We start from the raw sequence: 57,671 nt of genomic DNA, 5'->3' as shown, positions 1-57,671 counted from the left end.
GTCAGTCAAGGTATTTGGCCCATATTGGCAACTGTTATTGCTTTTAACATTTCTTATTGCGTTGGGACTTGCAGCAGGAAAAACGGGCAAGGTAATTCTGGGTGGAACCAGAAAGCCTGATATGGATGCCTTTCGCTGGACAGCGATCATTTTCTGTACATTATTGGCAGGTGGCGGTGTCTTTTGGGCAGCAGCAGAACCTATAGCACATTTTGTTAGCCCTCCACCGCTCTATTCTGAAGAAAGAAACTCTTATCAACTTGCCATTAATGCACTCTCGCAATCTTTTATGCACTGGGGTTTTCTGGCATGGTCAATTGTAGGCAGTTTGACATCGATTGTGGTCATGCACCTTCACTATGACAAAGGGTATCCACTAAAACCACGGATTCTACTTTATCCAATTCTAGGGGAAAGAGCACTAAATGGTCATACGGGGGCGCTTATTGATGCTTGCTGTATTGTTGCTGTAGCTGCAGGGACTATAGGGCCAATTGGCTTTCTCGGCTTGCAGGTTAGCTATGCGTTAAATTCACTTTTTGATATTCCAGATGGGTTTGTTACCCAACTTATTATCGTTTTGTCTGCAATAACACTTTATACATTGTCTGCATTGAGTGGTTTACATAGAGGCATGCAAATACTAAGTCGATATAACGTGATGTTAGCAATTGCTTTAATGATTTACATCTTAGTGTTTGGCCCCACAGACTTCATTTTTAATGGTTACATTCAAGGTGTGGGAACCATGCTTGATACCTTTATTCCAATGGCAACTTATCGCGGTGATGAGGGTTGGCTCAGTTGGTGGACGGTATTTTTCTGGGGCTGGTTTCTTGGTTATGGACCAATGATGGCCATTTTCATTGCAAGAATTTCACGAGGAAGGAGTATTCGAAAAGTTATTGTCACCATCAGTATTATCGCGCCATTAACAACCTGTTTTTGGTTCACCATAGTGGGTGGTTCAGGATTAGCTTTCGAAATTGCACAACCTGGAAGTATTAGTAACGCGTTTGAAGGTTTCAATTTACCCGGGGCATTACTAGCCTTGACGCAACAACTGCCTTTTCCCATGGTGGTCTCCGTCTTATTTTTAATTCTCACTACTATTTTTATTGTCACAACGGGTGACTCGATGACTTACACCATTAGCGTAGTCATTAGTGGCGATACTGAGCCCAATGCTTTAGTTAGAACATTCTGGGGAGTCATGATGGGTGTAACGGCTTTGATATTGATTTCATTAGGTTCAGGTGGAATCTCTGCATTGCAGTCTTTTATCGTGATTACAGCGGTACCCGTTTCGCTCATTTTACTTCCTTCATTATGGAATGCTCCTCAGTTTGCATTACGTATGGCCAAAGAGCAGGGCTTATAAGACGGCACAATATAAAAATTACAATCTTTCTATAACAACAAGAGGTAGTGAGTAAAATGGATGCACATGAAACTACTGATATAAATACGTCACTGCGCGATGCAGATATTGTAATGGCTCCAGAAAGGCTAGGCGCTATGCACCAAAATAGAATCAGCTTTTCACGTAGTCTGATTCGTAAAATGGCACGTCAAAAATGGCAGTTAACTCGCACACAGTGGCAGCTTAATCCATTGGGGTTTGGGTATGTTGTGTATCAATTAACGACAGTTAAAAACAGTTATCACTTGGTGGTTTTTTGCGACGAGATCAATGATACAGAACGAAATGATAGAGTTATTGCTGAAAAGTGGGATGTTACATTTGCACTCATCATGGGTGATCTTGACGAACAACTTATGGCGCAATTGCGTGCTAATGTTCCTCTACAGGAAGCCGGGAGATTCCGAAATAAAGTGCTAGTACTTGGACGGGCGAATAAAAGTGTACGAGTGTTTAGTCATCTTGTTACTAACTTAGCTAAAGGTGAACAGCCTCTACCTGATTTACTCGCAGAGGCTGGATATGTTCTACGCACAACGGCTGTATATGGAAATGGTAAGTTTGGTATTGCTGATTTCAAACTACTCGAGACCAATACTGATTTTCGACATTCCTTTAGTGCTCAAATGTGTGCGGTATATCTCTTAAGAGAATTTAGCTTAGATTGGGTCAATTACCTTGCTAAGCAGGTTGGTGGAGATAAAGCGGTAAAACTTGACAAAAGACTCAGGCGTTATTTGGGTATTGGCAATGCGACCGGCTTGGGTATGGCACCTTATCTGGTTAACCACCCCTGTATTGTAAATCAATGGATGACGGCGCGAGAAAAAGCGGTAGCGCGGGTTTTGTCTATGCATTGTGATCCTGATTCGCAGTCAAGTTTTTGCAAACTACTTGATCAAGCAGTCAAGCACTTAAAACAGACAAAGACTATTAATACAGATCAAGCTGAGTCAAATCATAAAACTATGGTTGAACTCATCAGCATCATCCAAGACCTAACAGTCAAGGTTAGCCAAGAACGGCCATGGCGGGATAGCCTTAAGTACTTTCATCAGTTTAGTGTCGAAACTCAGGAAGTGGTACTTTCTTGCTTGATAGAAATGTATCCCAAACAAGTGGATGAGCTAGAAGAACTGATGAATGCAGAGGAGAACTTGACCATTTGCGCTCAGAAATCCGTTGATGATTTAATTATGCTTCTGAAAAAAAAGTATCGCTGGGCAATCGATGAAGACTTCTCTCTGCCAGAGAATAATTATTGGTTCTGGTACCGCTCTCAAGATAAAGAAGAACCAAGGTTAGGTGTTCGTGGTCAAGAATATGGCGAAGAGAAAGAGTTACCATTAGATATTGGTCGTCAAGTTAATCGATTCTATTTCGCACTTTGTAAGTACGCTTCTAAATCCACCATCGCACAGTTTCTATTGCATTATCCACAATATCGAACCATAGCGCGTAGAGTTTGGACAATGGCACAAGGTGAAATGGGAGAGATTCAAGTTAATGTCCTTAGGCAGGATGCATTGCCTATTCATTTACTGCGTTGCAAATTGGCAATTCTCGGTGCAACCAAATTTGATCCAAGATCTGATCGTTGGGTACGGGTTACTTTTTATCAGGGTGCCCCTCTATTTAGTGATCTTGAGTTAACTGAAATGAATGAAAATTGGCTATTCCCATTGATGCCATGTAGCAATCCAGTTAAGGAGCCAAAAGTATGATTGTATCCTACAATGAGTTGGTTTCTACCGTAGAGAAGGCTTTTCTGGGTGCAAGACGTATATATGGGGAAGCTGATGTAATAGCAGCAATGGTAGCGGATTTACAGATGTTTGGTCTTGATGGAATTCGCCATTTTAACAATGCGAGTCGACGAAATAGCTGGGGGGCAGATCGTGCTGTTACCGTTACTAACCAAAATGAAAGCTGCCTTAACGTTAATCTTCATTCGAGTAGTGTTGCTTGCCACTTTCCAAGTGTGCTTGATTTTGCTATTGATAAAATGGCTGTCAATAAGTTTATTTCTATTACTCTTCAGCAGTGTCATAACCCTTGGTTCATTCATGGTGAGTTACTTAAATTGGCTAAAAAGGGGAAAGCCTGTCGAGCTGTTTGGACTGATTATTCCGAACCCAAGCAAGTGACTTATATTTTAAATGCAGGTAATACAGCACCAGAAATATGGTATGCACGTAGCTCAAATCTTACTGCAAGCCTTGGTGATACGATTGTGATCGAGTTGTCTACAAATGACTTTGAGATACCCAAGTATACTCCAGATTATACACGCCATATCAGTTCAGATAAGTTGCTTTTTACTAAAGAAGTTGCTTGGGCAAATGGAGTCTTTGTGGAAGATGAGGAATGGGAACAACTCAAGAAACAATCGACCTTGTACTTAGTTGAGAAAAGTGAACACTCGGCAAAGGGAGCTGGCGAGAGTGCAGTGAGCTGATCATGTAGATATGAGCAAAGTAGAATGGGTAACTTTCAACCTTTAATAAAATTTAGTTGTTACCCAATATAAAGCCAAGGTATCACCTTGGTTTTTATCACCTAAACCGATGTGGTTTGATATTGGGGGGATGATTGAATCGCATACTCATGACCATCGAGTAATCCTTTTCCCTTTTTAAGCTCATTAAGTCTCGCATTCACTACGCCATCTGAGCTAGTAAAGTCTATCTTATAGCTGCCTATATATTCTTGAACATATTTTGTTGATAGTGATTTTAGTTTATCAATATAAACGACAGATTTATCAAATTCACCTTGTGACACCGCTTCGAGTTTGGGCGTCAGCAACCGAGCAAATCTATATGGATGGCCAACAAATCCGCTCCCCATCACAAGTGCTGCGATGACTGGTGTAGTAATCACTGCACTCTGGAACCATTCGGAAAACATTTTGTGATTATTGAGCATGCTGGCGTTAGAAGTACGGTTTAACCACTCTTTTTTGGCGCGACTGAGTGTGTTTTGTAGTAGCGAACGTTGAACAAAAAAATCGACCAGCTTAATAATGCGCTCTAGTACACTGATGACAAAACTGACGAGTGTTCCTACACCAACGGCAGTAGCTCCAGCAATACCTGCCACAGTGAGGGTAAAGTCTTTAATGCCACCCAGAGCACCTGCAGCAGAGTGGCGGGCAAGAGCTTTAGAAATAATACTAGGATGACCACTTAGTAGTTCTACACCTCTCCCCTTATATATTTGGGTGATGAGGTCTTGAGATTTCAATACAGATTTTTTCACATCTGAATATAGAGCTGAAGCACCTCTTACGTGCCCCCAGCCAGGAACGACATCCGCCAAACTACCAGCAAATTTGCTAATAAGCCAAGACCCGATTTCTGCTAGCCATTCTATCCCGTGGAGTAAATCACCATAAATGTGCTGGACTTTATTAAGCAAAGTACGGAAAAAGTTTGCGAATAGTTCCTTGATGTTATTTTTCATGGCGATGGTAACTTCAGAGACTTTATTGGCGGCTTTGGATAATTTTTTCGCCGCTTTAGTTCTCTTTAATTTTGCCATTGTTTCGGTATTGCTAAGCAAGCTATCGGCTGCTTGCTTAAAATCAGAAAGAGGTTCAGTACCTACGACAAACGCACTAAAAAAATGGGCATTGGATATTGTGGCTACTTTGGTGATTTCAGTGCTGGCTAACATATACATGGCGCCCATGCGAGCATCGGCCATTTCTGCGACCTGAATGCCACTAGCAGAATTTGAGGTTTTACCAAATATTTTATCTTTGATAAACCGCTTTAGTAGATTCATTTTCATGTCAGTCTCCAGCGTAAAGTGCAGTAGCACTATTATGCAAATTCAGTTTGTGTATTTATCAGTAGTTTAGGTTTATATTGATTTATTTAACAGTTTGATAGCGATTTGGTTTAGCTGAGACAACTCAGAATCTAGAAAATGGTCGTATTTGAGGTTTCAGTAATGGGCTATCAGTACGCTTAGAGGGTATCTCGTCAGGATAATGAGCTAACTTTTTATTCCAATTTTCAGCTTCTTTAACTAGAGACTCTAGCGTTATAATGATGAATTCTTTTCGGATATCGGTAGTTTTAACGGACTGATAAACAGTAATGTTTTTTGCACCCTCTAGCACACCTATTCCAATACCATCGCGAAAGGGCTCTATTGCCTTTGAAGCAAAGTCAGAGAAAAATTCTGAGTGAATGGTGTTTGGTACTTCATGGTGAGTGGTAACCGATAGTTTAAGTATTCTATTAACATGATCTAGGTATGCGACGAGAAGAAGCGGATCACTTCCTTGGCTTTGCAGTATGCAGGTAAACTTTCCTGTAGAATCAAACTTGGCATCAATACCTAATTCTTCAAAAATATCTACTAATAGATTCATTATTTTACCCTTCTATTATGATTATTTAATCATGAAGACTTGATTTTAAAAATGGCATATAGCCTGACAATTATTCACAACTATCCAAGTTGGTCGTTAAGACAAGCCTATCTATACCTGATCAAGTAGTGCTTAAACTATTAGCACTACTCGTGAGGGAATTTAGAGACCGTTGAAGGTATCTTTACAACATATAATCTTTGTATTCGTCTTGTATCTTGTTAAGATCCGGTGGTGTCTTCTGCATTTCTTTTACGAATTCTGATATATCCGTATCAGGTTTAAGCTCAAGTGTCTGTGCCAGCTCAATAGCGGTAAAAGCGGTATAACGTCCGCAGTTTGTTCCATCTGTTAAACCTTGGAAGTTGGTACAAAGCGGAGTGATAGTCGTGCCCTTGTAATCACTCGATTCGAAAACGTTTGTTTTTGGATCAATGATGTACGTCTTTTCACCTTGAACCACTCCCAGTACAGCATGCCCGGTTGGTCTAAGCGGTCTTTCTGTCAATCCAATGGGTATGAGTAGTGTGTTATTGTGTGAATTGGCATCTTTAATCCGATTAATGGTGTTATCGAGATTAGCAAGAGTCGACTCTTGGCCGTTTATGATGCCTATATTACATCCTTGACAAAGCGCCTCGCCCAATTCACCTTTGATTGCCAGAGAAATATTGCTTGGTTCAAGTCTTCCAGTCTTATTTATTTCTTTACGAACTTTGGTTTGTTGATCCATCAACAAGCGATCCTTATCATCGATATTATCGAGCATTTCAAAATCATCTACTGAATTTTGCCTGTCAATGGGGGAATCATTTCCTAAATTACCTTGGTTTAATCCAGCTTGCTTAATAAAATTTTCTAAAGTATTTGCCCGAGTTTCAGTGGTGAAACCCCGTGCAAAAAAATCATAGATTGCGGTTAAAGGCCTAAGTAAATTGCTCAATCGCCCAGAATAGTCGCGGCTTACTCCTATTTCTCCATTTTCCAACGTGGTTGCCGTATATGAACGACCGTTGAGTAGGATTGTTGTTGGTGAGTTGTTCTTCAACTCATTGCTGTGTTCTTTGATGCTTTCAATCGAACTCAACGAAATTGTATTCATAGTTATTTCCTGCTTGCATTAAGTTGTTGGGTAAAGAATCGTCGTATTATTGAGGGAAGATAAAATGTGCAGAGGCAGATTCAAAGTTCTGCTTAAAAGCAAGTCACCACATGTATTTCGCATACTCGCGCTGAATCTTCATGAGATTAGGTCTTTCCATGGTTTCTACTAGCTGACCTAGATTTGCGTTCGGGTTATGGTGAAGCGCTTGACCAAGTTGTATGGTGATATTTACTACATATCTCCCGCAGTTGTTTCTATCAGAAATGTCTTGAAATCCAGTGCTCAACGCTTTGATTTTTGAGCTGTAATCGAAGTTATGTAATGGGTTCAACTTTGAATCTAAAACATACATTTGTCCATTTTGGATCATACCGAGGATGATGTGGTCACATGTTCTGAAATGCCCTCTTTCTTTAAGTCCTAGTGGAATCAATGCGGGTATATTGGGATCTTGAGTATCTCTTATTGTTTCAAGTTTATGGCTTAGAGTATGTAAAGGTAACCAAAAACCGCTTACTATCGTCAGTCTATGATTGAATAGCTTTTGGCTTATAATGTTATTCACATCATCCATGGCCAGTACTCGTGTTCTTTTTGAGTCAGCGTGAGTTTCGATAAAGTCTGAAGTATCAGAAAAATATTTATTAGATTTTTTTAACACTGATTCCATAGATATTACCTGAATGATTTTTGAACACTTGAAATCAGAATATTATTTTTGATGGTGATCTTTATATCAACTACTGGTCTTACCTGATTGGAGAGAGGTAACTCTGTGAGAATAAGCGGGTTAGAACCTCGCTGTGGTTTACTAGCCGATAATCCAATATAAATGAGCCTTTTCAGTTTTGAGACTGTATCCTCGCATTCGCATATGTCATCGAGTCCCTTCTAAAAATTTGCTTGCCATCTCTTGCCTCCCATCCCTGTTTTTATACAGTTTATTGGATTTGAGTATGAAAATGGCTTGTTTTGTCGATAAGGGTAATTAATAAGTCATTGTTAAGGGAATGGATTATCGTGATTTTATCTTTCGTTTAATATTGGACACACACCAATAACGTTTAATATTGGACACACACCAATAAGGAGAAAAATAAATTATCCACGTCACTTTGAGGTTTGTTTTGATGCACTGCTGATTTTGAGGAATTTTGTCGTCGATTTAGATTAAAGGAAGGTATTTCTGGTTGAATATCGGTGCGTTTATTCAAACGCCATTTCAGCCATCAAGCTGTGGGCATCCATTTCTGGAAAGTCTTTGAGTGACTGCTATTCAAATGCGAATAAATGAAGCTTTTTCTTATTAAGAGCAGTTTTGGCAATCATCGCCTGTGCTTGGCTACCTACCGCAGTGACGTGGAATTTCTCCAATTGTGTACAAACCTTTAGCCAGTTATTTATGTTTCCCCCGAGCCTGTCTAATATGGGGGGCAGGTTCGTATTCATAAATGCTTTATTCGGCCGAATTTGGCGGGCTGTCCAGTCGACTAATTCAATATAATCCATCAATCGAAAAGGAATGCCGTCTTGTTTTAAGTTGCTCCCGTTACCGATAAAAGGATGAAGACAAGGGGCTGTGGTAAGCTGTTTATCTAAAGCGTCGATTCGAGCTTTGATGGAGGTAAATTCTGAGTCTTCTGGCTTAGTAGCAATGCCTGCGCGAATAGGATTTAGGTCTACGTACGCCATTGCAGCGGCGAGGGCTTTTTCATCAAGCAAGGCTTGGCTTTTAAATCGGCTTTCCCAGAAGTGGCCAGTGCAGTTGTCTTCTTTGTTAGCTTTACAAGCAATATCGTAGTTAAGCTCTTTCATATACCAACTCAAATTCCACAAACGTTCTCGCCAAAGCTCAATGATCTCCATACATTTTGCGTGTTCAATTGGGTGAGTGAGTTGCTCATGAAGCCAGCGTTGAATAATAAGCGGTAACTTATGAGCCATTCCCCAGCGCTCAACTATCTGATGATGTGACAAGGCCAAAGCTTTCTCTCGATTGATATTGACGACTAAGTGGTAGTGATTACTCATGATGGCGTAAGCACAAATATCAATGCAGTAGAGATCAGAAAGCGAGTGAATTTTATTGACGATCCATTCTCTGCGATGCTCATAACTCACTTGGTTTTGGGTGTCTTCACCACACAAAAAACTGCGCCTCACACAGCGAGAAACGCAGTGGTAATAAGGTGTCGCTTCAATCGAGATAAGTTGCTTGCGTGCAGTCGTCATGAATATGTCTCCTTATTGGAATAATAAGAAGTTAGCAATCATTCAAACAAGTGGTTGCTATCAGTCCCTAGAAAAGGAGTAAATCATACTTATTTAGTCCTTTTGGCGTGTGTCCCGAATTTATTTCGTTTGGCGTGTGTCCCGAATTTATTTCGAGGTTTAGCTTGTTGTATTTTAAGTGTAATATATGACCATGCAATAACTAAGGACATCAAATGAACGCAGGTGAGATTGGTACAGTAGCAGGGCGAATTTTTGAGTACAAAGCGCCGTTTAATTGGATTATCAGAAGTCAAGAAGACCAGAATGATCATGGTATTGATTGTGAAATTGAGCTGAAAGATTCAAACGGAAAAGCTCTTGGTCAAGAGAGTGTGTTCAAAATTCAGCTTAAAGGTCAAGAGAACTGTTCATTTATTGAGGATGGACAGAAGCTGTCTTTCTCGGTTTCTCGCGCCCGTCTTCAGTATTATCTCAAGTTCAATATCCCAGTGATACTAGTTGTTGTTGAAGTGTCTAGCGAAGAGATTTACTGGGTTTCTGTTACTGACAATCAAGAGGTCTTGGAGAAAGTAGTAGACTCATCTACTGATACTTTGACTGTCCATTTACCAGTGGAAAACAAGCTAGAAAGAAACGATTCCGTATCATTCGATAAATTGCTGGTGGCTGTTCAAGAATGTTGGGATTTTCTGTCTTTACGAGATCTTAAGCTTGCGGTTAACAACTGTAAGACCCTGAAACCAGAAGCTTTGAATACATGTATTGAACAAGTCGGTGACGCTTTGTTCAAGGCTTACCATATCAAGTTAGAGCAGTTGATGGTTAAACGCTCATACCCGCAAGTGTTTAAACAAGCGAGTGATCTGATTAACTCTCCAGTAGTGCCGCCAAAAGACAGGTTCATTGCTGCTTTGTACTACTCTTTTGCTTTTGATATTCAGCCCTACACGCAACTTAAAAGCGATGAAGCTTTAGAAAAGCTAAAGCTATGTGATTATCTAATTCGCTGTTCAAGAGAGCAAAGAGAGTCAGCGTACCGTTTAACTGCGATAGCTAAAGCAAGATGTACTTTGCTCTTTATTAAAATTGAACAGTTGTATGCACTTCATCATACAAATGATCACTTCAAGACAGATAGCTTTGAATTCTTGTATATGAATCGAGCAGCTAATACTCAATACCATGAAGTGTGTGTGCGTCTACAGAAAATCATTAACTTGTGTCATCGCTTGATTAGACAAAGTCAGTTCAACATTTTGGCAGATGTGATGAAAGACTTAACGATGTCTATTGGTATATTTAAGTCGATTCATAAGGCTAGGGGGACGGATGATGCGATTACGTTTTTAGACGAATGGTTTGAAAGCATGATCTACATGTCTTTAACTTATCTAGCAATGGTTAAAGATCTTGGAAAAATTGAGCACCTGTATCTATTCATTAGCATACAGAAAGGGTTAAAAGAGATTGTTCAGTTTGATATGAGAGAGTTGATTCTCGATCATTTCCCAGACTCACAAGAGCTGCTTGACCATCTGGATCCCATAATTGCTAACCAGAAGAAACCAAAGCCACTTTATGAAGCCAGCATTGAAGAGCAAAAGCAATTCTTTGCTGACATGGCTAAAAACCTTGGTTTGGACCCAGATGATCCTGCTTCGAGAGAGGGGCAGTTCGTCGCAATAGGTTTAGCCAACTACGATCCAACAAATATTATTGGTCATTGTGAACATATGTTTGTTGATTATCGACCGAGAGGAATGATAGCCCAACAGTTGGGAATGCACTCTCTGAGTATGCCTATCATGACTTGCTTAAAGCATAAGCACACAATTGGAACTGGGAACTTACTGATCAAAGCATTCGATAACTCTGATGGACCAGAGTTTGCGTTAGGATTTAAGCAAAGTTATTGTGATAAGTGCTCTGATTGCTCACCAAGAGAAGATGATTGGGTTTGGAATTTGAAATGGCAGCAAGAAGAACGGAAAAAGCATGTTGAGTGGCTTGATAAGATAGATTTCTGATCTGTTAATTGTGCCATTAAGAAAGTAAAAGAATGAGGTGCATTACGCACCTCATTCTTTTATCTATAGATAGCGATCTATTAAGTGCTGTTTGAAGTGAGCAGGGTTTAGTGCTTCACCAGTAGCTTTTTTAACAAGCTCATCAGTTGTAAGCAATGAGCCTTTTTTCCAAATATTCGTATCAAGCCAGTTGAAAATTGGTGATAGGTCACCACTTCGGATAATCTCATCAACGTCCATTTTCTGCTTAATTGATGCCATAAACTGAGCGGCATACATAGCACCTAAAGTGTAGGAAGGGAAGTAACCAAATGCTCCGTCGGTCCAGTGGATATCTTGCATGCACCCATTGCGATAGTTGCCTTCGGTTGAAAGACCGAGATAGGTTTGCATTTTATCGTTCCACAACTCAGGGATGTCTGTGTGCTTAATTTTTCCATTAATTAGGTCACGTTCAATTTCATAGCGCAGTATCACATGAGCAGGGTAGGTGAGTTCATCCGCATCTACGCGAATAAAATCTTTTTTCACGCGAGTGTATAACTTATGAAAGTTTTGTTGAGAGAAAAGCTCAGGGTTATGCCCATCAAAGTGCTTTGCGGCATAGTTTGCTAAGTGAGCGATAAAGCTATTACTTCGACCGATTTGCATTTCAAAAAACAATGACTGGGATTCATGAATACCCATTGAACGAGCTTGACCGGAAGAAAGGCCAGATAATGACTTGGGCAGTCCTTGTTCGTAACGGGCGTGACCAGTTTCATGAATAATCCCCATTAGTGACTGAGTGAATTCACTTTCGTCATAGCGGGTTGTAATGCGAACATCTGAAGGAATACCCCCACAAAAAGGGTGCATGCTCTCGTCTAAGCGCCCATGGTTAAAGTCAAATTGCAGCATCTTCATGACTTCTAAACCTAACGCTTTTTGTTTCGTCGATGAAAACTCCCCCTCAGGAATTAGGTATTGATCACTTGACTGTTTTTCGATCGCTTGGTTGATAAGATCGGGTAGCCAATTTTTTACATCGGAAAAAAGCTTATCAAGAGAGGCAGAATTGGTGCCCGGCTCATAAATATCCAACATGGCGTCATAAGGTGTTGTGCCATTTGCTTCTGCTCTGATTTGTGCTTCTTCTTGAGAAAGTTGAACGACTTCAGCCCAATTTTTTTCAAAGCCAGCCCAGTCATTGTCTTTTCGCTGGGTACGCCATGCATGTTCGCACTTTGAGCCGGCTAAAGACTTGGCTTGGACTAAGGTCTCTGGTAATACGTTGGCTTGTTGCCATTGGCGCTTTAGCTCTCGTAATGTTGCTTTGTCTGATGATTCAAGAGGTTCATTTTCAGCTTGATTAAACCAATCTTCTAGTTGTGGCAGAGTGTGCAGATTATGGATGTGGACAGATAATTCAGCCATGGCCTTGGAACGAGCCTGGTTTCCACCGCTTGGCATCACTGCTGCTTGGTCCCAGCCGCAGATAGCTGCAAGGTGATTGAAATGAGAGATCTTATGGGAATGTTGCTTTAGTTTTTCGAATGCGCTCATCAGCGGCCTTCCATGACTATTAATAAGGCTAAAAGTGTATCAATGTCGATAGGTTATACCAAGGGTTATCCAGCTAATAAGACGATTGATTATCTGTTTTGTATCACATCATTGAATTATTTAACCAAAGAAAATGCTGACTTTGGTGCGCAGGAATAAAGATTAATTATCAATACCAAAACATTTTCAATCGTTAAAACCATTTTACCTTTAACTAAATAGTTAGCTTGCTTTATCGAGTGTATTGGGAAGACCGAAATATTGCTTTAGATCTGTGAGAAATACGGGGTCTTCACACATGGCTTTTTCAGGCTCATCACTGATTTTTGCGACTGCCGCTCCGTTACACTCCGTCATCTTAATCACCATAGATAAAGGTTGATAAGTATCATGAGAGTCAGACCAATCACCCATGTCATTGGCTAGGAATGTACCTATACCAAAACTAATCATGGCACGACCATTGAAGTACTCGCATATTTCGAGTGCGCGTTCAAAGTTAAGTCCATCAGTAAATATCAAAGCCTTTGACTTGGGGTCAATACCTAGTGATTGATAATGGGCCAAAATTTTATCACCCCACTTAAATGGGCAACCAGAATCATGGCGCACACCAGCATAAGCTGTAGCGTACTCGTAAGTAAAATCTTTTAAGAATGCATTAATACTTATGGTGTCGGTTAGGGCGATACCGAGAGTGCCGTTAAAGGCTTTGTGCCAGATATCTAAGGCAATTTTTTGTGACTGAACAGGATCACTGAGCTGCTGGTGTGCCATAAACCATTCGTGAGCAACGGTGCCTATCGGTGTTATGTCCAATTGTTTTGCTAGATGATAATTACTTGTGCCGGACATTAAATCGGGCACGTGTTGGTGGAGGTATTGGACTAAATCGTAATGTACTTTTGAACTGAAGCGGCGGCGGCTTCCCATCTCCGAAAACTTGAAATTCTTTATATCTCTTTTTTTCAATTCAGATTGCAAGAAGGATATTTTGCTCTCGAGAACATGAATAAACTGTTGATATGGAATACTGTTCCAGTGAGTTTTATTGCGCACTTCGGAAATAATACTCATCACAAGCGTTTCATAGAGAATGGTCTCATGCCAAACACCACTGATGGAAACACGTAACTGGCCACTAGCTGCTGTGACAAAAATTTGCTGATTTGGCTTGAACCTGAATTGACTAAGATAGGAAAAAAAATCGTCATCCAGATAAGGGGCTTGTTGTCTTAAATAGGCAATTTCTTGTTTACCAAATAGATAGCTTGCAAGCTTGTTAATTTCTCTTGAAACCTCAATTTCAATATCTGAAAGGTCTTCAATTGAGCGAACAATGAGCTCATAGCGAACCTGGGTATTAGGATAGTACTTTCGAGCAGCGAACATCATATTGATTTTATATACATCAAGGTCTAGTGCACTTTGGATGATAGTATCGTTAAACAATGCGGCGCTCATTAATCCATCCTAGTCATGTCAATTATTTTCTCGATTTAGGGCACTTTAATCAATGCTGATATGGTTTGTCAAATCTTGTTATTAACCATAGCGAAATATGTCAAAAAAATCTTCAGGGAGAGAAAGATAATCTATACAATTAATCATATGACAGCACGAATTAAAGGAGGTTAATCACCAATTGTTACTTTCTTATTGACCTGCTACTTTTCAGTGGTAATGTACTTGTCAGTGAAGTACTGAGAGAATCTATAATGATTGTCACTATTGACATGATATGCCTTAGGCTCGGTGGACAAGGGTTAGAAACCTTGTTGATTAAGAGAAATAACCCTGAGCGACCACAGCAAGGTCTGTGGGCGATTCCTGGCGGTTTTGTTTTCGAGCAAGATATGTCGGATGATGGAGGCCAACAGGCAGACAAAGATTTCGAAGCTGCGCGTAAACGTATTTGTCGCCAAAAAATTCACACTTACCCAAATTATATCAGCGAGCCAATGGTTGAGGGGAACCCGAAACGAGATCCTGAGGGTTGGAGTGTTACGATTGCTCACTATGCCTTGGTTAATACGGCCAATATTGAACAGATAGAGAATTGTGGGCTGAATCAAGAGCAACTAAAATGGTTTCCACTAAACGCAGTCTTAGGCAATCAAATTTTGCTCGCTTTTGATCATGTTGATTTAATTAAACTGGCATGGAGAAAGCTTCGTGCAGCTGTTGAGTATACTTCTGTAGCCCTATTTACCTTGGACAAAGAATTTTTAGTGTCCGATATCATCAATGCCTATGCAAAATTTGGTGTTGAGGTGAATAGAATGACAGTCAAACGTCGTCTAATTGACACCGGTGTTATTGTCAGTGCCAACAAAGTGGCCTCGACTAATCGAGGTAAAGGCGGAAAGCCTGCTCAGGTATATAGTTTGGCTGAAAATAGAGTGACTTATTTTCAAACCTGTCTGCGTTAGTAATACTAGGAGTAAGCAATGTTTTTACAAGCAGTAAAAGTGGATAAAAAGAAAACAGCGTCGATTGATGTCGATCCACAAAAAGGCTTCAGTGAACTTTGTCCAAATGAGCTTCCTGTTGTGGGGGCTCTTGAGATTGTTAGCGAATTAATCGAAAACCACAGCAAGGTTGATTTTCGTTTAGTGTCGAGAGATATGCATCCACCAGGTGCTGCTTGGGAAGCTGAAAAGCCGGAAAATATGCTAGAGCCAGTTGGGCTCCCAGAGGTTGATATTAAGTGGAACCCACATTGTATAGTAGGGACGTTAGGTGCTGAATTACTGCCAGGTCTACCCACAATTCGAGACTATGATTTTCAGATAAATAAAGGTATGGATCCTGATGCACATCCTTATGGAGCTTTCTACCATGATCAGGCTGAAGCTTTGTCTACTGGTGGTATAGAGTATTTGCGTTCAAAGAAGATTGAAACAGTGATTGTTGGTGGCTTGGCTTTAGACTTTTGTGTTAAGAAATCGATTGGCCAACTGATTGACGCTGGTTTTAACGTCATTTTAAACTTAGCTTCAACGCGTGCCGTCTTTCCAAAAAACACGGATACAGTAGCACAAGATCTCGTTACTAAGGGAGTACGTTTGGTTCAAAATTCTGAATATATAATCAGCGAATAAACAGCTTAGTGAGTAAAGAATGCGAAGCTGATGAGCTTCGCATTGTTGTAAGTAAAAAATAAATGATTTAAGTAAGGACTTTATTTTTTGTTATTTCAGTTAGCTGATTAAAATAGAGTTTCGTTTCTTCAGCGACCACATGTCGTAAGGCGAGCAAGCCAATAAGGTTAGGGATTGCCATCAGTCCATTCACAATATCGGCAATAATCCAAATCATATCCAGATGCAAGAATGCACCTGATGCAACGAGTACAACAAAAATTATCTTGTAGGGCAGAACAGCTTTGGTACCTAATAGAAATACCACACAGCGCTCACCATAATAATTCCAGCCAAGAATCGTTGTGAAAGCAAAGAAAATGAGTCCAGTAGAAACAAGTACAGGGCCAAGAGTCTCTGCATTTAGCCCGACAGCAAATGCATGGGTAGTCATTGCGGCTCCGGAAAAATCACTTTGCCAAGCACCAGTTAGAATTAACGCTAATCCAGTCATGGTGCAAATGATGATGGTATCAAAGAAGGTTCCAGTCATTGAAATTAGCCCCTGCCTGACACACGAGTCTGTTTTTGCCGCCGCGGCCGCCATTGGAGCACTACCCAGACCAGACTCATTTGAGAACACACCTCTAGCAATCCCTGACTGAATAGCGAGCATTATGCTAGCTCCCAAAAAGCCACCCGTTGCAGCACTAGAACTAAAAGCTGAAACCACAACAAGTTTAAGGGCGCTCATCAAGTGCTCTGCATTGATAACAATGACGCTTAGACACGCTAATACATAGAATACAGCCATTGCAGGGACCACCATACCTGCAACTTTAGCAATTGATTTGATGCCGCCTAAAGTAACAAAAGCGACCAAAATGGTAAGAATTATTGCCGAAACATTTCGGGGCATACCAAATGAAATTTCGCTCGCATCTAAAATGGCATTCACTTGTGGAAAGGTCCCAATTCCAAAACAGGCAACAAGTAGGGCAAATATAGCAAACATGATCGCAAGGAATTTTGAACCGACTCCGTACTGAAGGTAGTACATAGGCCCGCCGATCATTTGGCCATTAGCATCAACTCTGCGATATTTGACCGCCAGTAGGCATTCTGCATATTTTGTCGCCATGCCAAATATCGCCGCAAGCCACATCCAAAACAATGCGCCTGGACCACCCAGTTTTATCGCGGTCGCAACACCGACGATGTTACCTGTACCAATTGTCGCAGAAAGGGCTGTGCACAATGCGGCAAAACTTGACACATCCCCTTGTTTATTCGAATCATTTTTACTAAATAACATGGTAAGTGCTGTCGGGAGGTAACGAAATTGGAGTAATCCCAAACGACAGGTAAAGTAGATACCTGTACCAACGAGTAAAATAAGTAGCGGTGGACCCCAGACAAAGCTGTCGATAGTGTTAAGTAAAGATTGAAGGTTATCCATGATTTCCCCAAAGTGATAAAACGTTACTAAGGAGAAGAGTGAAAGGGCAGAAATAATGGGTCTACAAGTGTTGCGGACAGAAAATTATAATCGCTGCATTATTCTTTACACTCCTCTGTCCTTTTGCCTGAAAGTTTCACTCACAGCTTATCTAGCGGTGAGCTTGCTCCTTCGGCGACCGACTAAACGGTTCTCTCCAGAGGTTCCTCCAATGACAGTCCACGCTGTATACAGCACCTGAAAGATTTACTTCTTCGGTAGGTTATTTGGCCAAATCTATATTACTTGGCTAAAAACCACTCTCCTGCCATCTTCATCGGAACGATTGTTCAAATACTGAACAAAAGTAAGTCGATACCACTGATTGGGTTTCAACGTGAGAACCATATCATGTTTATGATGCAATTCAATATTTTTATTACATCCAACAATAATGTCAAACAACTTATTATTTACATGTTAGAGTCTATATGACTTATTTTTTGTGTTGTCATTTTGACATTATAATAAATTGTATATTTATAAAGCACTGATAGTAAATGAAATAAAAATTTGGCAGGGAAAGTGCTTTATGTAATGGAAACCATCTTCATTACTGAGGTCACTATGCTCAATCAATCAAATCGAAATACTTTTAAAACACTATTAGCGGTTTCAAATATCGGTCTAGTGATCACTTTCTTAACGCTGGTTGTGAGCGTGTTAATTGCTTATCCGTATGCGTATGCCTTCAGCCTAGAAGCGCAGATAGCCGCGCACATTAGTACAATTATTATTGCCGCGTTTTTGAAGGTGAGTTATGTCACTCGATGTCTAGCGCAATACAATCTTGGGTTGGAAGTGAGATAAGAAGCGGGTAGCGCCTTGTTTAAGGTGCTACCACAGTGGTTACTTTTTAAAAGTAGTTGGCATCTACTAGTTCACCAACTCGGACTGCTTTAACATCTTTACGGTTTTCTAACCAAGCAACGATTTGTGCTTGTTGTCCATTGGTTACACTTTCATACCTTTGTGCATGGCAAATAAAACCTTCAAAAAGCTCTAAACCGCCGCCGCCAAAACTTAGGTCTAATGCGTCTATATAATCGATAAACTCATCAACAAAGGTGTCGTAATTTTCGAAATCTTGAATTTTTGTATCACAACTAACTTCAAATCCCAGCATTGCAAATTCACCAAGAAATAGTTTCTTTTGAATACGACGTTTTTTGTTATCTAACTTGAATGGTTTCATTATTGTACCTCGGGCAAAAAATAGTTACTTATACCTCATTTTAAGCGTCTACCCAAATCTGTAAGTTGTCTTATGCGTAAGAATTGATGTGTGTGCTGTTGTTTTGGGCGATGTCGCTACAGTAATGTATATAATTGGGTCATAAGCGCGTAAAACGAACGTAATGCTGACCAACTGCTGTCGAAAAATGGTATAAGTTAGAACAAGAAAAGTTTGAGTATTGTTTGGTTGGCTAAGGAGAGTGTATGACGAGATTAATTGCTATTGTATTTCTAGCGGCGTTAGCCTTCGTGTTGATTCGATATAGGACTAATGAAAAATTGCAAAAATATGTCGTTATTACCTTGGTTTCAGGTTTTTTAGTTTATACCACCACCTTGGCCGTAACTGAACTCATGCGTTAAATCAGTAGGAGCAAAATAGTGAACAACGAGTCTGATGTTGAAAATGATGATGTGGTAGTTATTGAAGAAAGAGATAAACGTAGCTACTTATACATAATCATTGCCGGTTTACTTGGTGCAGCTCTAGGTGGACTTATCGGCTCATCTGTGACGTCGTCGAAATGGCAAGAGGCTTATCATGGCTTGGAAAAGAAATACCAGTTAATGGTTGAAGAAAAAAAAGAGTTGCTTGACGAGGTAAAAAATAAAGTTGATCAGGTCGACGTTGAAATCGAAACCAAGTTATCCCAAGCGATGGAAGAAAAAAAATTAGCCTACGATGAGACAATAGCGACGTTACATTCGCAGGTCTCTGAACTGGAAAAAGTCAATATTTCTCTTGAAGATCAGCTCAACCAGCAAAAGCAAAGTATTGTACAAACGACCCAAGAAAACCGTAAGCTTAACCGGCAGGCAGACATACAAGTGACTATGCTCGAGCGTTCGCGTGAGCTATTCCAACAGGAGTTGAAAGTGAAACAAGAGCTTGAGGCTTTGGAAAAGGAGCGTGATGATCTTCAACCTCAATTAAAGCAATTAAAATCTGACTGTGATTTATATTTAGCGGGTACATCATGGGAAGCCAAATCTGATGCATGTGACAAGCAAGATGCCGCAAACTCCCGTCTAAGTCATGTCAATCAGATGATCAGTGTACATCAAATGGATTTAAAACAAATCCAGACGTTGGCTGATGAGCTAGGCTTATAAAAAAATTTGTCTTGATAAACTCAAAAGCCTCCTCCTAGGAGGTTTTTTTATGTCGGATTGGGCAAGGGAGTAATTTACGACTAGCTTTAAGTTGTGAGGATAAGTTTGTTTAGCAATCATAGGGTAACAAGGTGAGCAAAAATGTTCGTGTAGAGTGGGTGACAATTATTGCTGACCTCGCTTATTTATGTGCAGTAGCGATTGTATCATATGGTTTGGTTACTCAAGATCATATTTGGGGTAGGATATTTTTATTGCTACCAGTATTTATGATTATTGCTTTGTTGGTATCAGATTTCCGCCTCAAACATCTATTTTCGTTTAGTGCCGTCGTGCTTTTTTTAATTGGTGGTTTAATCGAACCTCTAGAAACAGGAGTTATTAGAAGCGGGCTTATTCTTTTCCCATTATGTTATATTGTTCTATTTCCTGGTTCCCTTTGGTCCATAGCAGTAGCCGCTGGGTTAATTAATGGCTATTTATATCAGCTAAGCCTTGTGGATATTGGTCTATTTATTGAGATAGCTGCTGAAGCTAGTGCTATTACGATTTTCGCAACTATGATGACTTATTTTTATATGGAGAGTCGTAAACAAGCTGAGATTTATCAATTGCAAAGTATAACAGACTATTTAACGAAACTGCCTAATTTGCACGCTTTTTATGAAGATATAAAAGTCGTCGATATTCATAACGCTGATCGATTTGGAATACTCCACATAGGGCTGGATGGTTTTAAAAATATTAATGATCGTCTTGGCTATCGATATGGAGATATGTTAATGGTTGCCTTTGCTGAACATATCAATCGTTTGGTGGGGGTGTATGGTAAGTTTTATCGACTTGGGGGGGATGAATTCGGATTAGTAGTTGAGAGTTCTGAACTTCGACCCACATTAGTTGAAGTTGTTGGGGTTCTGCGCCAGCATGAGAAAACACTATTCAACATGGAAAATACCAGCCACAGGCTTGGTTTTAGTATTGGTGTTGCTCTGGCAAAAGACGCCGCTGATAATGTAGAAGTCTGGATAAAAAATGCTGACTTTGCCCTCTACAAAGCTCTTTCGCAAGGCGCTGGATTTGTATGTTGGTTTGATGAAGAGCTATTAAATGAAACAATCCGTCAACACCAAATTGAAACTGAAATAAAAGCGGCGTTGTTGAATGATCAGTTTGTTTTGTATTACCAACCGAAAGTTTCGGTAGCTGATGGTAAGATCATTGGGGCTGAGGCTTTGATTCGATGGAAACACCCTCAATTAGGTGAGATCTCACCTGCTGAATTTATCCCAATTGCTGAAAAAACTGCGCAGATAGTCCCTTTGGGCCAGTGGATTCTTCATAGGGCTTGTGAGCAAGTAAAAGCTTGGCATGATGGAGGGATCGATGTTTGCGTTTCGGTTAATGTATCTACGGTTCAGTTTGATGACGCTGATCTTTTTAGGGCAATCTGTGAGCTCCTTAGAGAAATTCAGCTACCTCCCCATCTGCTACAGATTGAAATTACCGAATCGACATTAATGAAAGACCCTGAAGGAGTGACTGATATTTGTAGTCAACTTAGAGCGCTTGGGGTCTCAATCGCAGTGGATGATTTTGGAGTAGAATACTCTTGCTTGAAATATTTAAAGCATCTTCCTGTTGATGTTCTTAAAATAGATAAATATTTTGTAGATGAATGCGCCGTACATGAAGCCGATCGAATCCTACTTAGAACCATAGTCCAAATGGGTCATAGTTTGAACATTAGTGTCATTGCCGAAGGAGTGGAAAACGAACAGCAACTTGAGGTTTTGCATCAAGAAAGTTGTGATTCTTATCAGGGATATTTGTACTCTCAGCCTCTTACATCTAATGAATTTATTTCTTTAATTGATAATAAAAATTGACAAGGTTAAGTCATTAGCTTTCCATCACTTTAGCCGACTTTAAACTCAACTATACCTTATATTATACTCGATGAAATACATATTATATTGATTCTTATGCTGTTTGTACTGCATAATAAGTACGATATAAATACATATGCAAGGAATGCTATTAAAAATGGCAGGTAATATATTAGAGAACAATATATCGGTCGATAAGTTTTATATTTTTCAAAGTAATGAAGTTAACAAGATAACTATAACGGATGAACAAGTTCAGTATGCAGGAACGGCTAAAGGTTTTCTTGTTGGAGGTAACGACACTACATATCTTCACGTCATAAAGAATAACGATATCATTATAGGCTTTTTTAAAATTGATACTGCATATTCTGGAAGTTTTTCATTTTGCCCTAATAATGGCTTAGGTTTAAAAGCTTTTGCTATTGATATCAACTTTCAAGGGAAAGGGATAGGTACTCAAGTGGTTAAAGAATTACTGCCATACCTTGAAACCAATTACCCTGAATATAAAAGTGTTTATTTGACTGTAAACTGCAAAAATCCAGCAGCTAAGTCATGTTATCAAAAAGGTGGCTTCTCAGATACCGAGGAGTTATATCTTGGCGGCGACGCTGGCCCTCAACATATAATGTATGCCAAATTAGAGAATAAGTAATGTTAATAACAGGAATAAACCAAGATAGCATGCAAGTTCGATTATTAGAAAATGGTCCAGATTATGTAAAAGCACTAGAGGTATTGTTGCAACTTAGAAATAACTATAATTTAGACACTCTATCTGCTCAGGTTCAGAAACAACAACAGAATGGATTTCAAGTGGCTTATGTAAAGTTAAGAGATGAGGTCATTGCTGTCGCAGGCTTTTGTATTGGTGAAAAGCTGGCATGGGGTAAGTATATGTATATCGATGATCTTATAACTAATAGCGCTTATCGTTCTAGAGGAGCGGGGAAAATCTTATTGGATTGGTTGAAGGAGCATGCTAGGGAGAATGGCTGCGTGCAGCTCCATTTAGACTCTGGTGTGCAGCGCTATCCTGCACACAGGTTTTATCTATGTAATGGATTTAACATAGCCAGTCATCATTTCTCCTTATTGGAGTTATAGGAAGTAAAATATAGGTTATAGCTTGGTGCAAGTTTTCCAAGCTAATCTTTCATACTAAGCATTAGTACAGCAGCTAAAGCTAAAAAAACGCTCATCATTAAGAACACGTCATTATACGCCATAATTGCAGCATCACGCTGCATAGTGTTAAGCAGCACGGACTCTGCTTGTTGTAGTGAGGTTACGGCGTCACTTCCAGATTGAATGAAATATGCTTGTTGCTCGCGAAGTGCATCCCATGCTGTGGAGCTTACATAGGGTAGGGACTCTTTTATGTGGGATAAATGCTCACGGGTTTTGTTATCCAGTAGAGTTGCGATAAAGGCTATGCTAAAAGCACCTCCGAGGTTGCGCATTACATTAGTTAATGTCGATGCATCAGACGTATTATGATGGCCGATATTTTTCATTGCGACCAAAGAGAGAGGGACCATAATGAATGGACTTCCTACAGCTCTCAAAAGCATTGACAAGATAAGTTGCTGACCACCAAAATTGATAGTCATATGGGTGTTAACGTAGCAACTTAAGCCAAACATAATAAAGCCAAAGGTAACTAAAAATTTTGGTTTAATAATTTGTGTAAGTTTAGGCACCAAAGGGAAAAATAGTAGTTGCGGGAAACCCATCCACATAAGGACTTGGCCGATTTCCATAGCATTATATTGCTGAACTTGAGTCAAATAGAGTGGCAAAACATAAATCGATCCAAGTAGTGCCATCCCTAAAATTAGATAGGCAATACATGATAGTGCAAACTGACGTTCCCGCAGTAACCTCAGGTTAACAAGCGGCTTTTCATGCTGGAGTTCATTGATCACAAAATAGATGAGACTGACAGCTGAGATAGCGCTCAAGGCAATAATAAACTGAGAGCTGAACCATTCTTCTCGATTACCCTCTTCGAGCACGACTTCTAGGCAGCCTAATCCGATTCCCATTGTTGCTATGCCAAACCAATCTGCTTTTTTAAAGGTTGAAAAATCACACGTTTCATCATCCAATCCATAACGTATCATAACTATAAGAATGAATGCCGGTGGGACATTGATGTAGAAAATGTAATGCCAAGAAAGATTTTCCGTTAGCCAGCCACCAAATGTTGGCCCAATAGCTGGCGCAAATGTCGCCGTAACCCCGAATAAAGCCATGCCTACTGCACGTTTATTTAGTGGAAGTAATTGAACTACTAGCGAGAAAGCTAATGGTATAAGAGCGCCACCACTAAAGCCTTGCAAAGCGCGAAAAGTGATCATGGACGTCATATTCCAAGAACATGAACATAACAACGATGACAAAGTAAAAATGCTAGTTGTCCAAGTGAGGTATCTACGTTTACCCAAAACCTGAGATAACCAACCACTAAGTGGGATGGCAATCATTTCAGCTACTAAATAAGAGGTTGATATCCATGAACTTTCATCTAATGTAGCAGAAAGAGCCCCTTGAATGTCTTTCAGCGATGAATTAGTTATTTGAATATCGAGAATAGCCATAAAAGCGCCGATCAAACCGCCGATTAAAGCAATCCAATTTTTTAGTGGGACCTCACTCTCGGTGTATGAACTAGCTCCGGTTACCGATTCAGACATACATTACCCTCGAGTGTCAATGGTAGTGACAGCAGACAAGCCTGGTAGCAAACGTCCTTTTAATGTTTTTTGATCAGGAATGGTGATTTTTACCGGTACTCGTTGAACAATTTTTGTAAAGTTTCCTGTAGCATTTTCAGGTGGAAGTAGAGCAAACTTTGCGCCAGTAGCGGGAGAAAAGCTATCGACAAAGCCAGTAAGACGTTGTTCAGGGAATGCATCTAACTCTATGGTGACCTTTTGCCCTTGATGTATACCACCTAATTGTGTTTCTTTAAAATTAGCTTCTATCCATATATTTCCTGTAGGTACGAGACTTAGCAAAGGAGAGCCTGATTGAACAAGAAGTCCTTGGCGTATGCTTCTTTTGCCAACTATGCCTGCGACTGGAGCATAAATTTTTGTATAGCTAAGATTTAGCTCAGCTCGGTCAACGTCTATTTTAGATTCAACTACTGATGCTTCGGCTTGGTGAATATCACTGTCAATCACTAAGAGTTGATCGTGAGCTGAAACTAAGTTTGCATTGGCTTCATTAAGTTCAGCAAGTGCAACTTTTTGTTGAGCTATCATGTCATCGACTTCATCTTGAGAAGCATAATTCTTTGTTAGCAAGCTTCTTGAGCGTTCCACTTGTTGCGTTGAACGCTGATATTCAGCTTTAGCGGAATCTACACGGCTTTCAGCTTGAAGAATTTGACTTTTTTGTAATGTTTTTTGGGCCGTTAGGTTATCAATGCTTGACTTGGATACAGCGAGATGCGCTTTTGCTTGCTCAAGTTCAGTAACATAGTCGCGTGCATCAAGTTCAACTAACAAATCACCTTTTTTGACTTTTTGATTATCACTAACAAAAGACGTTGCAATATACCCGGAAACTTTCGGTCGAATTATCGTTATATCTCCTTGGAGATAGGCATTGTCGGTTGATTCAAAATGCCGAGCATACCCAAACCAATAACCAGCGCAGAGTAATCCGATAATGAGCATAACAGCCGTTGCAATAAGCAGTGCTTTATTACTTTTTTTTTGAACTTTGGTGTGATCTGAGCCTGACATGCTATGCCTCTTTAGTTATCTCTGCGGCTTTGAATTGTAAATGAAAATGATTAATTGATAAGATAGGAAAAAAAAGAAACACTGTTGCAAAAATTTAACCAATTGATCCTGAGGGGTGGATAAGTGGATTTAAATGCTATAACTGTTTTTGCTCAAGTTGTCGATTGTGGGAGCTTTACACATGCGGCTGACGCTTTAGATATGACAAAGTCGACCGTGAGCAGAAAATTAGCTGAATTAGAAACGCATTTGGGTGTGCGACTATTGACGCGCTCTACGAGAAGTTTAATCTTAACCCCAGAAGGTGAGCGCTTTTATCAATCCAGCTTGCAGATGCTAGAAATATTGAACCAGGCTGAGCTGGAAGTTTCTGCTCACCAAAACCTAATCCGAGGCCCTTTGAAGGTTGTTTTGCCTTTAGAGCTTGGTCATCAGGTGCTAGGTTCATATATCAATGCTTTTTTGAAACAATATCCTAATGTTACCATTAATCTGGAACTATCGAATAGAGAAGTTGATATGATTTCTGAGGGCATTGATCTCTATGCTCAAGTCGGTGAACTTCAAGATTCTTCTTTAATTTCAAGGCCTTTAACTAAATCTCAACGTGTATTGGCTGCGAGCCCAGAATACTTAGAAGAATATGGGCATATACAGTCACACCAAGGTCTCTGTTCGCCACACCAAATGGTCGATGTATTTAATCGTGCAGTAAAACTACCCAAGTGGCATCTCATCTCTCCAGAAGGTAAAGAGCCGATACAGATTGATTTGCCATACCGCTTACGTGTCAACACCATTACCGCTTGTCTTAAAGCTTGTCTTGATGGACTTGGTATCGCAGTACTACCAGAATTTATCTGCCGGGAACATTTCTCTAGTGGTAAGCTTATCCAGTTACTTCCGGCATACACAATGCCTGAGGTCGCTGTCAGCCTTGTATACACTGATCGACAGTTGATGCCAAAACGTAAAGAAGTATTTATCAATTTTCTACTTGCAGCATTTAAGGGCGATATAAGCGTAAGCACTTAAACTACAGTGACGACTTTTGTTAAACTGGATAACAGTTTATGTGCGCTAGAACCTGACATTTTGTATGGCTCGAAACTTGAACTGCCTGAGTATTTTAGAGTGAGCGGTCTTGTTGTTGCCATCTCAGGTATATAACCCATGCTCCAATCAGAGAATTCACGTTCGGCGACTTCTGAGTAGTCAAGTAGCACGATATTGTCATGCCTATTATCATTAAGAATTTGGTGATATACCTTATTGACTTGTGCTCTCGAACCTTCTAGGCACTGAAGAAAGTAATTTCTATTAAAGAGTAGTACTCCAGTGACATCAATGGCTGCGTTTTGTTTACGTGCAGTGTTTAGGATACTCTGGATGTCTGACTCTGTTACACCTTCAGAAATAGAACTCGTATAGACCAATCTTACTAGGAACATTTTACACTCCATTTTTTGTTTATGATTTGTTTCTGCTAATATTATATGCAACAAGGTTTGTTTTGCTGTTTGTTTTGCTGTTTGTTTTTATTTTTTAATTTTGTTTAACGGAGTATTTGAATGTCGTTTTTTACATTTTGATATCGAGTCATACTAAATTCTGGAAGTTTACGAACGATAGCCTTTGGTGTGAAAATTGAATTAACCCCAAGTAATTTATTGAATACCCAAGATATAAACCCATTATCTTATGTGAACTGTATTGCAAAGTGAAGCTTTTGAATTTGATGCGTTTAACATATTTGTTATGATTTTTCATACACATAGCGTCAGTAATTAATTTATGTAAATTTACTGCTAAGAGAGTTAGAGAGCCATAGTGGATACAAACATATCTCAGTTACGAAAAGAGTTTTATGCTCAGATTAGCGCCTTACAGGCTTACTCTTTACCTCAGACCAAGCCTACACTTTCTTTGCTAACCGAAGAAGAATTACAACTGCTTGAAGATATGTGGATAGAACTGTCCGTATGGAAGAAAACACATAATCACTAAATGTAATTAGACAGTTTTTGTACTTAATATCTTACCCCAGTGATAAAAATCACTGGGTTTTTTTGTTGCCTATAATTATAAATGTTATATTAAAACAAAAGAGTGCTGACCATTGATTTATACCAAATAAATCCCCATAGTTAGTCACCTGTAAGGTTTCTATCACCATAGAAATATAAAATAATAATGAACCAAGTGAGTAGGGTTATGGCGGAAGTTAGAGCCAGAGTAGATTTTAAAGTTGGTAGTAATAGTGATATAGAGGCCGAACTCTTATCTTTTGAAGGACTTAAGACTGATAAAGAACACGTAGCAATCATATTCAAACAATCCGACAAGACCCAATCCACTCCTATTGTTCGGATACATTCTGAGTGTTTGACTGGTGATGTATTCCATTCTTCCAGGTGTGATTGTGGTGAGCAACTAGATGAAACGATTAATAAACTTGGAAAAGAAGGCGGTATTATTCTTTACCTACGCCAAGAAGGGCGAGGGATTGGTCTGTATAACAAGATAGATGCCTACAAGTTACAAAGCGAAGGCATGAATACTTATGAAGCCAATAACCATTTAGGCTTTGGTGATGACTTACGTGACTTCTCAGAAGCGGCGCAGATGCTTAAAGCACTTGGTATTACTAGTATTCAACTGATAACTAACAACCCAAAAAAAATTCGCGAGCTACAAGAACATGGAATTGATGTGACTCAGTCAATTAATACTTCAGCACATGTTAAAGATGGTAACAAGAACTACCTTGAGGCAAAAATTGCTCATGGTAACCATGATTTAAAATTGTAATTCCCCTTACTCTATCTTGATAAAAGCCTCATTCTAATGGGGCTTTTTTGTATATTACTTGCAAAAAAAAACTAAGTTTGTATTATTTGCGTCAATGAGTGCAAATGAGAATAATTAGCACTTGCAGTTTGAAATTTTTTAAGTTCAACAAGGACGCTTTTCAATGAATGTAAAATCACCTTTGGCCCGTTCTGTGGTCACTTCACTTGTTGTTGCTAGTAGCCCAGTCTTCTCAGCAGATGTAACAAAAGAACAGGTTGTTGAGCAATATGCGAACGTTGCCCATGCCGTATTTTCTGATGCATTGACAACAGCGCAGGCGCTTGATAAGTCTATCGAATCCTTTTTAGCGGCGCCTTCACAAAAAAAATTAGATCAAGTTAAACAAGCATGGATTGATTCTCGCGTTCCCTACCAGCAGTCAGAAGTTTATCGCTTTGGTAATACGATTGTTGATGATTGGGAAGGGCAGCTAAATGCTTGGCCACTCGATGAAGGCCTTATCGATTATGTTTCAACTGATTATCAATATGAATTAGGTAACGAAGGTGCGAGTGCAAATATTGTTGGCAACAAAACGCTTAAAATTGGTGCAACGCAATTAGATATCAATAAATTAACGCCAGAAGCGATCGCTGACCTTAATGAAATTGGCGGCTCTGAAGCCAATGTTGCCAGCGGTTATCATGCGATTGAATTCCTTCTTTGGGGACAAGACCTAAATGGCAACAACGCTGGTGCTGGTGAACGTGCATATACAGATTTTGTCGTTGGAAAAGGGTGTACCAACAACAACTGTGATCGTCGTGGCGAGTATTTGAAAGCAACGGCTGACCTTCTTGTACAAGACCTAGAATGGATGGAAAAGCAATGGTCCGCTGAAGTAAAAGGTAACTACCGTGAACAGCTTCTGAAAGAATCTGCTAACAATGGCTTACGTAAAATGCTATTTGGAATGGGTTCACTATCTTTGGGCGAACTTGCTGGTGAACGTATGAAAGTGGCATTAGAAGCGAATTCGACTGAAGATGAACATGATTGTTTTTCCGATAATACTCACAATTCACACTTCTATAATGAGCAAGGTATTTACAATGTTTACACTGGTTCATACCAACGCGTAGATGGCTCTCAGTTATCAGGAGCAAGTATTGCACAGCTTATTGCTCAAAAAGACGTGAAGGCCGCGAAGGAAATACAGCAACAGTTTGATACGACACGTACTCAAGTGGGAGAGCTGGTAACGTCTGCAGAAAAGAATGCCCAGTATTTTGATCAATTGATCGCAGCTGATAACGTCAAAGGCAATGCATTAGTTAATAAGACGATTATGTCTCTAGTTGATCAAACTGCATCGATTGAGCGTGCTGCAAAAATTGTTGGAATCAGCAGTTTGAACCCTGATACGGCAGACCACGAATTCTAGAAAAGAAAAATTCTAACCCAAGGGCTCTTTAAGGGCCCTTTTGTTGTTTTATAAATCGCCATTTATTGAGAATCTTTCTCAAATATGTGGTGCTATTTACCTGAGAAGCTTTGGTATGAAGTTGTATAAAAAGCCCTTGATAACCGTTTTGGCAATCATCAGTACTAGCGTGTCAGCTTACGAATTAGAATCTGGTGGTGCCACAAGTGTTACAAAAAATGGTTCTAACGCATTTTCGCTTCCTGCATCTAACCTCCCTCTTAAAAAAAGGCTCGATTTCAGTGTGGGTAATAGTTTTTTCCGTAACCCTTGGATTCAAGCACCAGCGACGACAGATGCAAGAGATGGTTTAGGCCCTTTGTTCAATACAAATGGCTGCCAGAACTGCCACATAAAAGATGGCAGGGGGCATCCTCCTGAGAAGGAAGATATCCATGCAGTTTCAATGCTGATTAGACTTAGTGTCCCTGCAATATCAGCACAACAGAAAGCAGCATTAATTGAGAATGGTATTATCCCTGAGCCAACTTATGGAGGGCAGCTTCAAGACTTTGCGCTGCAAAACCAAGTACCTGAAGGTCAGATTAAAATTACTTATGACGATGTTCCCGTGCGTTTTTCTGATGGTACTGAACTCATTCTACGCAAGCCGAATGTAGAAGTTACACAGCTTGGTCATGGCGAGATGCATCCAGATACACAGTTTTCAGCTCGTGTTGCACCACCAATGATTGGGCTGGGTTTATTAGAGAGTATTTCCGCACAAACTCTCATATCATGGGCAGATGAACATGATGCAAATAATGATGGTATTTCAGGCAAAACCAATAAAGTTTGGGATGTAGAGAAAAATGATTTTTCAATTGGAAGGTTTGGATGGAAGTCAGGTCAGCCTACTTTGATGCAGCAAAATGCAGCGGCATTTAATGGTGACGTCGGCTTAACCAGTCGCTTATTTCCAAATGAAAACTGTACGTCCAAGCAAACTATTTGTACCGAGCTTCCCAATGGAGGCAATCCTGAAGTAAGTGATAACATACTTGATTTTGTTGAGTTTTACACGCAACATCTTGCGGTGCCAGTTCGAAGGAATATGAAGCAGCCTAATGTCAAACTGGGACAAAATCTATTTGTTAAAGCGGGTTGTGATGGTTGTCACAAAAGTCAAGTGACCACCACAATGCGTGAAGGTTTGCCGGCATTGTCTAATCAGACGATCCACCCATATACAGATTTACTACTTCACGATATGGGAGAGGGTTTAGCCGATCATCGACCTGAGTATCTAGCTAATGGAAGAGAATGGCGAACTGCACCTCTATGGGGGATTGGTTATACGCATGAAGTCAATGGGCATACATATTTTCTTCATGATGGAAGAGCTCGCAGTTTGATGGAGGCTGTACTTTGGCATGGTGGAGAAGCCGAATCGTCGAAACAGGTCGTGCTGACATTCAATCCAAAGCAACGCGGTGCTTTGATAGCATTTTTAAATTCATTATAAGGAAGTGAAATGAAGCCCTTATCATTATTAGTTATCGCCATTTCGCTAACAGGGTTGTCTGGATGTGAAATGATGTTAGGTGCATCTGAGGTTGAACATCCTAGTAAAGAGGTTTACCAGGTTGAGTATGCTGCCGCACAAAATTTTATGAACCAAGCTAGACAGTTACGAAGTGAAATGCTGGCTTTTTGCCATGGTGCTGAAATATACGAGGTTCAAGATCAATGGCATAAAACTATGCTGTCTTGGATGGCGTTGCAAGGGCAAGAAAGGGGGCCAGAGCGCGCACTTGAGAAAAGTTGGAGTATCCAGTTCTGGCCTGATAAAAAAAATACAACTGGTCGTAAAATGATGACATTGCTAAACAGCAAAGAAAGTTGGACTCAAGATAATATTGCTCAGCAAAGTGTTACTGTACAAGGGCTAGGTTCAATTGAATGGCTTTTATATGACAAACACTCCAATCTGGGTTCTTCACCCAAGAGCTGCGAAGTTGCTATAGCCATTGCCAATAATCTTGCGACCAACGCCGAGGCGATTGCCTCGGCATGGGACGTAAATCCATGGTCTGATTTGGATAAACAAGCTTGGACATCAGAATATATATCGTTACTCTCCAATCAACTGGAGTACAGCATGAAAAAGATGAGTAGGCCTCTTGCAAGCTTTGGTAATCCCAGACCTTATTTTGCAGAATCCTGGCGTTCTGGTACTTCGATGGAAAATTTAAAAGCAAATATAGCGGCAATGCAAGCATTGTATATATCTGACGGCCATGGTTTAGACTACATGCTGCGTGTGCAAGGACATGCTCAATTAGCCGACAGTATCACCCGTCATTTTTCAACTGCTTTGGAAACCTGGCCAGTTGATAGTAGTTTGTTTGATTTACTTCAAACTAAAGAAGGCTACCGCAAGGCTTATGCACAGTACAATAAGCTAGAACAGCTGAAATATCTGATCCACGAAGAAGTGGCCATTAAATTGGGTGTAGTGATAGGGTTTAACGCGACAGATGGTGACTGATAATACGAGACGAACTTTACTAAAAGCGGCATTATTGGGTATTGCAACACCAATACTACCACTTGGGTGTGCTAGTAAAAAATCTTTACCTGCACAGCCAGCTCTTATTGGCTGTGCTTTACGTGGTAGAGGGAAATACTCACTAGTGGTAGCTGACCAGCAAGGTTTACCGCTAAAACAATTGCCACTCCCTTCTCGTGGACATGGTGTGGCTACTCATAAGACATTGAACCATGCAGTTGCTTTTGCACGCCGCCCCGGTGAATATTTTGTTGTTTTTGATTATATGACTGGTGAAGTGATTGCACATTTATATGCAAGCCCTCAACGTCACTATTATGGCCATGGAGTGTATTCGAATGATGGACAGTGGTTATATGCAACTGAAGGTGAGAGAGGTACTAGTCGAGGTATTATCGGGGTGTATGATGTACTAGCGGGTTATAATAAGGTTGATGAGTTCACGGGTTTTGGACTTGGGCCTCATGAAGTTATTGTTATGCCTGATGATAAGCTTGCTATAGGTGTAGGGGGAGTTCATACCGATGGACGAAGTCCGCTAAACCTATCATCAATGAATCCCAGCTTGAGTTATCTGGATTCTAATGGTGAATTGATTGAACAAGTCTCTTTGCCAGATCATCATTTGAGCATCCGCCATCTCGCTCACGATGGAGACAAAACCGTTCTTTGCGGACAGCAATATAGAGGTGAGCCTGAAGAATACCCGTCACTATTGGCTATGCATACTGCTGGAGGGCAAATGAAGGCTCTATCAGCAGAACCAGAGCAGTGGGCAAGGTTTAACCATTATATTGCAAGTATTGCAGCTACTGATCAATGGATTCTTGCGACTTCTCCACGAGGAAATTGTTATGGAATTTGGTCTAAGCACACTGGGCAACTAGAAGAACTGAATGTTTTACCTGATGCTTCAGGAGTGATAGCCAAAGAAGGATATTTCCAAGTAAGCTCAGGCACTGGTGGCGTTGTTACTCAATCTTCTCCCGGTAAAAAGAAGAAAATTCATTCTAAAATTCAATGGGATAATCACTGGTCACTCATTTTGTAACCTAGCTTATTGTATAGCCAGAAAAAATTAACTTTCTTATCAATATTTCATACTGGCCTCTTATTTCTCTGCCATACTTTCATTCTAAATGAAGGAATCGGAGAGTAAGATGGCTAGGCTGTACCCCTTATTACTACTGCTAATATTGATGCCATTTCAAGCTTTGTCAGCTAACTACTTCGAACGTATTGGTTGGTTGGAAAAAGATAGCCATGTCCTCCGTGTTCTACAGTTTTCTAAAGATGTTGAAAATATATATCATGGACACAATAATCGTTTCATCTGGTTTGACCTTCAGCAAAGTACTCGGCTTGAATTTCAGTTGGAAGTTATAGCAAGTGCTGGGTTTAGCCCTCTTTTTTCTCGGCAACTTAGATACTTGGAATACTATCGTAAGAGTAATCGCTGGCATGAATATGATGTTCTCGCCACTGACACTCTACTTCTATATATTAGTTATGCTGAGCAGGCTAAACTGCTAGGGTATGATTGGTTTTTCAAATCTATGCTCTATAAGCCTCTTCCCCGATTGAGCAGTTCTCTATTGCAGGTTGTTACTCAATCTATCACACAACAACAGTTGAATGAATTAATAGAAGCGTACACACCAGACAGTTCTGATTACCAAAAATTACTCGATAGCTACCTGCATGTAGTCAAGTTTACAAAACTAGATTTACCTATTTATACACAAGAGGGCTTGAGAGGAGTTGGTGAGCCATTAGATGATCGAGAGATACTCCTTGTTCGAATGGAAATGGTGGATGTTGATTTGTCTAAAGTTCGTCGTGACATCGATTGGTATGATGAAACATTGGAGTCCGCTGTGAGGGAATTTCAAAGGCTTCATGGCCTTGAGGATGATGGGGTTATTGGCTCAAAGACACTTCGCTGGCTTAATATAACACCTGAAAAAAGACTCTCTATTCTTGCACTTAATGCGGAGCGAAGCCGTCTATGGCCAATCAATTTCGACAATATTATCATTGTCAATGTTCCGGGTTTTGAAATGAAATATTGGTCTTCCGGCAAAGAGGTCTTTGAATCCAAAGTAGTGGTCGGGCGAAGAGGAAGACCCACACCCTTGATGACGATTGAACTTGAATCGCTAATTTTAAACCCAACATGGAATGTACCATGGAGAATCATGGTGCGTGATATTATTCCTAGAATTAAAAAAGATCCGGAATATTTGGTGAAAGAAAATATTACCATTGTTCCCAGGTGGGGTTCAAAGGAGTTAATAAATCCAGAAGAAATCGATTGGCAAAATCTTCGTCCAAGTACTTTTCCGTATAAAATGACACAGCTATCGGGGGACAATAATGCCCTAGGATTATATAAGTTTAATACTCCAAATCGACGAGCCATTTTTTTGCATGACACACCGAGCAAAGAATTATTTGAAGAAGTGAGTAGGGCATTTAGTTCAGGATGTGTTCGAGTCGAAAATGCTGAGCAGTTTGCTTCAGTCCTTCTTAAAAGCCAGGGTGCAGACATGTCTTTAGTTGAAGAAGACGAACTCGCGGCAAATCAGTCTATCCCTCTTAAACGAAAGGTACCAGTACATATCATTTATCAAACCGCTTGGTCAGATGGTAGTAAAATCCAGTACAGAGACGATATTTACCGTTTTGATAGACGAATCCATGGGAAAAGCTGAATTTAACAAAAAATAAGATTTCTTCATATTGCTGTTTTCTATAATCAAGTCAGGTACTAAGCCCCAAGTGTTTTTTTCATCTCCCTAAATAGCTATTCTGCTAGTTTGCACTTCAATTTATTGTTAGGTATGGTCGCCGTTCAAAATTTACTCACTGAAGATGTTAGGGGCCTTACCTGTGAAGTTAACCCGCAGAGATTTTATAAAATTTGTTGGTAGTAGTGTTGTTGTGACAAGTTGCGCACCGCCTCTTACTTTGGCAGCTTGTGTCAATCAACCTCGAACTCTGGCACTTAACAACCTTCACACAGGTGAAGCTTTAGAAAGCTGTTATTTTGATGGTAATAATTATGTTAATTATGAGCTAGGACGCCTTGATAATATCTGTCGAGATTTTCGTCAAAATGAAGTCCATCAGATGGATAAAAATCTATTCGATTTAATCTCCTTGATCCAATCTGAATTAGGTGTCAACAGTGAAGTCCAAATTATCTCGGGATATCGTTCACCTAAAACAAACCAAGCTTTGCGTTCATCGTCCAATGGAGTAGCTAAGAAAAGCTATCACATGCTGGGCCAAGCAATTGATTTCCGCCTAGAGGGTGTCAATTTGAAACAAGTTCGTGATGTAGCAATGGAATTTAAAGTAGGTGGCGTAGGTTACTATCCTAAAAGTGATTTTATCCACATAGATACGGGACCAGTTCGCTACTGGTAGACAGTAGATTCTAGCCATAAGGTTGTCAAAAACCTTACCAAATGTCATAGTCTTGCCAGTTTCAATATTGATTAAGGCTATGCTATGTCCCTCAAGTACCAAGTTGTTCCTGTTACTTCTTTCTCACAAAACTGTTCTATTGTCTGGTGTGATGAGACAATGGAAGGCATTGTTGTTGATCCTGGAGGAGATATTGAGCAGTTATTGTTGGTGATAAAAGATCGTGCTATCAAGGTAACCCAACTTGTTTTAACCCATGGGCACTTGGATCATGTTGGTGGTACACAATCACTTTCAAAACGGTTGGATAAGGTAGAAATTGTTGGGCCCCATCAAGATGATAATTTTTGGCTCCAAGGTCTTCCAGAGCAAAGTCAGATGTTTGGGTTTCTTCCAACTCAAGCATTTGAGCCAAATCGATGGCTCAATGATGGTGACGTAATACGTTTCGGTCATGAATCGTTAAATGTTTACCATACACCTGGGCATACACCGGGACATGTTGTATTACACAATGAAATCGCTAGGTTAGCTTTTGTTGGTGATGTTCTATTTAATGGTTCAGTGGGTCGTACAGACTTTCCTAAAGGCGATTTTGAAACTTTAATCAATTCAATTAAAACTAAACTATGGCCATTAGGTAAGGATGTTCGGTTTGTCCCAGGTCACGGACCAGAGTCGACCTTTGGTCAAGAGCGTATGTCCAATCCATTTGTTGCAGATAAGTTATCATAGTAGGTATCAGCTTCAAATCATTGGGTAGGTTGAACGTCAGTATGCCACTAAAGGCTAAGGTGTATTATCTGTTTCAGGTTCTGCTGATGCAATATAACGCCTTGCCAAACCAACAAACTCTTCAGCTGTTCGGTCTAAGTCTTGAGCAGAAATAAAGATATCATAATCAAAGTAGCTTCTCTGGTAATTCATACGGTTTGCCAACATTGCTTGTAAACCGCGATATTCTTTTCCTTGCTTATTTCTGTAAGGCTTTGAATCCAGTACAATATCTTCAAAATGAGCATTGAGTATGCTTTGTTTCATGCCTATATAAAGCAAAGCACGTTGATTCAAAAGGATATCTGTCGCTATTCTTGGGCATATGCTATTCAAATATGGAGAATAGTGCTTAAGCCTAATACCAACCCATGGTAGTGGTTGCTGCCAACCATGATCGTCATAATGGCAAATGCCGATTTTGTGGATATTATTCCATTTTACGACCCACCCCCCCTTGAATAAATGTTGTTGGAAATGAGTGGCAGTTAAGGTAAAAGAAACAGTGCTTTTTATTACAAGCCACTGAGCGAGCCCAAGTAAGACTAAAATAGCAATCAATGTAAGAATCGCTAGCTGTAAATTTGGTGAAAGCATGACTAGAAAAATTAAAATGATTATAATAACAGCAGCTAAAATCCTAGCCCATGGAGAAGAGAGTTGAATGGGTTGATGAGTTATATGTAGTGTTTCCATAAACCATTCCCGAGAAAAAAACCTAACTACTATAACTATATTCAATGCGGACAATAAAGATCACAATTAGTGTTGATTAAATTGTAGTCTTAACACAGTATATCACGCATTTTTGCGCCATTAGCCTTCTTAGATACTGTAAATGTCGTTAGATTTTTGCTATAAAACGCCATTAAAATTTTCACCACTGTGCTTGATGCAGTGAAATGGAGAGATACTCAATGAGATTAGCTCATAAGCGCAAAGTGCAAATGAAATTGCAAAAGCGTATTAAAGAGACGGCTGTAAATACAGAAACGCTTACAAGTAATAAGCCGCTGGCCGAGAAAAAAATTGCAGTCGCCCCTGTAGAAAATAAAGCGGTTGCAGGTACAGATGCGAACGCTTCATTGACACCTAAACAGCAACAGGTTTTAGAAATTGTGGCTGAAAACTTTGATGGTATCAACCCTAAAGGTATTGGCCTTGCTGCTGGTCAGGAAGAAGCAAAAGCGGCTTCTTGGGCGTCTGCTGCCCTTAAAAAACTATTAGACGAAAACTTAGTAGCAAAAGAACAACTTGCCGGAAACAAAGTTATTTATAAACCTGTTTAAATCGGCAATGTTACACTGTTTGCTTTGCAATTATAGCCTCGATAACTCCGAGGCTTTTTTGTTTCTTAACAAATGAAATCTTGTGATAGTTTGTCTGATAGTCTTGCTTAAAAATATTGTGATAGAGTGGGGGGATATACCTATTGAGTGAGTACCTCTATGACTTTTCCAACTAATATTCATCACTTGTACCATGCCCACATTTATTTTAACGAAAAAAGTAGTGATTTTGCGGCTCAGTTGCGAACACAAGTTACTCAAAAATTCATTTTTTCAATAGGACGTTTCAATCGCAATTTCGTGGGGCCACATACTATGTGGAGTTTCTCCGTCACTTTTGGTAAAGATGATTTTGAGGAATTTGTCCCTTGGTTAGATAGCGCTCGTGGTAACTTATCAGTTTTGATTCATGCAGTTACGGGGGATGACTTTAAAGACCATACGGACTTTGCCTATTGGATGGGAAAAGAGGTTGAACTTGATCTAACGGCTCTTGACCTCCCTTAATCAACGAATTCACCTTTGATAGCTTATAGCTATCAATTTTATAGATATGAATGTTTACATCAATCTAAAAGAAATGCGTATAGTGAACTTAAAGAAAGGCAAACGCCTAAGTAATTTAATAGATTGATGAGGAATAGGTTATGACAAATCAAGTAAACTTAATTGGCCTAAACAACGAAAAATCACAAGCACTAGCAAACGAGTTAAATGCTTTGTTGGCTCATTATCAAGTGCTTTATATGAATACACGTGGCTATCATTGGAATATTAAAGGTCAACAGTTTTTTGAACTTCATGAAAAATTTGAGGAAATTTATGTTGAGCTTCAGACTAAAATTGATGAGCTAGCAGAACGTATTCTAACGATCGGTTCTACGCCAGATCATAGTTTTAGCCAGTATTTAAGTAAAAGTCAGATTAAAGAACATCAGAATGCGACAACTGGTAAAGAGTGTATTCGTGGTCTGGTGCATGGTTTTAGTACACTACTTACCCAACAGCGTCAGATCTTAGCTCAAGCAGAAGATGCAGATGACGAAGGTACTGCAGCGTTAATGGGTGATTATATTCGTGAACAAGAAAAATTAATGTGGATGTTTAATGCTTATATGCACTAATATGTATTTGTTTAGGTGATCAGTTCTTTCTTGAGTTGTTGGTGAAGATATATATACTGTATGTATGACCAGTTACTGGAGGTGAATTATGTTGTGGGATACTATTGAACGTGTTAATCGCCTACGTCAAATGGCGTTAAATAACCAAGAGTTTATTCGTTCGGCCAAAGCACATGAAAAAGCGCTAGATTCACAGGAATTCGATAGCGCTAAAACTTTAAAATGTTCAGCTAAACCGAGAAAAGAAAAAGCTCTATCAGATATTTACCAGCAGTCGGAGTTTGGGTACGACCCATGTGATTTCCCTCATTAGTGATAAAAAAGCAGGGAAATCCTGCTTTTTTATTTACGATGTGTAGCATTGGCTTTAACAGTTACGTTGCCCCAAGACATTTTACCGCAGCCTGGTTTTAAGATATTACTATAGTTAGTGTGAGCTTTTACCACATCATTTCTGCCTAATTTTGTAATCATTAAACCTTCGGATACAGCATATCCCTTATATTTCTCATCTTTCTCATCTTTTCTAGAAGCCTTGATGTGATATCATACTCAATTAGTTGAATTTGTTAATAAACTAGGATGTGAAGTAATGAAGGTAAAAAAGGTGGCGTTCATTGGTTTAGGTGTGATGGGGTATCCGATGGCGGGCCATCTTGCTAATGCAGGTTTTGAAACGCGAGTATACAATCGAACTCAAGCAAAAGCTGAACAGTGGGTTGCTCAGTATCAAGGTGAATTTTCTTCGACACCTATCGCGGCAGCTGAAGGTTGTGATATTGTTGCGGTCTGTGTTGGTAATGATGATGATGTCCGTAGTGTTGTTTTGGGTGATGAAGGTGTACTCGCAGCAATGCAACAAGGGACTATTCTTGTCGATCACACTACAACTTCAGCAGAACTAGCTCAGGAACTCTCTGATGCCTGTGACAAAAAAGGTGTGTATTTCATCGATGCTCCCGTGTCCGGAGGCCAAGCTGGTGCAGAAAACGGTTCTTTGACGATTATGTGCGGTGGTAAACCACAGGCATTTGACATAGTGTCTCCATTATTTGATGTATACGCAAAACAAGCGGTTTTACTAGGTGAGAATGGTCAAGGCCAGCGTTGTAAAATGGTTAATCAGATCTGTATTGCAGGTATTTTACAGGGGTTGAGTGAAGGTCTTCAACTTGCACAATCTGCTGACCTAGATATTGAAAAAGTAGCCAATGTATTGAAGCACGGAGCAGCAGGGTCGTGGCAGATGGAAAATCGTGCTGTGACTATGTCACAAGGAAAATTTGATTTTGGTTTTGCCATTGATTGGATGCGAAAAGATCTCGGAATCTGTTTAAATGAAGCGAAAAGTAAGAGTTTGATGTTGCCAATGACAAAAGAGGTTGATGATATGTATGCTTCGCTTCAAGAGCAGGGTTTGGGTCGAATGGATACATCCGTTTTGATCCAAGCTTATAAAAAGTAGTGAAATGTTGAAAATATCGAACTGTACTATTCATTTAATAATTGCTTATTTATGGGAATGGTAAGAGTTAAAAAGCGCTAAACTTATTCCTATAGTAGTCGATAATAGTAATATGGCATGAAGAGACTATATAGTTAGGAAACAAGACCACAAGATTAATTTACTAGAGTGATAGGAGGTAGTAGATGAATGAACTAGAGCAAAAACGTGAATTTTATCGCTTGAAGTACCCCAAGAAAGCTAGGCCTTGTGTGCGTTTATATAACCAGATTTTTTATGTGACTGAAGTGTCTGAAGGTGGTATACGCGTAGTCATGAATATGTTTACTGACTGGTATAAAGGTCTTTCAATGTCGGGTACCCTTGAGCTGAATAGTAGTACAAAAATAGATGTTGAAGGTGCTGTGTTGCGTTTTGACAATGGAGAAGTGGTTGTCAAGTTAAAGCAAGGTCCTACTTTCAAGAATATGGTTGAAGAGCAACGCCACATTCGCCAAGAATACCCGGCTCACTTTGTTCGTGCTGCTTCCTAAAAAAGAATGATGCAGTATAAAACTGCTTCATTCTCTCATATTACAAATGACTACATTACTCACAAAAGTTAACTCATCATTGATGGGCTATTTACAGTTGGTAGTTTTCAATATTGTACCTTTACATTGATCACAATAATATGGTGGGATAGAAGTTCTGCATTTTCCCAAATGTAGATATTAAACAGCAGTTAACCCATATGCACTAATAAGGAAATCAAGTGATTACATTCCAGAACACGACTGATCTGCAAAATTCTGCTGAGATAACTTATAGTAATATGCAACCATACTATTTACATTATGAAATAGATTGGGATCTAGATACCATAAAGCAGAAAATTTTAACTTTAAAGAATATTGATATTTTGTTTGGCAGAGTACTCATTGGGGCTATTCGTCTAGAGCAAGACTCTGAAATTTTTTATCTGCGAGATTTACAAATTAATAAAAGCCATCAAAATAGGGGCATTGGTGCGGCAGCTTTCGAAGAAGTTAAACGTTTGGCTATTTCCACTGGTGCAAACATAATTAGATTGAGAGTGTTTAAAATCAGTCCTGCATATCATTTATATCAGCGATTAGGTTTCATTGTCGAGAAGGAGGAGGACAAGTTTTATTGTATGCAGTTCAATTTGTAGTAGATGTAAAGTTATGTTTAGTAACAGATTTCGTCATTACTGAAAAGCTAAAACTTGGGCAAAGTGTGCTTAATCTAAAGCTTAATTTGGACATCTCAGTATCGTATTCCATTCTATAAAAATAATTGATCGCAAATATTTTGGGAGGAAATTATTTTGAATAAACGAATTGTTTTTACAGGTGGCCCAGGTGGCGGTAAAACATCAGTATTAACGTATTTACATCGCTTGGGTTATGAGTGCGCACCAGAATCAGGGCGGCAAGTGATCCAAGAGCAGACGGCATCAGGTGGCATGGCGCTTCCATGGAAAGACAAGACAGCATTTCGCGACCAAATGGTTGCGCAGGAGATTCTTAACCATAACCAACACACTGGCGCTAACATAATATTTTATGATCGAAGCATCATAGACTGTTACGGATACAGTCAACTTGAGCAAATCTTCCTATCTACAGATTTGATAAATCGATGTAATGAACTCATGTATAACCCAAAGGTTTTTATATTTCCTCCTTGGGAGGAAATTTATGACAATGATGCTGAGCGCAGGCAAGATTTTAGTCAAGCGGTTGAGACGTATCATGAGATGGTAAAAGCATACAGAAATTTTGGCTATCAATTGATTGAGATACCAAAACTATCAGTAAAAGAGCGAGCAGATTTTATCATTAATCAATTGTCTGTCAGGGGGATAATTTAAGTATTTATCGCTCTTAGCTCTCTGTGTCACTTTAATGCTTTTGCTACACATTTTTCTTAGAGTGAGTTATTAAGTGAAGAGGAATTTACTTTGAATTATGAGCAGTTTAATGCATTTTGTCGTTCGCTACCGGATACAACATATGCCGTTCAAGGTGGTAATAGCCATATATGGAAAATTAACGAAAAAATGTTTGCTATTGGTGGTAGAGGCCGCAGTGGTAAACCTTCTTTTAGTTTCAAAACGTCAGATTCAAATTACGAATTTTTGAAAGGCCATAAAGGCTATTCTTCAGCCCCTCATGCGGCGAGCCGTGGCGGGAAATGGATCCAGCAACTTGATACGACTTGGTATCGAGATGACGAGCTAAAGCATTATATAACGGAGTCTTATCGTATGGTATTAAAGAGCAAAGATAAGACCCTGAAAACGGACTCAGGCGATGTTGCACTTGGTATCGGAAACTACAATGGGTTGAACAGTCAGTCAACTAAGCAATAATTTTCTCTGTAGTTATGTAGAATCTATTCCATCCGTTTCAAACTAACATATAGTTTTCATAAGTGGCTCTTGTCACGAATTATAATCGTTTTTTATTGGTAGATTGAACAAATGGGATGCCAATAACGTCCCACTTTATTTAAGGTCAAAATATTTATTGTGAGATATATAAGGAAAATAGATTGCTAAATGACGTTATAATCACTTCTAATGAAAATACATTTTTGCCAACGCTTAGACAGATATATTTGGCTTCAAGAAAAGCGACTTTCGAGTGGTTGAATGCCGACCAGTTTTGTATTTCTGACTATGATAAAGATGTGGAAGGCGAGCAGATATGGGTAGCCCTATATAAAGGTAAACCAATTGGATTTGTTTCTATCTGGGAGCCAGAATACTTTATACATCATCTTTATGTTTCGCCTGAATATTTGAGAAAAGGAGTTGGTTTCAAGTTACTTGAGTTTGTTAAATCCCGTTACGCTAGATTAAGCCTAAAATGCATGCAGCCCAATACACCAGCGTTAAAGTTCTATCAATCTCAGGGCTTTATTAGCCAATCACAACACATGGATGAATTTGGTGGATACCATTATTTAACCTATAAGGAATAGAGTATTTTGCACAAACCAGCTGCACTTCTTGTGCATGTGCCTGATGTATCTCGAGGCTTTGAATGGTACCAAAAAGCATTTCCTTTTGCTTCTTCTCGGTATTTGCCAGAGTTTGATTTTACTGTGCTCGATATCGAAGGCTTTTCATTAGAGCTTGTCCAAGCAGATGACAAGGTCCCGTCTGGGAAATCAGGAACCGTTCTTTATTGGTCGGTAGAAAATCTTAGGGAGTCGATGGATTTTCTGCACTCTATCGGAGCAACCTTATACCGCGGTCCTATGGAGATAGAGGGAGGTCTTTCTATATGCCAGATGGAAGACCCGTTTGGCAATCTTATAGGCTTGCGTGGTTTTAATGTTTAAAACAGCCACTCAATATTGAGTGGCTGTTTGAATTACCACATAAGGTCATCAGGTACGGCAAAGTCTGCGTACGGATCGTCTTCTGCCGGGATGTCAGATTCAGGCTCTTTTAGCTCAATAATGGTCTGGTTATCGCGTTGAGTGATTTTGTTTGCAACAACACTAGGGATTACGGCATATCCTTCACCACAACGTGCAATGGCGAGAATTCCTTTTATGAGCTGTTCACGCATTAGAGTATCTACGTACAATGACTTAACCAGAGTCCCATCGGTAAAATTGTATTTGATATCACCATTACTCAGGTTGAGCTTGTTCATTTCAATCAGCTGTCTGATTTGGGATTGGATCTCTTTGCTAAGGCGTTGTTCATTTTGTTCTGCGCTGAGCGCTTTGTCGCGTTCTAGTTGCTGAAGTTTTTGTTCTTCAACAGCAGCTTTAACTTCACGCGCCTGAACTCGCGATTTTTTAGAGCCTTTCTTGACCTTTTTTAGCTTCTTTTCATTCACTAAACCAGCTTTCAACATTTGTTCTTGCAGCGATAGCTTTGCCATGGTGTTTCCATCTCTATAGATAATGCTCACTATTTTATAGGCTCAAGGCGAGCAAATAAAGGTGCTTTAGTAAAGATCTTCATTCAATATCTGAGTATTATTTCTAGACGTGTTTTATTTGGTATTCACTGGTTGCTATTATCAAATCTGTTTTCACTGTCTTGTTTATGTACTTTGTTTGTTAAATATTCGGCAATTTTCATTTTTCTATTGATGTAGTTATGACTAATCGCTTTAATTATGATCACTAGGAATCTTATTGTACGACAGTTATTAAAGCCTTAAGGAGTTACTATGATTGTTGTTGCGCGTTTTTCGTTTCCGCATGAAGCTCATATTGCTAAAACAAGCCTTGAGGCTGCTGGTATTGAAAGCTACATTGCCGATGAGCACACTGTGAATACGCAATGGTTGTATTCAAATGCGATCGGCGGGGTACGCTTAATGGTCGCGAAACAAGACTTAGAGCAAGCCTCGATCATCCTAGAGACCGATTTTTCTACAGCATTAAGTGCTGAAAAAAGCGCCACTTCACAAGATTGTTGCCCAGAATGTGGTAGTGTAAATATTGAACCATTTACCAAAGGAAAACGGTCAGCTTTTTTGGTGTTTATACTGCTCGGATTTCCACTGTTTTTCTATAAGCATGGTTATCGATGTAGTGATTGTGAGCATTTTTGTGAAAATGTGGAATAGCTAAATTATTGGAGGGTTCCAATGAAGATAGCAGTAGTGGTAGGTACGTCGAAAGCAGATGGTAATACTCGTTATTTGGTTAATCAGTTTGTTGAACTGACCCAAGCTGAAGTCTTTGACTTATCAGATTACAAGCTTTCGTATTACGATTATTTTCATGAAAATCGAAATGATGATTTTATTCCATTGATTCGTATGCTAAAAAATTATGATCATATTGTCTTCGCTTCCCCTGTTTATTGGTATTCAATGTCAGCGCAGCTCAAAGTCTTTTTTGATCGTCTATCCGATTTGTTGACTATAGAAAAACCACTTGGACGCAAGTTACAGGGTAAAGAAATTTCTGTCCTCTCTACGGGTTATGAACAAGAACTACCAGACTGTTTTATTGAACCATTCGAATTGACAGCCAAATACATGCAACTGGTATTCAGAGGCTTTGGCTACCTTCCCGTTAATCAAGAAAATGACGTATTACGAGCTGCTACGATTGCACAGTGGTTTAGTGAAAGTATTTGTCATGAGTCTGTTGATTAGACTTGTTATCCTAATATTTTTAAGTCGTTAATATCACTCAATATGTACTTGCTTACTATACTAGTTCATTGATTTGTAAATACTTATAGCTCAGAATGTGTGAGTCTATTTTGAGTATTAAGGAGTATTTAATGATCACAATTCGCCGATATCAAATTGAAGATACGCAGGCCTTGTGGGAGGTGTTTTTCTTCACGGTACGTAAAATTAATCTTCAGCACTATTCTCAGCAACAAGTTGAAGCATGGGCACAGGATAGTTGGAATCAAGACATCTGGCATGAGAAAATGCTGCAAATCAACCCCTATATCGCGGAAATTAATGGTCAAATCGTAGGGTACACAGATCTGCAAGATTCTGGCTTAATTGACCATTTCTTTTGTCATTATCAATTTCAAGGTAAAGGTGTTGGACGAACATTGATGGAGCACATCGAACGAGAGGCTATTCAGCGTGGCATCTCAAGGCTTTATTCTGAAGTGAGCATCACCGCACGGCCTTTTTATGAACATATGGGATTTCAAGTTGTACGAGAACAACAGGTAGAAATGCGAGGCCAATGGCTACTAAATTTTGTTATGGAACGACACTTGTGAATCACTATAAATGCATACAAAGTGTCACGTGAACAGCAGTGTAGGTTTACCAATATCCATGTGAACAATTATAACCCTGAGCTATAAGCACATAACTTGTAAAAAAAATGTTACATCACTATATGGCTTTTTCCTTATCTTACGGACCTTCTGTGGCTCACTAGCATGATGTTACGTTTTGTTTACAAAAACTAAGTATTTTCCTGAGCTGATAATTTAAGTGTCGCTTATTCCCTTAACGTAAAAGTTAGTACAAGTTAATAGGAAAGGACATCAATAAATCACAGAGGAAAAAGCAATGACTCAAGAATATAACCCACTTGGAACAGATGGATTTGAATTTGTCGAGTATACGGCCGCATCAGAAGAGGGTATTGGTCAATTAAAAGCGTTGTTTGTTTCTTTGGGTTTTGCAGAAATAGCCAAACACCGCTCTAAAGAAGCATGGTTATATCGCCAAGGTGATATTAGTTTTATCATCAACGCCCAACCGCATAGTCAAGCAGAAGAGTTTGCTAAAATACATGGCCCGTCAGTCTGCGGTATGGCATTTCGCGTCAAAGATGCGGCAGTTGCACTCGAACATGCGCTTGAAAATGGAGCAGAGGAGTTTAAAACGGAAGTAGGGCCAATGGAATTAAGTATTCCAGCAGTATACGGAATTGGTCAAAGCCTGCTTTATTTTGTTGATCGCTATGGTAAGAAGAGCATCTATGATGTGGACTTCAAATTTTATGATGACGCCGCCGAACGTTTGAAAAAAGCCGATGTGGGTATGTTTGAAATTGATCATCTTACGCATAACGTTAAGCAAGGCAATATGGATACTTGGTCGGGTTTTTATGAGCGTATCGGTAACTTCCGTGAAATCCGCTATTTTGATATCGAAGGTAAATTAACAGGGCTAGTCAGTCGTGCTATGACCGCGCCATGCGGAAAAATTCGTATCCCTATCAATGAGTCGTCTGACGATAAATCACAAATTGAAGAATTTATTCGTGAGTACAATGGTGAGGGAATTCAGCATATTGCTATGTCGACCGATGATATTTATCAAACGGTTAAGACACTGCGTGACAGAGGCATGGATTTCATGCCAACGCCTGACACCTATTACGAGAAAGTAAACTCCAGAGTTGAAGGGCATACGGAAGATGTTGACAAGCTAAAGGAGCTGCAAATATTAATTGACGGCGCGCCGATGAAAGATGGCATCTTATTGCAAATCTTTACCCAAACAGTGATAGGCCCAGTGTTCTTTGAAATCATTCAACGTAAAGGCAATGAAGGTTTTGGAGAAGGCAATTTTAAAGCACTGTTTGAATCAATCGAAGAAGATCAAATTCGCCGAGGAGTTCTGAGCGATGCATAAGTGGATTACATTCCCTCACCGGGAGGGAGTGTGTTCCAAACAGGCACACGCAGACTTTCCGGATGAGGCCATATATGAGCGTGAAACAGGTCGAAGCGGTTTCTTCGGACCTGCCTCACATTTCCATCACCAACATGCTCCCACAGGTTGGATTGAATGGGAGGGCGATCTGCGGCCAAGAGCGTTCAACTTTAATCTGGTTGAGAAAGCGGCGCAGATCTCACCATGGGCTGTACCTGATCTGTTGTTTAACAATGATTGTAAGATACGTACTTGGCATCTTGAAGAAAAAATGGATTTTCTGGTACGAAATGCAGATGGTGATGAGTTACTTTTTATTCACCAAGGTAAAGCAAACTTATATAGTGATTACGGTCACTTAGAAGTCGGTGAGGGTGATTACGTAGTCATTCCACGTTCGACTAATTGGCGCATTGAACCTTTAGCGCCGATGTTCATATTAATGATTGAAAATACTGATGCGGCATACTCGCTACCGGAGAAAGGCATGGTGGGTAACCATGCTGTTTTTGACCCAGCGGTATTAGAAGTCCCGTCAATCAACCAGCAATTCAAAGACCAATATTCAGAGCAACAAACTCAAGTGCAAGTTAAAAGGCATGGTCAGGTGAGTGTTATTACCTATCCGTTCAACCCGCTTGATGCTGTCGGTTGGCATGGTGATTTAGCGGTTGTAAAACTGAATTGGCGTGATATCAGGCCATTGATGTCGCATCGATATCATTTGCCGCCTTCTGCCCATACCACTTTTGTCGGAGCAGGTTTTGTTGTATGTACCTTTGTACCTCGTCCAATTGAAAGCGATCCGGGCGCATTAAAAGTACCTTTCTATCATAACAATGATGACTATGACGAAGTGCTTTTCTATCATGCAGGAGACTTTTTCAGCCGAGATAACATCGAAGCAGGTATGGTGACTTTCCACCCAGCAGGCTTTACACACGGGCCTCATCCGAAAGCGTTCAAGGCTGGTCGAGAATACAAGAAGAAGTTTACCGATGAAGTAGCGGTAATGATAGATACTCGTCATGCGCTCAGCTTTAGTGATGAAGCTCATTCGGTTGAAAATCAGGAATATGTTTACAGCTGGAAATCGCAGCCAGAGAAATAAAAAGGGAATCAGAATGAAGTTAGCTACCCTAAAAAATGGAACTCGTGATGGGCAACTTGTCGTGGTGAGTAAAAACCTTACTCACTGCTCGACAGTGAAAGAGATTGCGCCAACATTACAGTTCGCACTTGATAATTGGTCGAAAGTGGAATCTCAACTCAATGAGGTTTATATCGCGTTAAACGATGGGCATGTTGCCGACTCTATTCCTTTTAAGCAAGAGGCGTGTGAATCACCATTGCCAAGAGCTTATCAATGGGCAGATGGCAGTGCATATGTGAATCATGTTGAGTTAGTGCGTAAAGCTCGTGGTGCTGAGATGCCACCAAGTTTTTGGAATGATGCCTTGATGTATCAAGGTGGGTCTGATGCTTTTATTGGCCCACGCGACGATATTCCAGTGGGAAGTGAGGAGTGGGGAATCGACTTTGAAGGTGAAGTCGCGGTGATTACTGATGATGTACCTATGGGTGCAAGTCTTAAACAAGCGGCCAACTCTATTCGCTTAATCATGCTAGTTAATGATGTTTCTTTACGGGGTTTGATCCCTAATGAATTGGCAAAAGGATTTGGTTTTTTTCAGTCTAAACCTTCATCGGTATTTTCACCTGTTGCCGTTACGCCTGATGAATTAGGGGATGCATGGGACGGTGGTAAGGTAAGTTTACCTTTGTTGTCTTACTACAATGGTGAAGCATTTGGCTGCCCAAATGCGGGTGTGGATATGACGTTTGAGTTTCCTCAGTTGGTGGCACATGCGGCTTTGACTAGACCTCTTTCAGCTGGTGCGGTTGTGGGCTCTGGTACGGTATCAAATAAACAGGGTACTGAATTTGGTACTTCAATAAAAGAAGGTGGGGTCGGTTACTCTTGTATCGCAGAAGTGCGGATGATTGAAACTATTCGAGACAGCAAACCTTCGACTCATTTTATGAAGTTTGGGGATACGATAAAGATTGAAATGAAGAACAAAGTTGGTGATTCCATTTTTGGTTCAATCGAACAGAAAGTGGTGAAATACTAATGTCGGATATTACTCTTTATGGCTATTGGCGTTCGTCGGCGGCTTATCGAGTCAGGATCGCATTAAATCATAAGGGACTTGAGTATCAACAAAAGTCTGTTCATTTAGTCAAAAATGGCGGGGAACAGCATGCGAGTGAATTCAAGTCTCTAAATTCAAGTCAGCTTGTGCCCGTCCTGGTTGATGGAGATATGCAGCTTAACCAGTCTCTGGCGATTATTGATTATCTTGATGAAGCTTACCCAAATGCTTTATTGACCCCTTTGGATAAGCAGAAACGCTATCTGGTGAAAGCCATGGCTCAGGATATTGCTGTAGATATCCATCCGCTCAATAACCTTAGAGTATTACAATACTTGGCAGATAAATTGTCGGTTAAAGAATCTGATAAATCGAGTTGGTATAGGCACTGGATATCTCTAGGCTTTGAAGGTTTGGAACTGAAATTGGCTAGAACCAGAGGCTTATATTGCGTTGGTAATGATGTGAGCTTGGTCGATGTTTGCCTTGTACCACAAGTGTATAACGCTGAGCGTTTTGACGTTGATTTAAACCGATTTCCAATGATAAAAGAGGTCACAGCTGCATTAAGAGAATTACCCACTTTTATTGATGCAGCACCAGAAAAGCAGCCTGATGCTGTTGTTGGTTAAGCTTACTTCTAGTGAAAAATATTGTTTCTATAAAACTTAAATAAACATGCCATCTTTCAGACTGTCTGAAAGATGGCATAAATTTATGTGTATAAAGTAATCTGCTTTTAAAAATCATAAAGTTAAATTAAGTGAAGTATGGAAAAAATCGATACTAGAGGATAATTTACTTTTTTTGTTTTTAAAAACTAGGCTATATAACCTAAATGTTTGACTAGTTATTCGTATATATCTTTTTCTATAGTCCTACTTTTTATTCTAAGGTGTTCACCTGATATCTCTTTAAATACTGGAGATCTAGTCTAGGTTGTAAGCAGATAAAACTAGGATGAAAAATGATTAAAAAGAAATTATTAATATTATCTATGTTAAGTATTCCTTTATATTCACTGGCGAACATCTCCGAATTCGATGATGAAAAACGCGAAGAATATTTACCAGAACTAACTCAAAATAAGCCCAAAAAATTAATTTTTGATTTGTTTAATGAAGAAAATGAAGTGTTAAGCTTGAACACCACAGTAAATAGAGAGATCAGAGCTTTAGTAAAAGATTCAGTGAATGAACTCACACTTGACGATGTTAAAGTAATACGAGAATTTGGTAAGGAAAACGGTTACCAAACATTTAAGCCAGGTGCTTATATTGGCCTTGTAAACTTCATTAAGCAGCAAGGATTTGATGGCCAGATAGATGCAGGAGTTTTACTTAGTACCATAGCCATGCTAAATGCCAATCTTGATAGTGTGCTGATCAATAATCCAAGTAATCCAAATTTTCAAGAAATGAAAATAGTCCAAGCTCTGTGTAAAAAAAATTCACTATCATTGACAAATATAAGTATTATTAGTCAGGAGCTTGTAATAGAAAATAACGATCGGGTTACCTACCGAAACCTGATAGATAAAGTGTCAGAAGTCGCTCATACCCCAGAGATTGAACAAGAAGAGCTATTATCATTTTTAGGAGCTAAAAATGGAAATAACCTTGCTTGGCTTCAGTTTGATCAAAAGTCTCAAGAGGTAATATCGGAGAAAATTATAAAGCCACTACTTGATAGAGAAAAAGCCAATGCACTGAGTGAAAGGTACCCTGCTGTATCAAAATATCTTATCGGTCGCATGATTGAAGGTTGGACACGATATCAAATACACAATTCTGACGGTTTATCCATCGAGCAATATAGCGCACTAAAAATTTATTCAGGTTCAAGCTATACCGAGATTAACTCAGCGTTAAGAACCGGAGTTGATTTTGATTTATGGAAAAATGTTGTTGAGGATGCGAAAAGTGGTATATATGTGTTGGCACAAAAAGCCAATGAGAGTGGTCGACATGATTTGCTGTTTAGAGGCTATGGTTCAAAATCAAATGCTCCTTATCACCCAAACGCATACACTGAAGGTGATGTTATCCAAGATAAAGCGTTTGTTTCCTCCTCAGAGGATATTGATGTAGCTAATTTTTTTAAAAATGGCTACAGCGGTAATGACGCCACTATCATGCATATTTTCAGCGAGAAAGGTGGACCGATAGAAGATATATCAACGTTTCCAGGTGAACAAGAAGTTCTGTTTGAACCATCGACAGAATTTAAACTTCTCCTGAAAGCATTTGATGAAAAAAATGGAATATTTAAACTTGTCTTGGAAGATGCTGATGCACCTTCAGATAAAGGGAGCAAAGGCTATGCTGATGCATTAACAGACTTGCCAGTAGGACCCAAGAAAAGGAAAAGTGAGTCTGAATCTTTATATGATTCTATGGCGCTAGAGATACCAGTAAAACCCAGTAATATTCAAACAGATCAACAAAAAGGACACCCATTGACATCAAACGAAGGAATAAAAGTTCATATAGGCCGAGTAACAAAGACCAATGACATGCATATTACTGTCGCATTTTTTGGGAAGTTAGCCAATAAAGATTTCATTAGAAATGTTAGATCAGATGTTAATAGAGAAGTCACTGTTACCTTCAACAAAGCTGAAATGTTTAACAATAACTTAGTTTTAACAAGCGATGTTGGTTCTGAATTGGAGGAACTGAAAGAAATTCACAATGGTCTTATAGAAGAAGCGAATGCAGAGGGCTTAAAGCTCAACGAAAAGTATAATGGAGGTAACTACCGACCACATTTAACTTTGGCAAGAGATGTTCCGATAGAAAAGCAGGCAGACTTGTTGGAATACCTTAGTTTCTTAACGGAGTCACCAATTTCGGTGATGGGTAATGTGACTATAGGTTATACCTCAATGTACACAAAAGACAGTGAACAAAGTCATTTCCATGATATTAATAGTGCCGATGGGTGGGGCGATTACTTAATGAAAGCTGTCTCAGATTTATGGTATCAGTATAAGCCTTAATGAAGAAGTATAAAAGCTGAGTCGATATAGGAATTAAGTACGTTGATAAGAATGCCATATTGCAGCTAGTCTGCAATATGGCATTAATATGTTTATGTAGGAGCAAAAAGTTTATTGTTAGCTTGTTCGCGAGCTAATGCTTTTTCATAGAGATAGGAAGACATCATCCCCCATGCAATCACATTAACCATAAAGGCTTTGATAAGATTGGTCGGGATGACAGGGATGGCTTGGAAAACAAAAAATGTACAGAGACTAGCAGCACTGCCAACCAATATCCCTCTGATTTTCCAATTTTCCTGAAGCCAAGGAACGCAGTAAAACAATGCCCATAACCCTCCCCAAAAGACTTGCTTGTAGATAAAGAGATGATCGGGTGTAGGCAATCCTTGCAATGGATTAATAAGGTAAATCGCTAAGACATTGGCGACACTACCGACAAAGCCAGCTCCTAACGCGATAATAATTTTTTTAACCATAACTATTGTTCCAACCCAAATTGAATGAAATGTCATCGGTGAGATGGTGGTTTTATTCGCCCTGCTCACCTTGCTTTAAGCAATATCCCTAGACTAAATTCGAGAGACATTCTATGAAAGAACAAATCAATTAATTATTAATTTCATATGGTTAAATATATTTTAAGAAAACTTGATGGGGATCGTGATTTTAAACTAAATTGAGGATCTTGAGTCGATGACACTAAAAAGTCATGCTTTGTCTGAGTCATAAGTGAAATCATATCAGCAGTTCGCTTACTAAAGCTGGTTGTTGTCTTTTTGATTCAGTTTTTAAGCTACGATGATGAGAGGTAGTAATGAAAAAATATCGACATAATCAATTTGATGAAAGAGCGATAGTGTCAACCGAGTTCTTTTCTTGCAGTCAGAGCTGCAGAGTCGGCTTGTATGGTATAAGTGGATATGGATTTTTATCATTTTGATTTTAAAACATATATCTTTAGAAACCTCTCTTGGTATGAGCTGTTTTGGAATGGAAGGTACGAATAAACGTTTCTACTTAACACACGAATATTGACTATTACAGTTCACCAAATTGAGCTTAAAGCTTCTGAGTAGAGAGGGAAATAGTGCGTTGAACATTATTAAAGCCTCCTCTTTTTAGACACTCTATAATAAATACAATTATATAAATATATTATTGAGCTATTTATGCCACAAGACCTGAACAAAATGAATGCTCTCAAAATCAATATCATCATATTGATCTGTGTTTTTGGCGGAGGTGTATTGTTGCTCACTCCGTTTTTGTTCAATAATCTGCATGAGAGAAGCACAATAGAAAAGCACTTAGCAGCGATTAAACAGACTACACAAGACATTATATATTTTGATGAAGTACTAACGATGTCTGCACGAATGTATGCATTTACTCAACATCCTCACTGGGAAGAACGTTATTTTGAGACTGCGGATAGGCTGGATAACGCGTTGCAGAAGGCTAAATCTTTAGAGCCTAAAGTAAAAGAGGTCATTGACGCTACTGCACATACTAATGAGCAGCTTATAGCGATTGAAATGAGGGCGATTGAGCTAGTCAAAAAGCAGCGCTATTCTGATGCACAATCTTTATTGTTAAATAATAAATACTCAATTATCAAAGCAGAGTACGAAAAGTACGTGCTTCAAGCACTGAGAAAGTCCATACATCACAACGAAGTCGTGCTCCTACAAGAAATAACGGCAACAAAAAACTGGCTCCTCAGCTCAGTCTTTTTATTATTTGTCTTATTTTTATCATTATTAATCTATTTCTATCGTTATAACAAAAGAACAGAGAGTATTATCAGCTCAAACGTTAAAGAACTGGAAAGCAAAGTGCAAGATCTCGAAGCATTAACATCAGAGTTAGAAGATGCAAACCATGCCAAGTCTGACTTACTGGCGAAAATATCTCACGAGCTTAAAACGCCTATTAATGGTATTCATGGCAGTTTACAACTGATTGATTCTAAAGAAGTAGGCAAAGATACTCAGGTACTGGTGAGGAATGCAATTTTATGTAGTGACATGCTAGTGAAGCTAGTTGATGATATTCTTGATTTCGCTAAACTTAACTCAAATAAATACACCCTTAATATAGAAGAATATAATATAACAGAGTTGTTAACTTCCGTTGAGAAGATTTATACAACGGTATGCGAAAATAAAGGCGTAGATTTTCATTTATCTAATAATATCGACTCGCCAATTCGCCTCTGTGATGGCTTACGCTTTAAACAAGTTATATTTAATGTACTAAATAATGCAACAAAGTTTACCGCAAACGGGTCTGTGACTTTAACCGTTCAAGAGTTAGGTGTGGCAGGAGATCTTCGGGTTGATATTACTGACACTGGAATCGGGATGAGCCCTACCTCTCAAGCAAAACTTTTCAATGAATTTGAACAGGGTGATAGCTCTATTTCACGTACGTATGGTGGTACTGGTTTGGGAATGTCCATTGTTAAATCACTAATGGACGTAATGGACGGAAAAATAGAAGTATTAAGTGAGCTAGGTACTGGAACTACGGTTATTTTACATCTCAATTTTCCGTTCATTGATGATGGGGTAGTAAAGGTAGATATTACAAAAGACCCTGAGTATTACTCTGCTCTTAAAGGCTTAGGTGTTCTTGTGGCAGAGGACAATAGAGTGAATAAAATTGTTATCACTAAATTCCTTAATAATATTGGCATTTCACCCATTATCGCTAGTGATGGGCAAGAAGCTTTAGATATGGTTTCTGATGAAATTCATCTAATTCTTATGGATATCCAAATGCCGATCATGGATGGAGTGACCGCTTGCCAAAAAATTAAGCAATTAAGACCAGATTTACCTATTATAGCCGTAACCGCAAACGTGCAAGAAAGTGAAATTAAAGATTACCTTAGCAAAGGGTTTGGAGATGTTCTTCCCAAACCAATCAAAATGGAAGATCTCTATTGTTCTATTCACAAAGCCGCTATTGCTTCGAGTGATTTGGTTAAGATCAAAGATCACCATACACTTTTTTCTAACAATTAATGGATAACGGAGGAGTAGCAACGCATCGTTTAGTTCTTTAAGTCATAAACTGTATTTTATGACTTATTTTTAACTGGGATATTAACAGGTAACTGCCCAGAATAAATGACATTTCTTGTCTCTTGATCAACGATTTTGTACTGCAATCCGGTGACAATTGTGGGCTTAGTCATGTAAATAAATGAAGTATCACTTCCTCGACCTAAGTATGTGGCGGCCCCACGTCCTCCTCCTCCATCGCAAATTTCGAAGGAGTGCTGGCAAGTGGGACGAATAAAAATTAGCGATTCTTTATCTATGTCATAATCAAATGAAATATTTATTTCAGAATTAGTAGCTATTTCCCCTTCAAAACCAGTAATTTTAAATTTATTTATGTGGTTAGAATTATGTTCATTGGAAAAACTATTAACTGAGAATAAAAACGACAAGCATAATAAGTATTTATTCATTTATATATCCTATTTAAAATATGAATGGGTGATATTTCCACAGCTGAAACAGATAAATTAAAATACTATCTATATAGGACTAGTTTCTCTTAATCGAGAGAAATTTATGTCTTTTGCAACGAAGATAGCATTAAAGTTGAGAGTAAGCTCAAGATCGGTTATTTGGGTACAATGGTATTTTATCCTTCGGCTACTGTATTGATTCTGAGAAGTAAGTGGTGCCATAAATATGTTCTGATGGATTCACGATGGTTGCAATAGTTGTGGACCTTGCATAAACCCCGTTACTCTTACTCAAATAAACATATCTTTTCATCTATCATTTTAAATTTAATTATTTGTGATCTTGTTCTGGCATTTGACTCTTTTTCTGACTATTTTGTTAATGTTGATATGCACTCAGTCACACTTATGGCGCTGTATATCAGACTAATCGTCAGTAGTAAGGCTTAATGCATATAACAAGGAAAAGAGCACAATGAAAAATACTATCTGCTCTGGCTTGGTGATCTGCGCTGTTGCTGTTTCTGCAAATACTCATGCCGAACCGATGAACGAAGTTGTAAACAAACTAGCACTGGGGTGCTACGCCATCCAATCACCCCATAATGGCACATTTCTAACCAAATACGATAAAGGGGGACCCGTGAACGATGGTCTAAGCTATCGTTTTGAACAGGTCCCTGAAAGCCAAGCAGAGCGGTTTTATATGAAGCCGACATCATTTTCTAACTTTTTTATGACCGACAGAGAGGGGCGGTTTCTCGCCAGTCACATGCCAGCACAGCTAAGTGCTGGGCGTTATGTCGGCACATTTTCTGAATGGAGGATTTCGTCAAATGAGATTGAAGGTGAGCTGCGTTTTGGCCTATACAATAATGCCCTGAAAATGGGGTTAAGGCATAATTGGCAAGATGGTGGGCTGTATTTTTTTGACTTATTAAATCCAAGAAATAAAAACAGCGAGAGAGAATTCCAACTGGTTGAGCAATCGGGTTGCAAGCCTTTCCCTGAAGTAGAAGTCAATGTGACAGGTAACCGCTTAGCATTGACTGGAGAAGTGAATGAGCCAATTCGGGGGTATGTTGACCCGCATACTCATATTACCTCATACGAATTTATGGGCGGAAAAATGATGCATGGCAAGCCGTTTCATCCGTGGGGGGTTGAAGAAGCGTTAAAAGATAGTTCTGAAGCTCACGGGCCAAATGGCTCACTGGATATTATTGGTAACTTACTCGCCTTTAACGATATTACTCATAGATATGATACTCGTGGTTGGCCTGACTTTCCTTTTTGGCCCAACCATAAAGAAATGAGTCATATGGGTTATTACTATAAATGGATCGAGCGGGCGTATTTATCTGGGTTGAGGTTAATGGTCAGTCATCTGGTGGAAAATGAAGTGCTTTGTCATGTCCAGTCAACGGTGAACCCTGGCAGTTGGATAAACCCCAATAGCTGCAACACCATGGAGAGTATTCGATTACAAGTTCTCAGATTAAATGAAATGCAGGACTATATTGATGCTCAATCGGGTGGTAAAGGGAAGGGTTTTTTCCGTTTAGTAAGTTCACCTAGCCAAGCTCGTCAAGTTATTTCTGAAGGGAAGATGGCAGTCTTGGTCGGGGTTGAAGCTTCTGAAATCTTCAATTGTGGTAAAAAAGATGCCTGCAATCGTGCAACTCTAGAAGCAGGGATTAATGAGCTGGCTCTTCTCCGCTTAGAT

General features: G+C 39.5%; 60 protein-coding genes and 1 riboswitch (1 of these 61 running past the window's edge). Of the genes, 44 read left to right on the top strand and 16 right to left on the bottom strand.

Going from position 1 to position 57,671, the window contains the following annotated elements; genetic code table 11:
• The 3 genes in view from KO511_RS15770 to KO511_RS15760 are tightly spaced (at most 56 nt apart) and all read left to right on the top strand, a layout consistent with a single transcriptional unit that may run on beyond the window.
• Nucleotides 1–1,381 carry the 3' portion of a BCCT family transporter gene (locus KO511_RS15770; protein ID WP_215988369.1) on the top strand. The gene continues 197 nt to the left of window position 1, outside the view, so the window shows 1,381 of its 1,578 coding nt (coding positions 198–1,578); its start codon lies beyond the left edge, outside the window; its stop codon occupies nt 1,379–1,381.
• Between the two features lie 56 nt (nt 1,382–1,437).
• A complete protein-coding gene (locus KO511_RS15765; RefSeq protein WP_215988368.1) occupies nt 1,438–3,147 on the top strand; it encodes a hypothetical protein in 1,710 nt (569 codons plus the stop codon).
• Nucleotides 3,144–3,881, top strand: coding sequence for a DUF3726 domain-containing protein (locus tag KO511_RS15760; RefSeq protein WP_215988367.1), 738 nt, complete (start codon nt 3,144–3,146; stop codon nt 3,879–3,881). Before KO511_RS15765 ends, KO511_RS15760 begins: the two co-directional genes overlap by 4 nt.
• 101 nt (nt 3,882–3,982) lie before the next feature.
• Here the strand turns inward: KO511_RS15760 and KO511_RS15755 are convergent, their stop codons facing one another.
• From KO511_RS15755 to KO511_RS15735, 5 genes are all read right to left on the bottom strand, one after another.
• The gene (locus KO511_RS15755; RefSeq protein ID WP_215988366.1) at nt 3,983–5,218 is read right to left on the bottom strand and encodes a hypothetical protein; all 1,236 of its coding nucleotides are present in this window, start codon (nt 5,216–5,218) and stop codon (nt 3,983–3,985) included.
• 124 nt (nt 5,219–5,342) lie between these two features.
• Entirely contained in the window at nt 5,343–5,807 is a 465-nt protein-coding gene (locus KO511_RS15750) for a hypothetical protein (RefSeq protein WP_215988365.1), read from the bottom strand.
• Nucleotides 5,808–5,991: 184 nt separating this feature from the next.
• Nucleotides 5,992–6,909 (bottom strand): hypothetical protein, encoded by a 918-nt coding sequence (locus tag KO511_RS15745; protein ID WP_215988364.1) that lies wholly within the window; start codon nt 6,907–6,909, stop codon nt 5,992–5,994.
• A gap of 103 nt (nt 6,910–7,012) precedes the next feature.
• Nucleotides 7,013–7,582, bottom strand: coding sequence for a hypothetical protein (locus tag KO511_RS15740; RefSeq protein WP_215988363.1), 570 nt, complete (start codon nt 7,580–7,582; stop codon nt 7,013–7,015).
• 602 nt (nt 7,583–8,184) lie between these two features.
• The gene (locus KO511_RS15735) at nt 8,185–9,144 is read right to left on the bottom strand and encodes a transposase (RefSeq protein ID WP_215988362.1); all 960 of its coding nucleotides are present in this window, start codon (nt 9,142–9,144) and stop codon (nt 8,185–8,187) included.
• 215 nt (nt 9,145–9,359) lie between these two features.
• Here KO511_RS15735 and KO511_RS15730 point away from each other — a divergent pair, with 215 nt between their 5' ends.
• A complete protein-coding gene (locus KO511_RS15730; RefSeq protein WP_215988361.1) occupies nt 9,360–11,174 on the top strand; it encodes a DUF4365 domain-containing protein in 1,815 nt (604 codons plus the stop codon).
• Between the two features lie 63 nt (nt 11,175–11,237).
• Here KO511_RS15730 and KO511_RS15725 read toward each other — a convergent pair whose 3' ends face one another.
• The gene (locus KO511_RS15725) at nt 11,238–12,719 is read right to left on the bottom strand and encodes a carboxypeptidase M32 (RefSeq protein WP_215988360.1); all 1,482 of its coding nucleotides are present in this window, start codon (nt 12,717–12,719) and stop codon (nt 11,238–11,240) included.
• A gap of 12 nt (nt 12,720–12,731) precedes the next feature.
• Between KO511_RS15725 and KO511_RS15720 the strand changes: the two genes are divergently transcribed.
• Nucleotides 12,732–12,878, top strand: a complete 147-nt coding sequence (locus KO511_RS15720) for a hypothetical protein (RefSeq protein ID WP_215988359.1) — start codon at nt 12,732–12,734, stop codon at nt 12,876–12,878.
• Between the two features lie 63 nt (nt 12,879–12,941).
• Here the strand turns inward: KO511_RS15720 and pncB are convergent, their stop codons facing one another.
• Nucleotides 12,942–14,183 (bottom strand): nicotinate phosphoribosyltransferase, encoded by a 1,242-nt coding sequence (gene pncB / locus KO511_RS15715; protein ID WP_215988358.1) that lies wholly within the window; start codon nt 14,181–14,183, stop codon nt 12,942–12,944.
• 254 nt (nt 14,184–14,437) lie between these two features.
• Here pncB and KO511_RS15710 point away from each other — a divergent pair, with 254 nt between their 5' ends.
• Together KO511_RS15710 and KO511_RS15705 are read left to right on the top strand one after the other, a co-directional pair.
• Nucleotides 14,438–15,151, top strand: a complete 714-nt coding sequence (locus KO511_RS15710) for an NUDIX domain-containing protein (RefSeq protein WP_215988357.1) — start codon at nt 14,438–14,440, stop codon at nt 15,149–15,151.
• An 18-nt stretch (nt 15,152–15,169) separates the two neighbouring features.
• On the top strand, nt 15,170–15,823 hold the full coding sequence (locus KO511_RS15705) for an isochorismatase family protein (protein ID WP_215988356.1): 654 nt from the start codon (nt 15,170–15,172) through the stop codon (nt 15,821–15,823).
• A gap of 67 nt (nt 15,824–15,890) precedes the next feature.
• Here KO511_RS15705 and KO511_RS15700 read toward each other — a convergent pair whose 3' ends face one another.
• Nucleotides 15,891–17,261: an alanine/glycine:cation symporter family protein gene (locus KO511_RS15700; protein ID WP_215988355.1), complete on the bottom strand. Its 1,371-nt coding sequence runs from the start codon at nt 17,259–17,261 to the stop codon at nt 15,891–15,893.
• Nucleotides 17,262–17,366: 105 nt separating this feature from the next.
• Nucleotides 17,367–17,471: riboswitch (glycine riboswitch) on the bottom strand.
• A 396-nt stretch (nt 17,472–17,867) separates the two neighbouring features.
• Between KO511_RS15700 and KO511_RS15695 the strand changes: the two genes are divergently transcribed.
• Nucleotides 17,868–18,110 carry a hypothetical protein gene (locus KO511_RS15695; RefSeq protein ID WP_215988421.1) on the top strand — a complete coding sequence of 81 codons (243 nt, stop codon included), beginning with the start codon at nt 17,868–17,870 and terminating at the stop codon, nt 18,108–18,110.
• A 46-nt stretch (nt 18,111–18,156) separates the two neighbouring features.
• Here the strand turns inward: KO511_RS15695 and KO511_RS15690 are convergent, their stop codons facing one another.
• Nucleotides 18,157–18,495 (bottom strand): 50S ribosome-binding protein YggL, encoded by a 339-nt coding sequence (locus tag KO511_RS15690; protein WP_215988354.1) that lies wholly within the window; start codon nt 18,493–18,495, stop codon nt 18,157–18,159.
• A 245-nt stretch (nt 18,496–18,740) separates the two neighbouring features.
• Here KO511_RS15690 and KO511_RS15685 point away from each other — a divergent pair, with 245 nt between their 5' ends.
• The 5 genes from KO511_RS15685 (at nt 18,741) to KO511_RS15665 (ending at nt 22,648) form a co-directional block, all read left to right on the top strand.
• On the top strand, nt 18,741–18,899 hold the full coding sequence (locus KO511_RS15685) for a hypothetical protein (RefSeq protein ID WP_215988353.1): 159 nt from the start codon (nt 18,741–18,743) through the stop codon (nt 18,897–18,899).
• Between the two features lie 18 nt (nt 18,900–18,917).
• Nucleotides 18,918–19,649 carry a chromosome partitioning protein ParA gene (locus tag KO511_RS15680; RefSeq protein ID WP_215988352.1) on the top strand — a complete coding sequence of 244 codons (732 nt, stop codon included), beginning with the start codon at nt 18,918–18,920 and terminating at the stop codon, nt 19,647–19,649.
• Nucleotides 19,650–19,780: 131 nt separating this feature from the next.
• On the top strand, nt 19,781–21,538 hold the full coding sequence (locus KO511_RS15675; protein WP_215988351.1) for a putative bifunctional diguanylate cyclase/phosphodiesterase: 1,758 nt from the start codon (nt 19,781–19,783) through the stop codon (nt 21,536–21,538).
• 157 nt (nt 21,539–21,695) lie between these two features.
• Nucleotides 21,696–22,196: a GNAT family N-acetyltransferase gene (locus KO511_RS15670; RefSeq protein WP_215988350.1), complete on the top strand. Its 501-nt coding sequence runs from the start codon at nt 21,696–21,698 to the stop codon at nt 22,194–22,196.
• A 29-nt stretch (nt 22,197–22,225) separates the two neighbouring features.
• Nucleotides 22,226–22,648 carry a GNAT family N-acetyltransferase gene (locus KO511_RS15665; protein ID WP_215988420.1) on the top strand — a complete coding sequence of 141 codons (423 nt, stop codon included), beginning with the start codon at nt 22,226–22,228 and terminating at the stop codon, nt 22,646–22,648.
• A 41-nt stretch (nt 22,649–22,689) separates the two neighbouring features.
• On the opposite strand, the gene KO511_RS15660 is transcribed toward KO511_RS15665, so the two are convergent.
• Both KO511_RS15660 and KO511_RS15655 read right to left on the bottom strand, forming a co-directional pair.
• Nucleotides 22,690–24,240: a DHA2 family efflux MFS transporter permease subunit gene (locus KO511_RS15660; RefSeq protein ID WP_215988349.1), complete on the bottom strand. Its 1,551-nt coding sequence runs from the start codon at nt 24,238–24,240 to the stop codon at nt 22,690–22,692.
• Between the two features lie 3 nt (nt 24,241–24,243).
• Entirely contained in the window at nt 24,244–25,299 is a 1,056-nt protein-coding gene (locus tag KO511_RS15655; RefSeq protein WP_215988348.1) for an HlyD family secretion protein, read from the bottom strand.
• 123 nt (nt 25,300–25,422) lie between these two features.
• Here KO511_RS15655 and KO511_RS15650 point away from each other — a divergent pair, with 123 nt between their 5' ends.
• A complete protein-coding gene (locus KO511_RS15650; RefSeq protein WP_215988347.1) occupies nt 25,423–26,334 on the top strand; it encodes a LysR family transcriptional regulator in 912 nt (303 codons plus the stop codon).
• Here KO511_RS15650 and KO511_RS15645 read toward each other — a convergent pair.
• Entirely contained in the window at nt 26,331–26,750 is a 420-nt protein-coding gene (locus tag KO511_RS15645) for a BLUF domain-containing protein (RefSeq protein ID WP_215988346.1), read from the bottom strand. The genes KO511_RS15650 and KO511_RS15645 overlap by 4 nt on opposite strands.
• Before the next feature lie 379 nt (nt 26,751–27,129).
• On the opposite strand from KO511_RS15645, the gene KO511_RS15640 reads away from it, so the two are divergent.
• From KO511_RS15640 to KO511_RS15600, 9 genes are all read left to right on the top strand, one after another.
• Nucleotides 27,130–27,306, top strand: coding sequence for a hypothetical protein (locus tag KO511_RS15640; RefSeq protein WP_436840228.1), 177 nt, complete (start codon nt 27,130–27,132; stop codon nt 27,304–27,306).
• 207 nt (nt 27,307–27,513) lie between these two features.
• On the top strand, nt 27,514–28,110 hold the full coding sequence (locus tag KO511_RS15635) for a GTP cyclohydrolase II (protein WP_215988345.1): 597 nt from the start codon (nt 27,514–27,516) through the stop codon (nt 28,108–28,110).
• A gap of 163 nt (nt 28,111–28,273) precedes the next feature.
• On the top strand, nt 28,274–29,536 hold the full coding sequence (locus tag KO511_RS15630; RefSeq protein ID WP_215988344.1) for an imelysin family protein: 1,263 nt from the start codon (nt 28,274–28,276) through the stop codon (nt 29,534–29,536).
• Between the two features lie 115 nt (nt 29,537–29,651).
• Nucleotides 29,652–31,040 carry a di-heme oxidoredictase family protein gene (locus KO511_RS15625; protein ID WP_215988343.1) on the top strand — a complete coding sequence of 463 codons (1,389 nt, stop codon included), beginning with the start codon at nt 29,652–29,654 and terminating at the stop codon, nt 31,038–31,040.
• Between the two features lie 9 nt (nt 31,041–31,049).
• Entirely contained in the window at nt 31,050–32,066 is a 1,017-nt protein-coding gene (locus tag KO511_RS15620; protein WP_215988342.1) for an imelysin family protein, read from the top strand.
• The gene (locus KO511_RS15615) at nt 32,056–33,138 is read left to right on the top strand and encodes a DUF1513 domain-containing protein (RefSeq protein WP_215988341.1); all 1,083 of its coding nucleotides are present in this window, start codon (nt 32,056–32,058) and stop codon (nt 33,136–33,138) included. The genes KO511_RS15620 and KO511_RS15615 overlap by 11 nt, the downstream gene beginning before the upstream one ends.
• A gap of 109 nt (nt 33,139–33,247) precedes the next feature.
• A complete protein-coding gene (locus tag KO511_RS15610; RefSeq protein WP_215988340.1) occupies nt 33,248–34,801 on the top strand; it encodes a L,D-transpeptidase family protein in 1,554 nt (517 codons plus the stop codon).
• A 178-nt stretch (nt 34,802–34,979) separates the two neighbouring features.
• A complete protein-coding gene (locus tag KO511_RS15605) occupies nt 34,980–35,519 on the top strand; it encodes a DUF882 domain-containing protein (protein WP_215988339.1) in 540 nt (179 codons plus the stop codon).
• Nucleotides 35,520–35,603: 84 nt separating this feature from the next.
• The gene (locus tag KO511_RS15600; RefSeq protein ID WP_215988338.1) at nt 35,604–36,254 is read left to right on the top strand and encodes an MBL fold metallo-hydrolase; all 651 of its coding nucleotides are present in this window, start codon (nt 35,604–35,606) and stop codon (nt 36,252–36,254) included.
• A 54-nt stretch (nt 36,255–36,308) separates the two neighbouring features.
• On the opposite strand, the gene KO511_RS15595 is transcribed toward KO511_RS15600, so the two are convergent.
• Nucleotides 36,309–36,989, bottom strand: a complete 681-nt coding sequence (locus KO511_RS15595; RefSeq protein WP_215988337.1) for a DUF2982 domain-containing protein — start codon at nt 36,987–36,989, stop codon at nt 36,309–36,311.
• Nucleotides 36,990–37,210: 221 nt separating this feature from the next.
• On the opposite strand from KO511_RS15595, the gene KO511_RS15590 reads away from it, so the two are divergent.
• The 11 genes from KO511_RS15590 (at nt 37,211) to KO511_RS15540 (ending at nt 43,525) form a co-directional block, all read left to right on the top strand.
• Nucleotides 37,211–37,582, top strand: coding sequence for a MarR family transcriptional regulator (locus KO511_RS15590; protein WP_215988336.1), 372 nt, complete (start codon nt 37,211–37,213; stop codon nt 37,580–37,582).
• Nucleotides 37,583–37,741: 159 nt separating this feature from the next.
• A complete protein-coding gene (locus tag KO511_RS15585; protein WP_215988335.1) occupies nt 37,742–38,089 on the top strand; it encodes a DOPA 4,5-dioxygenase family protein in 348 nt (115 codons plus the stop codon).
• Between the two features lie 140 nt (nt 38,090–38,229).
• Nucleotides 38,230–38,706 (top strand): Dps family protein, encoded by a 477-nt coding sequence (locus KO511_RS15580; protein WP_215988334.1) that lies wholly within the window; start codon nt 38,230–38,232, stop codon nt 38,704–38,706.
• An 88-nt stretch (nt 38,707–38,794) separates the two neighbouring features.
• Nucleotides 38,795–39,019 carry a hypothetical protein gene (locus KO511_RS15575; protein ID WP_215988333.1) on the top strand — a complete coding sequence of 75 codons (225 nt, stop codon included), beginning with the start codon at nt 38,795–38,797 and terminating at the stop codon, nt 39,017–39,019.
• A gap of 279 nt (nt 39,020–39,298) precedes the next feature.
• Nucleotides 39,299–40,171: an NAD(P)-dependent oxidoreductase gene (locus tag KO511_RS15570; protein WP_215988332.1), complete on the top strand. Its 873-nt coding sequence runs from the start codon at nt 39,299–39,301 to the stop codon at nt 40,169–40,171.
• A 185-nt stretch (nt 40,172–40,356) separates the two neighbouring features.
• Nucleotides 40,357–40,704 (top strand): PilZ domain-containing protein, encoded by a 348-nt coding sequence (locus KO511_RS15565; RefSeq protein WP_215988331.1) that lies wholly within the window; start codon nt 40,357–40,359, stop codon nt 40,702–40,704.
• A 221-nt stretch (nt 40,705–40,925) separates the two neighbouring features.
• Complete coding sequence (locus KO511_RS15560) at nt 40,926–41,345, top strand: GNAT family N-acetyltransferase (RefSeq protein WP_215988330.1); 420 nt, start codon at nt 40,926–40,928, stop codon at nt 41,343–41,345.
• 156 nt (nt 41,346–41,501) lie between these two features.
• Nucleotides 41,502–42,047 (top strand): AAA family ATPase, encoded by a 546-nt coding sequence (locus tag KO511_RS15555; RefSeq protein WP_215988329.1) that lies wholly within the window; start codon nt 41,502–41,504, stop codon nt 42,045–42,047.
• Nucleotides 42,048–42,137: 90 nt separating this feature from the next.
• A complete protein-coding gene (locus KO511_RS15550; RefSeq protein ID WP_215988328.1) occupies nt 42,138–42,548 on the top strand; it encodes an MmcQ/YjbR family DNA-binding protein in 411 nt (136 codons plus the stop codon).
• Nucleotides 42,549–42,730: 182 nt separating this feature from the next.
• A complete protein-coding gene (locus KO511_RS15545) occupies nt 42,731–43,162 on the top strand; it encodes a GNAT family N-acetyltransferase (protein ID WP_215988327.1) in 432 nt (143 codons plus the stop codon).
• A 6-nt stretch (nt 43,163–43,168) separates the two neighbouring features.
• Nucleotides 43,169–43,525, top strand: a complete 357-nt coding sequence (locus KO511_RS15540) for a VOC family protein (RefSeq protein WP_215988326.1) — start codon at nt 43,169–43,171, stop codon at nt 43,523–43,525.
• A gap of 32 nt (nt 43,526–43,557) precedes the next feature.
• Here KO511_RS15540 and KO511_RS15535 read toward each other — a convergent pair whose 3' ends face one another.
• The gene (locus KO511_RS15535; RefSeq protein ID WP_215988325.1) at nt 43,558–44,079 is read right to left on the bottom strand and encodes a DUF2058 domain-containing protein; all 522 of its coding nucleotides are present in this window, start codon (nt 44,077–44,079) and stop codon (nt 43,558–43,560) included.
• A gap of 294 nt (nt 44,080–44,373) precedes the next feature.
• On the opposite strand from KO511_RS15535, the gene KO511_RS15530 reads away from it, so the two are divergent.
• From KO511_RS15530 to KO511_RS15495, 8 genes are all read left to right on the top strand, one after another.
• Entirely contained in the window at nt 44,374–44,775 is a 402-nt protein-coding gene (locus KO511_RS15530) for a putative signal transducing protein (protein ID WP_215988324.1), read from the top strand.
• Nucleotides 44,776–44,796: 21 nt separating this feature from the next.
• The gene (locus KO511_RS15525) at nt 44,797–45,312 is read left to right on the top strand and encodes a flavodoxin family protein (RefSeq protein WP_215988323.1); all 516 of its coding nucleotides are present in this window, start codon (nt 44,797–44,799) and stop codon (nt 45,310–45,312) included.
• A 131-nt stretch (nt 45,313–45,443) separates the two neighbouring features.
• Nucleotides 45,444–45,908, top strand: a complete 465-nt coding sequence (locus KO511_RS15520) for a GNAT family N-acetyltransferase (RefSeq protein ID WP_215988322.1) — start codon at nt 45,444–45,446, stop codon at nt 45,906–45,908.
• 298 nt (nt 45,909–46,206) lie between these two features.
• A complete protein-coding gene (gene hppD, locus KO511_RS15515) occupies nt 46,207–47,280 on the top strand; it encodes a 4-hydroxyphenylpyruvate dioxygenase (RefSeq protein ID WP_215988321.1) in 1,074 nt (357 codons plus the stop codon).
• Nucleotides 47,273–48,412 (top strand): homogentisate 1,2-dioxygenase, encoded by a 1,140-nt coding sequence (locus tag KO511_RS15510; protein ID WP_215988320.1) that lies wholly within the window; start codon nt 47,273–47,275, stop codon nt 48,410–48,412. The genes hppD and KO511_RS15510 overlap by 8 nt, the downstream gene beginning before the upstream one ends.
• A 13-nt stretch (nt 48,413–48,425) precedes the next feature.
• A complete protein-coding gene (locus tag KO511_RS15505; RefSeq protein WP_215988319.1) occupies nt 48,426–49,436 on the top strand; it encodes a fumarylacetoacetate hydrolase family protein in 1,011 nt (336 codons plus the stop codon).
• Nucleotides 49,436–50,089 (top strand): maleylacetoacetate isomerase, encoded by a 654-nt coding sequence (maiA, locus tag KO511_RS15500; protein WP_215988318.1) that lies wholly within the window; start codon nt 49,436–49,438, stop codon nt 50,087–50,089. The genes KO511_RS15505 and maiA overlap by 1 nt, the downstream gene beginning before the upstream one ends.
• 335 nt (nt 50,090–50,424) lie before the next feature.
• Complete coding sequence (locus KO511_RS15495) at nt 50,425–52,458, top strand: ADP-ribosyltransferase domain-containing protein (RefSeq protein ID WP_215988317.1); 2,034 nt, start codon at nt 50,425–50,427, stop codon at nt 52,456–52,458.
• Between the two features lie 92 nt (nt 52,459–52,550).
• On the opposite strand, the gene KO511_RS15490 is transcribed toward KO511_RS15495, so the two are convergent.
• Nucleotides 52,551–52,937, bottom strand: coding sequence for a hypothetical protein (locus tag KO511_RS15490; RefSeq protein WP_215988316.1), 387 nt, complete (start codon nt 52,935–52,937; stop codon nt 52,551–52,553).
• 693 nt (nt 52,938–53,630) lie between these two features.
• Here KO511_RS15490 and KO511_RS15485 point away from each other — a divergent pair.
• On the top strand, nt 53,631–55,490 hold the full coding sequence (locus KO511_RS15485) for a hybrid sensor histidine kinase/response regulator (protein WP_215988315.1): 1,860 nt from the start codon (nt 53,631–53,633) through the stop codon (nt 55,488–55,490).
• Between the two features lie 56 nt (nt 55,491–55,546).
• Here KO511_RS15485 and KO511_RS15480 read toward each other — a convergent pair whose 3' ends face one another.
• Nucleotides 55,547–55,942 (bottom strand): hypothetical protein, encoded by a 396-nt coding sequence (locus KO511_RS15480; RefSeq protein ID WP_215988314.1) that lies wholly within the window; start codon nt 55,940–55,942, stop codon nt 55,547–55,549.
• 478 nt (nt 55,943–56,420) lie between these two features.
• Between KO511_RS15480 and KO511_RS15475 the strand changes: the two genes are divergently transcribed.
• On the top strand, nt 56,421–57,671 hold a 1,251-nt coding region (locus KO511_RS15475; protein WP_215988313.1), incomplete at its 3' end, for a hypothetical protein.

It is taken from the genome of Vibrio hepatarius (genome assembly GCF_018860525.1).
Taxonomy (GTDB): domain Bacteria; phylum Pseudomonadota; class Gammaproteobacteria; order Enterobacterales; family Vibrionaceae; genus Vibrio; species Vibrio hepatarius_B.
Note: the sequence above shows the minus strand (reverse complement) of the source record. Positions and strands in the feature narration are given on the sequence as shown.

Coding starts and splice junctions, on each gene's coding strand:
- KO511_RS15765 (WP_215988368.1), top strand. CDS start 1,438: ATGGATGCACATGAAACTACTGATATAAATACGTCACTGCGCGATGCA.
- KO511_RS15760 (WP_215988367.1), top strand. CDS start 3,144: ATGATTGTATCCTACAATGAGTTGGTTTCTACCGTAGAGAAGGCTTTT.
- KO511_RS15755 (WP_215988366.1), bottom strand. CDS start 5,218: ATGAAAATGAATCTACTAAAGCGGTTTATCAAAGATAAAATATTTGGT.
- KO511_RS15750 (WP_215988365.1), bottom strand. CDS start 5,807: ATGAATCTATTAGTAGATATTTTTGAAGAATTAGGTATTGATGCCAAG.
- KO511_RS15745 (WP_215988364.1), bottom strand. CDS start 6,909: ATGAATACAATTTCGTTGAGTTCGATTGAAAGCATCAAAGAACACAGC.
- KO511_RS15740 (WP_215988363.1), bottom strand. CDS start 7,582: ATGGAATCAGTGTTAAAAAAATCTAATAAATATTTTTCTGATACTTCA.
- KO511_RS15735 (WP_215988362.1), bottom strand. CDS start 9,144: ATGACGACTGCACGCAAGCAACTTATCTCGATTGAAGCGACACCTTAT.
- KO511_RS15730 (WP_215988361.1), top strand. CDS start 9,360: ATGAACGCAGGTGAGATTGGTACAGTAGCAGGGCGAATTTTTGAGTAC.
- KO511_RS15725 (WP_215988360.1), bottom strand. CDS start 12,719: ATGAGCGCATTCGAAAAACTAAAGCAACATTCCCATAAGATCTCTCAT.
- KO511_RS15720 (WP_215988359.1), top strand. CDS start 12,732: ATGACTATTAATAAGGCTAAAAGTGTATCAATGTCGATAGGTTATACC.
- pncB (WP_215988358.1), bottom strand. CDS start 14,183: ATGAGCGCCGCATTGTTTAACGATACTATCATCCAAAGTGCACTAGAC.
- KO511_RS15710 (WP_215988357.1), top strand. CDS start 14,438: ATGATTGTCACTATTGACATGATATGCCTTAGGCTCGGTGGACAAGGG.
- KO511_RS15705 (WP_215988356.1), top strand. CDS start 15,170: ATGTTTTTACAAGCAGTAAAAGTGGATAAAAAGAAAACAGCGTCGATT.
- KO511_RS15700 (WP_215988355.1), bottom strand. CDS start 17,261: ATGGATAACCTTCAATCTTTACTTAACACTATCGACAGCTTTGTCTGG.
- KO511_RS15695 (WP_215988421.1), top strand. CDS start 17,868: ATGCTCAATCAATCAAATCGAAATACTTTTAAAACACTATTAGCGGTT.
- KO511_RS15690 (WP_215988354.1), bottom strand. CDS start 18,495: ATGAAACCATTCAAGTTAGATAACAAAAAACGTCGTATTCAAAAGAAA.
- KO511_RS15685 (WP_215988353.1), top strand. CDS start 18,741: ATGACGAGATTAATTGCTATTGTATTTCTAGCGGCGTTAGCCTTCGTG.
- KO511_RS15670 (WP_215988350.1), top strand. CDS start 21,696: ATGGCAGGTAATATATTAGAGAACAATATATCGGTCGATAAGTTTTAT.
- KO511_RS15665 (WP_215988420.1), top strand. CDS start 22,226: ATGCAAGTTCGATTATTAGAAAATGGTCCAGATTATGTAAAAGCACTA.
- KO511_RS15660 (WP_215988349.1), bottom strand. CDS start 24,240: ATGTCTGAATCGGTAACCGGAGCTAGTTCATACACCGAGAGTGAGGTC.
- KO511_RS15655 (WP_215988348.1), bottom strand. CDS start 25,299: ATGTCAGGCTCAGATCACACCAAAGTTCAAAAAAAAAGTAATAAAGCA.
- KO511_RS15645 (WP_215988346.1), bottom strand. CDS start 26,750: ATGTTCCTAGTAAGATTGGTCTATACGAGTTCTATTTCTGAAGGTGTA.
- KO511_RS15635 (WP_215988345.1), top strand. CDS start 27,514: ATGGCGGAAGTTAGAGCCAGAGTAGATTTTAAAGTTGGTAGTAATAGT.
- KO511_RS15630 (WP_215988344.1), top strand. CDS start 28,274: ATGAATGTAAAATCACCTTTGGCCCGTTCTGTGGTCACTTCACTTGTT.
- KO511_RS15625 (WP_215988343.1), top strand. CDS start 29,652: ATGAAGTTGTATAAAAAGCCCTTGATAACCGTTTTGGCAATCATCAGT.
- KO511_RS15620 (WP_215988342.1), top strand. CDS start 31,050: ATGAAGCCCTTATCATTATTAGTTATCGCCATTTCGCTAACAGGGTTG.
- KO511_RS15615 (WP_215988341.1), top strand. CDS start 32,056: ATGGTGACTGATAATACGAGACGAACTTTACTAAAAGCGGCATTATTG.
- KO511_RS15610 (WP_215988340.1), top strand. CDS start 33,248: ATGGCTAGGCTGTACCCCTTATTACTACTGCTAATATTGATGCCATTT.
- KO511_RS15600 (WP_215988338.1), top strand. CDS start 35,604: ATGTCCCTCAAGTACCAAGTTGTTCCTGTTACTTCTTTCTCACAAAAC.
- KO511_RS15595 (WP_215988337.1), bottom strand. CDS start 36,989: ATGGAAACACTACATATAACTCATCAACCCATTCAACTCTCTTCTCCA.
- KO511_RS15590 (WP_215988336.1), top strand. CDS start 37,211: ATGAGATTAGCTCATAAGCGCAAAGTGCAAATGAAATTGCAAAAGCGT.
- KO511_RS15585 (WP_215988335.1), top strand. CDS start 37,742: ATGACTTTTCCAACTAATATTCATCACTTGTACCATGCCCACATTTAT.
- KO511_RS15580 (WP_215988334.1), top strand. CDS start 38,230: ATGACAAATCAAGTAAACTTAATTGGCCTAAACAACGAAAAATCACAA.
- KO511_RS15575 (WP_215988333.1), top strand. CDS start 38,795: ATGTTGTGGGATACTATTGAACGTGTTAATCGCCTACGTCAAATGGCG.
- KO511_RS15570 (WP_215988332.1), top strand. CDS start 39,299: ATGAAGGTAAAAAAGGTGGCGTTCATTGGTTTAGGTGTGATGGGGTAT.
- KO511_RS15565 (WP_215988331.1), top strand. CDS start 40,357: ATGAATGAACTAGAGCAAAAACGTGAATTTTATCGCTTGAAGTACCCC.
- KO511_RS15535 (WP_215988325.1), bottom strand. CDS start 44,079: ATGGCAAAGCTATCGCTGCAAGAACAAATGTTGAAAGCTGGTTTAGTG.
- KO511_RS15530 (WP_215988324.1), top strand. CDS start 44,374: ATGATTGTTGTTGCGCGTTTTTCGTTTCCGCATGAAGCTCATATTGCT.
- KO511_RS15525 (WP_215988323.1), top strand. CDS start 44,797: ATGAAGATAGCAGTAGTGGTAGGTACGTCGAAAGCAGATGGTAATACT.
- KO511_RS15520 (WP_215988322.1), top strand. CDS start 45,444: ATGATCACAATTCGCCGATATCAAATTGAAGATACGCAGGCCTTGTGG.
- hppD (WP_215988321.1), top strand. CDS start 46,207: ATGACTCAAGAATATAACCCACTTGGAACAGATGGATTTGAATTTGTC.
- KO511_RS15510 (WP_215988320.1), top strand. CDS start 47,273: ATGCATAAGTGGATTACATTCCCTCACCGGGAGGGAGTGTGTTCCAAA.
- KO511_RS15505 (WP_215988319.1), top strand. CDS start 48,426: ATGAAGTTAGCTACCCTAAAAAATGGAACTCGTGATGGGCAACTTGTC.
- maiA (WP_215988318.1), top strand. CDS start 49,436: ATGTCGGATATTACTCTTTATGGCTATTGGCGTTCGTCGGCGGCTTAT.
- KO511_RS15495 (WP_215988317.1), top strand. CDS start 50,425: ATGATTAAAAAGAAATTATTAATATTATCTATGTTAAGTATTCCTTTA.
- KO511_RS15490 (WP_215988316.1), bottom strand. CDS start 52,937: ATGGTTAAAAAAATTATTATCGCGTTAGGAGCTGGCTTTGTCGGTAGT.
- KO511_RS15485 (WP_215988315.1), top strand. CDS start 53,631: ATGCCACAAGACCTGAACAAAATGAATGCTCTCAAAATCAATATCATC.
- KO511_RS15480 (WP_215988314.1), bottom strand. CDS start 55,942: ATGAATAAATACTTATTATGCTTGTCGTTTTTATTCTCAGTTAATAGT.